Annotated in this window: 53 protein-coding genes and 5 tRNA genes (1 of these 58 running past the window's edge); 21 read left to right on the forward strand and 37 right to left on the reverse strand. The window is 72.0% G+C overall.

Going from position 1 to position 56,124, the window contains the following annotated elements:
* Positions 1-163 precede the first annotated feature (163 nt).
* Complete coding sequence (locus ACFV2S_RS13695) at positions 164-1,660, forward strand: MFS transporter (protein WP_385557460.1); 1,497 nt, start codon at positions 164-166, stop codon at positions 1,658-1,660.
* A gap of 73 nt (positions 1,661-1,733) precedes the next feature.
* Here ACFV2S_RS13695 and ACFV2S_RS13700 read toward each other — a convergent pair whose 3' ends face one another.
* Positions 1,734-2,318 carry a flavodoxin family protein gene (locus ACFV2S_RS13700; protein WP_382865981.1) on the reverse strand — a complete coding sequence of 195 codons (585 nt, stop codon included), beginning with the start codon at positions 2,316-2,318 and terminating at the stop codon, positions 1,734-1,736.
* Between the two features lie 122 nt (positions 2,319-2,440).
* On the opposite strand from ACFV2S_RS13700, the gene ACFV2S_RS13705 reads away from it, so the two are divergent.
* Positions 2,441-2,827 carry a winged helix-turn-helix transcriptional regulator gene (locus ACFV2S_RS13705; RefSeq protein WP_383786473.1) on the forward strand — a complete coding sequence of 129 codons (387 nt, stop codon included), beginning with the start codon at positions 2,441-2,443 and terminating at the stop codon, positions 2,825-2,827.
* 11 nt (positions 2,828-2,838) lie between these two features.
* On the opposite strand, the gene mutM is transcribed toward ACFV2S_RS13705, so the two are convergent.
* From mutM to ACFV2S_RS13750, 9 genes are all read right to left on the reverse strand, one after another.
* A complete protein-coding gene (gene mutM / locus ACFV2S_RS13710; protein WP_385557464.1) occupies positions 2,839-3,708 on the reverse strand; it encodes a bifunctional DNA-formamidopyrimidine glycosylase/DNA-(apurinic or apyrimidinic site) lyase in 870 nt (289 codons plus the stop codon).
* A gap of 187 nt (positions 3,709-3,895) precedes the next feature.
* Entirely contained in the window at positions 3,896-4,681 is a 786-nt protein-coding gene (gene rnc / locus ACFV2S_RS13715) for a ribonuclease III (protein WP_383786478.1), read from the reverse strand.
* A gap of 19 nt (positions 4,682-4,700) precedes the next feature.
* A complete protein-coding gene (rpmF, locus tag ACFV2S_RS13720; RefSeq protein ID WP_015036448.1) occupies positions 4,701-4,874 on the reverse strand; it encodes a 50S ribosomal protein L32 in 174 nt (57 codons plus the stop codon).
* Positions 4,875-4,876: 2 nt separating this feature from the next.
* A complete protein-coding gene (locus tag ACFV2S_RS13725; protein WP_266973814.1) occupies positions 4,877-5,530 on the reverse strand; it encodes a DUF177 domain-containing protein in 654 nt (217 codons plus the stop codon).
* Positions 5,531-5,668: 138 nt separating this feature from the next.
* On the reverse strand, positions 5,669-6,706 hold the full coding sequence (locus tag ACFV2S_RS13730) for a cell division initiation protein (protein WP_385557469.1): 1,038 nt from the start codon (positions 6,704-6,706) through the stop codon (positions 5,669-5,671).
* Between the two features lie 110 nt (positions 6,707-6,816).
* Positions 6,817-7,296 (reverse strand): pantetheine-phosphate adenylyltransferase, encoded by a 480-nt coding sequence (gene coaD / locus ACFV2S_RS13735; RefSeq protein ID WP_189806272.1) that lies wholly within the window; start codon positions 7,294-7,296, stop codon positions 6,817-6,819.
* A 26-nt stretch (positions 7,297-7,322) separates the two neighbouring features.
* The gene (gene rsmD, locus ACFV2S_RS13740) at positions 7,323-7,904 is read right to left on the reverse strand and encodes a 16S rRNA (guanine(966)-N(2))-methyltransferase RsmD (RefSeq protein ID WP_385557472.1); all 582 of its coding nucleotides are present in this window, start codon (positions 7,902-7,904) and stop codon (positions 7,323-7,325) included.
* 102 nt (positions 7,905-8,006) lie between these two features.
* Positions 8,007-10,208, reverse strand: coding sequence for an ATP-dependent DNA helicase RecG (recG, locus tag ACFV2S_RS13745; RefSeq protein ID WP_385557475.1), 2,202 nt, complete (start codon positions 10,206-10,208; stop codon positions 8,007-8,009).
* A 59-nt stretch (positions 10,209-10,267) separates the two neighbouring features.
* The gene (locus ACFV2S_RS13750) at positions 10,268-11,923 is read right to left on the reverse strand and encodes a DAK2 domain-containing protein (protein ID WP_385557478.1); all 1,656 of its coding nucleotides are present in this window, start codon (positions 11,921-11,923) and stop codon (positions 10,268-10,270) included.
* Between the two features lie 237 nt (positions 11,924-12,160).
* On the opposite strand from ACFV2S_RS13750, the gene rpmB reads away from it, so the two are divergent.
* Positions 12,161-12,346: a 50S ribosomal protein L28 gene (gene rpmB, locus ACFV2S_RS13755; protein ID WP_003957616.1), complete on the forward strand. Its 186-nt coding sequence runs from the start codon at positions 12,161-12,163 to the stop codon at positions 12,344-12,346.
* A 123-nt stretch (positions 12,347-12,469) separates the two neighbouring features.
* Here rpmB and thiD read toward each other — a convergent pair whose 3' ends face one another.
* A complete protein-coding gene (gene thiD, locus ACFV2S_RS13760) occupies positions 12,470-13,264 on the reverse strand; it encodes a bifunctional hydroxymethylpyrimidine kinase/phosphomethylpyrimidine kinase (protein ID WP_383797274.1) in 795 nt (264 codons plus the stop codon).
* Positions 13,261-14,223 (reverse strand): thiamine-phosphate kinase, encoded by a 963-nt coding sequence (locus tag ACFV2S_RS13765; RefSeq protein ID WP_116158650.1) that lies wholly within the window; start codon positions 14,221-14,223, stop codon positions 13,261-13,263. Before ACFV2S_RS13765 ends, thiD begins: the two co-directional genes overlap by 4 nt.
* Before the next feature lie 233 nt (positions 14,224-14,456).
* Between ACFV2S_RS13765 and ACFV2S_RS13770 the strand changes: the two genes are divergently transcribed.
* Positions 14,457-14,690, forward strand: coding sequence for an Lrp/AsnC family transcriptional regulator (locus ACFV2S_RS13770; RefSeq protein ID WP_017947604.1), 234 nt, complete (start codon positions 14,457-14,459; stop codon positions 14,688-14,690).
* A 20-nt stretch (positions 14,691-14,710) separates the two neighbouring features.
* The gene (locus ACFV2S_RS13775; RefSeq protein WP_385557483.1) at positions 14,711-15,208 is read left to right on the forward strand and encodes a DUF3515 domain-containing protein; all 498 of its coding nucleotides are present in this window, start codon (positions 14,711-14,713) and stop codon (positions 15,206-15,208) included.
* Between the two features lie 31 nt (positions 15,209-15,239).
* Here the strand turns inward: ACFV2S_RS13775 and ACFV2S_RS13780 are convergent, their stop codons facing one another.
* The 3 genes from ACFV2S_RS13780 to ACFV2S_RS13790 all read right to left on the reverse strand — a co-directional run bounded on the left by ACFV2S_RS13780 (position 15,240) and on the right by ACFV2S_RS13790 (position 18,197).
* The gene (locus ACFV2S_RS13780; protein ID WP_385557486.1) at positions 15,240-16,379 is read right to left on the reverse strand and encodes a D-alanine--D-alanine ligase family protein; all 1,140 of its coding nucleotides are present in this window, start codon (positions 16,377-16,379) and stop codon (positions 15,240-15,242) included.
* 67 nt (positions 16,380-16,446) lie between these two features.
* Positions 16,447-17,448, reverse strand: coding sequence for an NAD(P)H-dependent glycerol-3-phosphate dehydrogenase (locus ACFV2S_RS13785; RefSeq protein ID WP_385557489.1), 1,002 nt, complete (start codon positions 17,446-17,448; stop codon positions 16,447-16,449).
* Positions 17,445-18,197, reverse strand: a complete 753-nt coding sequence (locus ACFV2S_RS13790) for a lysophospholipid acyltransferase family protein (protein WP_383797278.1) — start codon at positions 18,195-18,197, stop codon at positions 17,445-17,447. Before ACFV2S_RS13790 ends, ACFV2S_RS13785 begins: the two co-directional genes overlap by 4 nt.
* A 126-nt stretch (positions 18,198-18,323) precedes the next feature.
* Between ACFV2S_RS13790 and cofC the strand changes: the two genes are divergently transcribed.
* Positions 18,324-18,989 carry a 2-phospho-L-lactate guanylyltransferase gene (cofC, locus tag ACFV2S_RS13795; protein WP_385557492.1) on the forward strand — a complete coding sequence of 222 codons (666 nt, stop codon included), beginning with the start codon at positions 18,324-18,326 and terminating at the stop codon, positions 18,987-18,989.
* Positions 18,990-18,999: 10 nt separating this feature from the next.
* The gene (locus ACFV2S_RS13800) at positions 19,000-19,209 is read left to right on the forward strand and encodes a hypothetical protein (protein ID WP_385557495.1); all 210 of its coding nucleotides are present in this window, start codon (positions 19,000-19,002) and stop codon (positions 19,207-19,209) included.
* A gap of 28 nt (positions 19,210-19,237) precedes the next feature.
* Here the strand turns inward: ACFV2S_RS13800 and ACFV2S_RS13805 are convergent, their stop codons facing one another.
* The 4 genes from ACFV2S_RS13805 to leuC form a co-directional block, all read right to left on the reverse strand.
* Entirely contained in the window at positions 19,238-19,933 is a 696-nt protein-coding gene (locus ACFV2S_RS13805; RefSeq protein ID WP_385557498.1) for an HU family DNA-binding protein, read from the reverse strand.
* A gap of 143 nt (positions 19,934-20,076) precedes the next feature.
* A complete protein-coding gene (locus ACFV2S_RS13810; protein ID WP_383797282.1) occupies positions 20,077-20,304 on the reverse strand; it encodes a hypothetical protein in 228 nt (75 codons plus the stop codon).
* Positions 20,305-20,408: 104 nt separating this feature from the next.
* A complete protein-coding gene (gene leuD, locus ACFV2S_RS13815; protein ID WP_385557501.1) occupies positions 20,409-21,002 on the reverse strand; it encodes a 3-isopropylmalate dehydratase small subunit in 594 nt (197 codons plus the stop codon).
* Between the two features lie 6 nt (positions 21,003-21,008).
* Positions 21,009-22,433 carry a 3-isopropylmalate dehydratase large subunit gene (gene leuC / locus ACFV2S_RS13820; RefSeq protein ID WP_385557504.1) on the reverse strand — a complete coding sequence of 475 codons (1,425 nt, stop codon included), beginning with the start codon at positions 22,431-22,433 and terminating at the stop codon, positions 21,009-21,011.
* 140 nt (positions 22,434-22,573) lie between these two features.
* On the opposite strand from leuC, the gene ndgR reads away from it, so the two are divergent.
* Positions 22,574-23,290, forward strand: coding sequence for an IclR family transcriptional regulator NdgR (ndgR, locus tag ACFV2S_RS13825; RefSeq protein ID WP_005311436.1), 717 nt, complete (start codon positions 22,574-22,576; stop codon positions 23,288-23,290).
* Positions 23,291-23,418: 128 nt separating this feature from the next.
* Here ndgR and ACFV2S_RS13830 read toward each other — a convergent pair.
* The 9 genes from ACFV2S_RS13830 to ACFV2S_RS13870 all read right to left on the reverse strand — a co-directional run bounded on the left by ACFV2S_RS13830 (position 23,419) and on the right by ACFV2S_RS13870 (position 28,542).
* A tRNA-Glu gene (locus ACFV2S_RS13830) sits at positions 23,419-23,491 on the reverse strand.
* A gap of 39 nt (positions 23,492-23,530) precedes the next feature.
* Positions 23,531-23,602: transfer RNA gene (locus tag ACFV2S_RS13835), tRNA-Gln, on the reverse strand.
* Between the two features lie 14 nt (positions 23,603-23,616).
* Positions 23,617-23,689, reverse strand: a tRNA-Glu gene (locus ACFV2S_RS13840).
* Positions 23,690-23,750: 61 nt separating this feature from the next.
* Positions 23,751-23,823, reverse strand: a tRNA-Glu gene (locus ACFV2S_RS13845).
* A gap of 40 nt (positions 23,824-23,863) precedes the next feature.
* Positions 23,864-23,935 (reverse strand) — tRNA-Gln (locus ACFV2S_RS13850).
* Positions 23,936-24,030: 95 nt separating this feature from the next.
* A complete protein-coding gene (locus ACFV2S_RS13855; RefSeq protein ID WP_385557508.1) occupies positions 24,031-24,753 on the reverse strand; it encodes an HAD family hydrolase in 723 nt (240 codons plus the stop codon).
* Positions 24,754-24,968: 215 nt separating this feature from the next.
* The gene (locus ACFV2S_RS13860) at positions 24,969-26,210 is read right to left on the reverse strand and encodes an ABC transporter permease (protein WP_385557511.1); all 1,242 of its coding nucleotides are present in this window, start codon (positions 26,208-26,210) and stop codon (positions 24,969-24,971) included.
* A complete protein-coding gene (locus ACFV2S_RS13865; protein ID WP_385557757.1) occupies positions 26,207-26,929 on the reverse strand; it encodes an ABC transporter ATP-binding protein in 723 nt (240 codons plus the stop codon). Before ACFV2S_RS13865 ends, ACFV2S_RS13860 begins: the two co-directional genes overlap by 4 nt.
* 56 nt (positions 26,930-26,985) lie before the next feature.
* Positions 26,986-28,542, reverse strand: coding sequence for a peptidoglycan-binding protein (locus ACFV2S_RS13870; protein WP_385557513.1), 1,557 nt, complete (start codon positions 28,540-28,542; stop codon positions 26,986-26,988).
* Positions 28,543-28,773: 231 nt separating this feature from the next.
* On the opposite strand from ACFV2S_RS13870, the gene ACFV2S_RS13875 reads away from it, so the two are divergent.
* From ACFV2S_RS13875 to ACFV2S_RS13885, 3 genes are read left to right on the forward strand one after another with little or no spacing between them, the layout of a single operon-like run.
* Positions 28,774-29,181, forward strand: a complete 408-nt coding sequence (locus ACFV2S_RS13875) for a hypothetical protein (protein WP_385557516.1) — start codon at positions 28,774-28,776, stop codon at positions 29,179-29,181.
* A 2-nt stretch (positions 29,182-29,183) separates the two neighbouring features.
* A complete protein-coding gene (locus ACFV2S_RS13880) occupies positions 29,184-30,125 on the forward strand; it encodes a hypothetical protein (RefSeq protein WP_385557519.1) in 942 nt (313 codons plus the stop codon).
* 38 nt (positions 30,126-30,163) lie between these two features.
* The gene (locus ACFV2S_RS13885; protein ID WP_385557522.1) at positions 30,164-30,502 is read left to right on the forward strand and encodes a helix-turn-helix transcriptional regulator; all 339 of its coding nucleotides are present in this window, start codon (positions 30,164-30,166) and stop codon (positions 30,500-30,502) included.
* Between the two features lie 79 nt (positions 30,503-30,581).
* Here ACFV2S_RS13885 and gltX read toward each other — a convergent pair whose 3' ends face one another.
* From gltX to ACFV2S_RS13900, 3 genes are all read right to left on the reverse strand, one after another.
* A complete protein-coding gene (gltX, locus tag ACFV2S_RS13890) occupies positions 30,582-32,096 on the reverse strand; it encodes a glutamate--tRNA ligase (RefSeq protein ID WP_385557525.1) in 1,515 nt (504 codons plus the stop codon).
* Complete coding sequence (locus tag ACFV2S_RS13895) at positions 32,089-32,883, reverse strand: fumarylacetoacetate hydrolase family protein (protein WP_385557528.1); 795 nt, start codon at positions 32,881-32,883, stop codon at positions 32,089-32,091. The genes gltX and ACFV2S_RS13895 overlap by 8 nt, the downstream gene beginning before the upstream one ends.
* A gap of 131 nt (positions 32,884-33,014) precedes the next feature.
* The gene (locus ACFV2S_RS13900) at positions 33,015-33,218 is read right to left on the reverse strand and encodes a hypothetical protein (RefSeq protein ID WP_385557531.1); all 204 of its coding nucleotides are present in this window, start codon (positions 33,216-33,218) and stop codon (positions 33,015-33,017) included.
* A 568-nt stretch (positions 33,219-33,786) separates the two neighbouring features.
* Here ACFV2S_RS13900 and ACFV2S_RS13905 point away from each other — a divergent pair.
* The 8 genes from ACFV2S_RS13905 to ACFV2S_RS13940 all read left to right on the forward strand — a co-directional run bounded on the left by ACFV2S_RS13905 (position 33,787) and on the right by ACFV2S_RS13940 (position 44,342).
* Entirely contained in the window at positions 33,787-37,593 is a 3,807-nt protein-coding gene (locus tag ACFV2S_RS13905) for a nitrate- and nitrite sensing domain-containing protein (RefSeq protein ID WP_385557534.1), read from the forward strand.
* A 9-nt stretch (positions 37,594-37,602) separates the two neighbouring features.
* The gene (locus ACFV2S_RS13910) at positions 37,603-38,016 is read left to right on the forward strand and encodes a roadblock/LC7 domain-containing protein (protein WP_030496942.1); all 414 of its coding nucleotides are present in this window, start codon (positions 37,603-37,605) and stop codon (positions 38,014-38,016) included.
* Positions 38,017-38,175: 159 nt separating this feature from the next.
* Positions 38,176-38,580 (forward strand): DUF742 domain-containing protein, encoded by a 405-nt coding sequence (locus ACFV2S_RS13915; RefSeq protein WP_121834079.1) that lies wholly within the window; start codon positions 38,176-38,178, stop codon positions 38,578-38,580.
* On the forward strand, positions 38,561-39,142 hold the full coding sequence (locus ACFV2S_RS13920) for an ATP/GTP-binding protein (RefSeq protein WP_017235981.1): 582 nt from the start codon (positions 38,561-38,563) through the stop codon (positions 39,140-39,142). The genes ACFV2S_RS13915 and ACFV2S_RS13920 overlap by 20 nt, the downstream gene beginning before the upstream one ends.
* Before the next feature lie 340 nt (positions 39,143-39,482).
* Complete coding sequence (locus ACFV2S_RS13925) at positions 39,483-42,719, forward strand: nitrate- and nitrite sensing domain-containing protein (protein ID WP_385557538.1); 3,237 nt, start codon at positions 39,483-39,485, stop codon at positions 42,717-42,719.
* Positions 42,720-42,726: 7 nt separating this feature from the next.
* Entirely contained in the window at positions 42,727-43,140 is a 414-nt protein-coding gene (locus tag ACFV2S_RS13930; RefSeq protein ID WP_053725133.1) for a roadblock/LC7 domain-containing protein, read from the forward strand.
* 91 nt (positions 43,141-43,231) lie between these two features.
* Positions 43,232-43,780, forward strand: a complete 549-nt coding sequence (locus ACFV2S_RS13935) for a DUF742 domain-containing protein (protein ID WP_385557541.1) — start codon at positions 43,232-43,234, stop codon at positions 43,778-43,780.
* Entirely contained in the window at positions 43,761-44,342 is a 582-nt protein-coding gene (locus tag ACFV2S_RS13940) for an ATP/GTP-binding protein (protein WP_073912790.1), read from the forward strand. Before ACFV2S_RS13935 ends, ACFV2S_RS13940 begins: the two co-directional genes overlap by 20 nt.
* A gap of 201 nt (positions 44,343-44,543) precedes the next feature.
* Here the strand turns inward: ACFV2S_RS13940 and ACFV2S_RS13945 are convergent, their stop codons facing one another.
* The 5 genes from ACFV2S_RS13945 to ACFV2S_RS13965 form a co-directional block, all read right to left on the reverse strand.
* On the reverse strand, positions 44,544-44,738 hold the full coding sequence (locus ACFV2S_RS13945; protein WP_383802554.1) for an acyl-CoA carboxylase subunit epsilon: 195 nt from the start codon (positions 44,736-44,738) through the stop codon (positions 44,544-44,546).
* Positions 44,739-44,752: 14 nt separating this feature from the next.
* The gene (locus ACFV2S_RS13950) at positions 44,753-46,336 is read right to left on the reverse strand and encodes an acyl-CoA carboxylase subunit beta (RefSeq protein ID WP_385557545.1); all 1,584 of its coding nucleotides are present in this window, start codon (positions 46,334-46,336) and stop codon (positions 44,753-44,755) included.
* 153 nt (positions 46,337-46,489) lie between these two features.
* Positions 46,490-48,811 carry a polysaccharide lyase 8 family protein gene (locus ACFV2S_RS13955; protein ID WP_385557761.1) on the reverse strand — a complete coding sequence of 774 codons (2,322 nt, stop codon included), beginning with the start codon at positions 48,809-48,811 and terminating at the stop codon, positions 46,490-46,492.
* Positions 48,812-48,946: 135 nt separating this feature from the next.
* Positions 48,947-52,807, reverse strand: a complete 3,861-nt coding sequence (locus ACFV2S_RS13960; RefSeq protein WP_385557548.1) for an endo-alpha-N-acetylgalactosaminidase family protein — start codon at positions 52,805-52,807, stop codon at positions 48,947-48,949.
* Positions 52,808-52,974: 167 nt separating this feature from the next.
* Complete coding sequence (locus ACFV2S_RS13965; protein WP_385557551.1) at positions 52,975-53,484, reverse strand: hypothetical protein; 510 nt, start codon at positions 53,482-53,484, stop codon at positions 52,975-52,977.
* Between the two features lie 225 nt (positions 53,485-53,709).
* Here ACFV2S_RS13965 and ACFV2S_RS13970 point away from each other — a divergent pair, with 225 nt between their 5' ends.
* Positions 53,710-54,321: a YceI family protein gene (locus ACFV2S_RS13970; RefSeq protein ID WP_385557554.1), complete on the forward strand. Its 612-nt coding sequence runs from the start codon at positions 53,710-53,712 to the stop codon at positions 54,319-54,321.
* A gap of 253 nt (positions 54,322-54,574) precedes the next feature.
* Here the strand turns inward: ACFV2S_RS13970 and ACFV2S_RS13975 are convergent, their stop codons facing one another.
* A complete protein-coding gene (locus ACFV2S_RS13975) occupies positions 54,575-55,726 on the reverse strand; it encodes a serine hydrolase domain-containing protein (protein WP_385557557.1) in 1,152 nt (383 codons plus the stop codon).
* 181 nt (positions 55,727-55,907) lie between these two features.
* Between ACFV2S_RS13975 and dnaN the strand changes: the two genes are divergently transcribed.
* Positions 55,908-56,124: the beginning of a DNA polymerase III subunit beta gene (dnaN, locus tag ACFV2S_RS13980; protein WP_385557560.1), read on the forward strand. It continues 887 nt past the right edge of the window; only the first 217 of its 1,104 coding nucleotides appear in the window; it begins with the start codon at positions 55,908-55,910; its stop codon lies off the right edge, out of view.

Below are 56,124 nucleotides of genomic sequence, written 5' to 3' on the forward strand. Positions count from 1 at the left end.
GGCGGCGCGGGGCCCCCCCACCTCTCCCTCAACTGCCTCCCCGGGGGGCCGGCCCCCGGGGGGTGGGGCCGCCCCGGGCCGTCCAGCGGCGGCGGGCGCGCCCCTCGCGTTTACGCGCCATGGCCGAGCTGCGGGGCGCCGCACCCCGTGTGAACCTGCCCCTGTGGATGTCCAGGAACATGACGCGGCCCCCGAAGACCCCGGCACGTCCGCTCCGGCGGCCGTGCTCGTCGCGACCTGCGTCTCGACCCTGGTCGTCAACGCCAACACCTCGGCGGTGAGCATCCTGCTGCCCGCGATCAGCGAGGACACCGGCACGTCGCTGGACACCCTGCAGTGGGCCGTCACCGGCTACTCGCTGGTGGGAGCGGCGGTGATCGTCACGTCGGGGGCCCTCGGCGACGTGTTCGGCCGGCGTCTCGTCTTCCTGGGCGGCCTGGCCCTCTTCATCGTCTCGTGCGTGCTCATCGCGCTCTCCGACAGCGGAGCCGGGGTGATCGCGGGCCGGGCGGTCCAGGGGGCGGCCGGGGCGACGATCCTGGCCTGTGGAATGAGCCTGCTGTCCGTGTCCACGTCCGGGCAGGGGCAGGTCCGGGCGGTGACGCTGTGGGGCGGTGCCTCCGCGGTGGGCGCCGCGGCCGGACCGCTGCTCGGCGGTGTCCTGGTGGACGGCACCGGGTGGCAGGGTCTGTTCTGGATCGATGCGGCGCTGGCGCTCGCCTGCGTCCCCGTCACGCTGAAGGGGGTCGCCGAGTCCCGCGACCCGGAGCGCGGTCGCTCCATCGACTTCGCGGGGACGTTCCTGATCGCCGCCGTCCTGGCCCCGGCGCTCCTCGCGCTCAGCGAGGGGGCGAACTGGGGCTGGACGTCGGCCGCGGTGCTGGGATGCTTCGCGGTGGCGGCGGTGTCGTGCGTGGCGTTCGTCGCGGTGGAGCGGCGGGTGCGGGCACCGCTGGTCGACCTGCGGCTCCTGAAGAACCGCGTACTCATCGGGGCGACGGTCGGGATCCTGCTGAGCGCGGGCGTCATCAACGGCCTGATGTACCTGGTCAGTCTCTACTTCCAGAACCCCGCCACGCTCGCGCTGAGTCCGTTCGAGGCGGGCCTGGCCACGCTGCCCGCGACGGTGGGCCTGATCGCGGTCACGCCCCTCGTCCCCCGGATGGTCCAACTGCTGGGCGTCGGACCGGTCATCGCCCTCGGCTTCGCGGCGGCGACGGGCGGTTGCGTGCTGCTGTTCTTCGTCCAGGGCGACTGGCGGTACGCGGCGTTCGTCCTGCCGCTCGTGCTCCTGGCCGCGGGTCTCGGATTCGTCAACGGTCCGGCGAGCTCGGCGTCCACCTCCTCGGTGTCCGCCGCCGACGTCGGAGCGGCGTCGGGCATCTCGAACATGGCGCGGTACATCGGCGCGGCGGCGTTCACGGCGGCCGTGGCGACGGTCAACGCCTCGGTGGGAGAGTCGCGGCGGGCGGAAGGGGAAGGAGCGGCGGACGCTCTGGCGGCGGGCCTGTCCGGCGCGTGCCTGCTGCTGGCGATCGCCTCGGGGGTGGGCATGCTGCTGTCGGTGCTGGCGGTTCGGGCCCGTCGGCGCCGGGCCGGGCCGGGCGCCTACGGAGCGGCCGCGGCGGCGCACGCGCACACCGTCCACGTCGGGGACTGAAGCCCGCCCCGCGCGAGCGCCCGAGGCCCCGTCACCTCTGTGGTGACGGGGCCTTTCGCAGGAGGCGCGGGTGTCAGACGGCGGCCTTGCCGGCGGCGAAGGTGCGGGCCGTGGCGGCGACGCGGCGGCCGAGGTGCTCGGCGGTGGCGACATCGGCCTTGTGGACGCCCTCGGGGCCCTGGTCCGTGTGGGTCTGGGCGCCGGCGCCGGAGAAGAAGCCGAGGCGGTTGAGGTCGTTCTCGGAGGCCTCGCTGCTGTTCCAGCCGGGCTTCAGGCCCAGGTTGACCCAGGTCATGCCGTGCTGGCCGGCGAGGGTCTGGAAGAACTGGAGGGTGTGCAGCTTGTCGCCGCTCTTGGAGCCGGAGTTGGTGAAGCCCGCGGCGAGCTTGTCCAGCCAGGCGTCGGTGAACCAGCGCTTCGAGGTGGCCTCGGCGAACTGGTGGAAGGCGCCGGAGGCGGTGCCCATGTAGGTCGGCGAGCCGAAGACGATCGCGTCGGAGGCGTCGAGCAGCTCCCACTCGGCGTCGGTGATCCCGTCGACCTTGATCAGGTGGACGGTGGCGCCCGCGTCGGCGGCGCCGTCACGGACGGCCTCGGCCAGGACCGCGGTGTGGCCGTAGCCGGAGTGGTAGGCGATGGAGACGACGGGCGTGGTCACAGGGAACTCCTCGAAGCGGTGTAAGGGGTATGACCAGAAGTAGAGCACTAACTTTTGGAAAGCGCAAGCAGATGGATAGCGCACTCATGGCGGTAAGCGCTGTGCGGGAGTACGGTGGACCCATGACTGACGACCTCGCCTACGACGTGTTCGCGCGCGCCTGCCCCTCGCGCGGCACGCTGGAGCACGTGACGGGCCGCTGGGGCAGCCTCACCCTGGGCGCCCTGCACGAGGGGACGTTCCGCTTCAACGAACTGCGGCGCCGGGTCGACGGCGTGAGCGAGAAGATGCTGTCGCAGACCCTGCACGCCCTGGAGCGCGACGGCCTGGTCCACCGCGAGGCCCAGCCCACGAACCCGCCACGGGTCGACTACCGGCTCACCCCGCTCGGCCGCGAGATCGCGGAGCGGCTGATCGGCCTGATCGAACTGGTGGAGGGGCGGATGCCCCAGGTGGAGGCGGCCCGCGAGAACTACGACGCGGAGCGCGCGGCCCCGGTCACGGCCTGAGCCCCGAGGACTCAGGCGGTGGTGCGCGGCGGGCGCTGGCAGCGCGGGCAGAAGTAGCTGGACCGGTTCATCCAGGCCCGTCGCCGCATCGGCGTGCCGCAGCGTCGGCAGGGCTCGTCCTCGCGTCCGTACGCGTCGAGCGAGCGGTCGAAGTAGCCGGACTCGCCGTTGACGTTCACGTACAGGCTGTCGAAGCTGGTCCCGCCGGCGTCGAGCGCCGCGTTCATCACGTCCCGGACGTGGGCGAGGAGCTCGGCCGAGCGCGGCCGGGTCAGACCGGCGGTCGGCCGGTCGTAGTGCAGCTTCGAGCGCCAGAGCGCCTCGTCCGCGTAGATGTTCCCGACGCCGCTGATCAGCGACTGGTCGAGGAGCGCCCGCTTGATCGTCGTACGGCGCAGTCGCAGCGCGCTCTGGAAGGCGGCGTCGTCGAACGCCGGGTCCAGCGGGTCGCGCGCGATGTGCGCGATGACGTCCGGGAGTCCGTCGTCGCCGTCCGGGGACTGGTCGTGGAGCGAGAGGCCGCCGAAGGTGCGCTGGTCGACGAAGCGGAGCTCGGTCCCGGCGGAGTCGTCGAAGCGGACGCGGATCCGCAGGTGCTTCTCGTCCGGGGCGCCCTCCGGCTGCACGAGGAGCTGACCGCTCATGCCGAGGTGGCCCAGGACGGAGGTCCCGGTCTCCGCCAGCGGCAGCCACAGGTACTTGCCGCGCCGCCGCGCCACCTCGAAGCGCTGCCCCGTCAGCCGGGCGGCGAAGTCCGCGCCGCCCGCCGGGTGGCGCCGTACGGCCCTGGGGTGGAGCACCTCGACCTCGGTCACGGTCCGCCCGGCGACCCAGCGCTCCAGTCCGCGCCGTACGACCTCGACCTCGGGCAGCTCGGGCACGGGAATCCTCCGGAGGGGTACGGGGTGGTGGTCCCGGGGCGTTCCGCTCCTGGACCACCGGGCAGGCCCGGCCAGCCTACCGCCCGGTGCCGGACCGCCGGTCTCCCCCGGAAACGGCTCCGCCCGCCCCTGGCGGGGGCGGGCGGGAAGACTCCGCTGAAGGAGTGCGGGAGGATGCTGGTCGCGGTCAGGCGGTGGCCGGAGCGGCCCCGTCCTTCCGGGCCGGCTCACCGGCGTCGGCCGCGGCCTTCGCCGCCGCCGCGCGCTCGTCCGCGGCCGCGCGGATCGCGCGCCACGCGGATTCCGCCGCCTGCTGTTCCGCTTCCTTCTTGCTGCGGCCGGTGCCGGTGCCGTACGAGACACCACCGACGCGGGCGGCAGCAGTAAAGGTCTTCTCGTGGTCCGGACCCTCTTCGGAGACGAGGTACTCCGGGACGCCCAGGCCCTCGGCCGCGGTGAGCTCCTGGAGGCTGGTCTTCCAGTCCAGTCCGGCACCGAGGTTCGAGGACTTCTCGATCAGCGGGTCGAAGAGCCGGTGCACCAGCTCGGACGCCACGTCGAGGCCCTGGTCGAGATAGACCGCGCCGATCACCGCTTCAAGGGTGTCGGCGAGGATGGACGCCTTGTCCCGGCCGCCCGTGCCCTCTTCGCCCCGGCCGAGCCGGATGAAGGAGCCGAGTTCGAGGCCGCGGCCGACCTCCGCCAGCGCACGCGAGTTGACCACCGCGGCCCGCAGTTTGGCCAGCTGGCCTTCCGGCAGATCGGGGTGGGTGCGGTACAGCGTGTCCGTGACCACCAGGCCGAGCACGGAGTCCCCGAGGAACTCCAGACGCTCGTTGGTGGGCAGACCGCCGTTCTCGTACGCGTACGAGCGGTGGGTCAGCGCACGCACCAGAAGGGCGGACTCGAGCTGATACCCGAGCCGCCCTTCCAGAAGCGTGTGGGACGAGGCTGCGCTGATGTTCTCAGACATCGTGCCTCTCACCAGCCACTCAGACCGAGAGGACCTGGCGCTTGTTGTAGGTGCCGCAGCTCGGGCACGCGATGTGCTGCAGCTTCGGCTCCTGGCAACGCTCACACGAAACCAGGGTGGGGACCGCAGCCTTCCACTGCGACCGGCGGTGGCGCGTGTTGCTGCGCGACATCTTCCGCTTCGGAACAGCCACGGCTACTTCTCCTGCTTCTCGGCGGCGCTTCGGACGTCCCCGTCAGAGGCTTTGCCGCTCATGTTGTCCTTCTCATCGGTTCCCAGCGAACCGGCGAGTCCCTGCAGTGCCGCCCAACGGATGTCGACGGCGTCATGGTGGTGGTCCGGGTTCTCGTTCAGGTTGGTTCCGCACTCGGAACACAGACCCGCACAGTCCTCCCGGCACACCGGCTGCATCGGCAGTGCGAGCACCACCGCATCACGCAGCACGGGTTCGAGGTCGAACATGCCGTCCTCGAGGGGGATCATGTCCTCGTCTGCCTCGGCTTCGTCGTCCGCGGCCGCCTTGGAGCGGCCCCGGTCGTCGGAGTCGGGGTACGAGAACATCTCCTGGAAGTCCACGTCGAGCTCCAGCTCGACGGGCTCCAGACACCTTACGCACTCCCCCTCGGCCGATGCACGGGCGGTGCCTGTGACAAGCACCCCTTCCATGACCGACTCAAGACGGAGATCGATTTCCACCGGAGCGCCCTCGGGCACTCCGATCACTCCTTCGACGCCCAGGTCCCTGGGGGCCTCGATCGAACGGGAGATCCTCTGGAGGGCGCCAGGACGCCGCCCCAGCTCGTGCGTGTCGAACACGAGGGGGTTGCGGTGGTCGAGGCGCGTGCTCAGGGCTCTTCCTGCTTTCGGATCGTTCTGCTGCGTGGAGGAGGCTGCCAGCCGTGGGCAGCAAGGATCGCGGACGTAGCGCGACCGAAGAGCCAGGATACTGGACGCTTCGCTCAGGGCCCAATCCGGGCCCCGTGCCCCTTACTGCCCCTGTTCGTACCGGCGCAACTGCTCCAGGTCGATCATGCTCGTGTCGAAGAAGCTGGTCTCGTCGAGCGCGGCGGCCTGCTGCGGCTGGTGGGGCTGCGCGTGGACCTGGCCCTGGGGGTCGTACTGCTGCTGCTCGTAGCCGTACTGCCCCTGGTACGCGTAGGGGTCCTGCTGCTGGTAACCGTAGGCGTCCTGCTGCTGGTACGCATAGGCGGGGTCCTGCTGGGGCTGCTGGGGATAGCCGTACGGATCGGGCTGCTGCGCCGGGATCTGCGGGGCCTGCGGCTGCGCCGGCGCGGGGTCGGAGAGCTCCGCGAGCCCTGCCAGGTAGTCGGCGTCGCTGGTGTGCACCGTGCCGCTCAGGCCGTCCTGCGCGGCCATGTGCTCGCCGAGGGCGTCGGAGGCGATCCGGCCGTGCAGCTTCTGCCGGCCCCGCCCGACGGCCTCCAGGGTCTTGCTGAGGACGGCCTCGAAGGCGCCGAGCTTGGCGTCCACGTACGCGTCGGCCCGCTGGATCAGGGTCCCGGGGTCGGCGCTGTACTCGGGGGCGTCCGCGTCGGCGTAGCCGTCCTGGTCGAGGCCCGGGCCGCGGCCGAGGAGCTTCTCGCGCCCGCGGTCGACGGAGCCGATGGTCTTGTTGAGGACGACCTCGAAGTTGGCGAGCTTGGAGTCGACGTAGTCGTCGGCCTCGGCCTTGACCTCCTCGGCCTCGCGGCGGGCCTCGGAGAGGATCCGGTCGGCCTCCTCCTGCGACTCGCGGGCGACCTGGGTGTCGGAGACGATCGAGCCCCGCTCGGCGTGGGCGGCCTCGATGATCCGCTCGGCCTCCTGGCGGGCCTGCTCGACCATCTGCTCGCGGCCGCCGATCAGCTCCTGTGCCTGGGCCAGGGAGCCGGGCAGGGCCCCCCGCACCTCCTCCAGCAAGGCGAGCAGCTCGGCGCGGTTGACCACGCAGGATGCCGACATGGGCATGGAGCGGGCGCCCTGCACGGTCGCGACGATCTCGTCGAGCTTCTTCTGCACGTCCACCTGGTGCTCGCCACTCTCTACAGCTGGATGGAGACGGACGGGACGACTGTAAGGGCAGTCGGCGCCCGTCCGACACCAGGTGACGGAGCGTCAGCGGCGGTGGCCGCGCGTCACTTCTGCGCGAGCCGCTCGGTGAGCCGGCCGAGGACCAGCGGCGGCACGAGGTGCGAGACGTCGCCGCCCCAGGCCGCCACCTCCTTGACCAGGGAGGAGGAGAGGAAGCTGTAGGTCGGGTTGGTGGGGACGAACAGGGTCTCCACGCCCGAGAGGCCGTTGTTCATCTGGGCCATCTGCAGCTCGTAGTCGAAGTCGCTGACGGCGCGCAGACCCTTGACGATCGCGGGGATGTCGCGCTGCTTGCAGAAGTCGACGAGGAGGCCGTGGAAGGACTCCACCTCGACGTTGCCGAAGTCGGCGGTGACCTCGCGGATCAGCTCGATCCGCTCGTCGACCGTGAAGAGGCCCTTCTTCGACTGGTTGATCATCACCGCGACGTGCACGACGTCGTACAGCTTGGACGCGCGGGCGATGATGTCGAGGTGTCCGTTGGTGATGGGGTCGAATGACCCCGGACAGACGGCGCGGCGCAACTTGGGTCCCTCGCTCTCCGGTCCGGTCATCGTGCGTCTTCGCACGTAGAGGCGGCGCGACCGTACCAAAACGTTCCCTCGCCGTAGCGACGGGACCGCAGGGCCTCGAATCCGGCCGGCCAGCCGAACTCCCCGCCTCGGGTGCTGCGCTCCACGGTGACGAGGGCATCGTCGCTCAGCCAGCCCCCCGAGCGCAGTGTGAGGAGAATCTCGCGGAGGTCGTCGTCCCCGACGGCGTAGGGCGGGTCCAGGAAGACGAGGTCGTACGGGTCGGCCGGGGCCGGTCCCGTGACGATCTGCTCGGCCCTGCCGGTGCGGAGTTCGGCGCCCGGCAGACCGATCGACCGGACGTTGTCCCGGATCGTCTTCGCGGCGCGGGGCTCGGCCTCGACGAGGAGGGCGTGGACGGCTCCGCGGGACAGCGCCTCCAGGCCGACCGCGCCGGAGCCCGCGTAGAGATCGGCGACCCGGGCGCCGGCGAGGCCGTGGAACGCCTCCCAGGTGGAGAAGAGGCCTTCCCTCGCCCGGTCGGAGGTGGGGCGGGTGCCGTTGCCGGGGGGCACGGCAAGGCGCCGTCCGCCGGCGGTACCGGCGATCACGCGGGTCATCTGCTTCCTCGTCGTACTCGTCCTGCGTCGTCCAGTGCGTAGGTCCCAGGATATGGCCGCGGACCGGCCGCCCGGCCCGTCCCGGACCCTTCCCGGCTCTCGTCAGCCCTTCTCCAGGTACTCCTCCCGCTCCTCGCTCAGGAGGGCGTCCAGCGCGGTGCGCAGGCCCGGGTGGCCGGTGAGGTCGGGGTCGGCGAGGACGAGGGCGGTGGCCTCCTCCCTGGCGGCGGCGATGACCTCCTCGTCGTCGATGACGGTGAGGACCCGCAGGGAGGAGCGGACGCCGGACTGGGCCTGGCCGAGGACGTCGCCCTCGCGCCGCTGTTCGAGGTCGATGCGGGAGAGCTCGAAGCCGTCGAGGGTGGTGGCGACGGCGTTCAGCCGCTGGCGGGCGGGGCTCGCCTCGGGCATCTCGCTGACCAGGAGGCAGAGGCCGGGGGCGGAGCCCCGGCCGACGCGGCCGCGGAGCTGGTGGAGCTGGGAGACGCCGAAACGGTCGGCGTCCATGATCACCATCGCGGTGGCGTTGGGCACGTTGACGCCGACCTCGATGACGGTGGTGGCGACGAGGACGTCGAGCTCGCCGGCGGCGAAGCGGCGCATCACGTCGTCCTTGTCGTCCGGGTGCATGCGGCCGTGCAGGACGGCGATGCGCAGGCCCGCGAGGGGGCCGGCGCGGAGCTTCTCGGCGACGTCGAGGACGGCGAGCGGCGGGCGCTTCTCGGCCTCGTCCTCCGGTGACGCCTTGGACTTCTTCTTCTGGTCCTCCTCGTCCCCGATGCGGGGGCAGACGACGTACGCCTGGTGCCCGTTCGCCACCTCCTCGCGGACCCGCTCCCAGGCGCGGGCGAGGAAGTGCGGCTTGTCGGCGGCGGGCACGACGTGGCTCACGATCGGCGAGCGCCCGGCGGGCAGCTGGTCGAGGACGGAGGTCTCCAGGTCGCCGAAGACGGTCATGGCGACCGTGCGCGGGATGGGGGTGGCGGTCATCACCAGGAGGTGCGGGGGCTGCTTCCCCTTGCCCCTGAGGGCGTCGCGCTGCTCGACGCCGAAGCGGTGCTGCTCGTCGACGACGACGAGCCCGAGGTCGTGGAACTGGACCTTGTCCTCGATCAGCGCGTGCGTGCCGATGACGAGGCCGGCCTCACCGGTGACGAGGTCGAGCAGCGCCTGGCGGCGGGCGGCGGCGCCCATGGACCCGGTGAGCAGGACGACCTTGGTGGCGCGCTCGGCGCCGCCGAGCATCCCTCCCTCGGCGAGCTCGCCCATCATCTCGGTGACGGAGCGGTGGTGCTGCTGGGCGAGCACCTCGGTGGGGGCGAGCATCGCGGCCTGACCGCCGGTGTCGACGACGGCGAGCATGGCGCGCAGCGCGACCATCGTCTTCCCGCTGCCGACCTCGCCCTGGAGGAGGCGGTGCATGGGGTGTTCGGTGGCAAGGTCGTCGAAGATCTCCTTCGAGACCTTCGTCTGGCCGTCGGTGAGGGTGAAGGGCAGCTTGGCGTCGAAGGCGTCGAGGATGCCGTCGGGGGCGGGGCGCCGGGCGACGGCGGGCAGTTGGGTGTCGGCGTGCCGGCGACGGGCCAGGGCGACCTGGAGCACGAAGGCCTCGTCCCACTTGAGCCGCTCGCGCGCGTCGGCGATGTCCGCCTTGGTGCGGGGGCGGTGGATCATCCGCAGGGCCTCGGGCAGCTCGGCGAGGCCGCGGCCCTCGCGCAGGGCGGGCGGCAGCGGGTCGACGGCGTCCACGGCGCTCGGCAGGACGGCGTCGACGGCCTTGGCGATCTTCCAGGACTCCAGCTTGGTGGTGGCCGGGTAGATCGGGATGAGGGCGCCCGCCCAGGAGACCACGCTGTCGGCGGACTCGCCGCTGTCGCCGCGGAGGAGTTCGTACGAGGGGTGGGCGAGCTGGAGGCGCCGGTTGAAGAGCGAGACCTTCCCGGCGAACATCGCGCGGGTGCCGGGCAGCAGGTCCTTGTGCGGCTTGTGCACGCCCTTGCCGAAGAAGACCAGCTGGACGCGGCCGCTGCCGTCGGTGATGGTCACCTCCAGGCGCTGGCCGCGACCCTTGGAGCCGTTGAAGGTGTGCACACGGGCGTCGGCGACCTGCGCGACCACCGTCACGTGCTCGTCGAGCGGCAGGTCGGAGAGCGTGGTCAGCTCCCCGCGCTCGGCGTACCGGCGGGGGTAGTGGTGGAGCAGGTCCCCGACCGTGTGCAGGTCGAGTGCCTCGGCCATGACCTTGGCGGTGGCGGGGCCGAGGGACTTCTTGAGTGGTTCGTCGAGCGCGGGCACGCGTCCCATTGAAGACCACGGGACCGACAGCCGTGCCGAAGGCTGTGGACAACCGCCGGGATCGGGGCCTATTCCACCCCGATGAGCAGCGGCGGTGCCCCCGCGCCCGCGTGGTACGTGGTGGTGTCGACGGCCAGGTAGCCGCGCCGGACGTGGCGTTCCAGGTCGGGGGCGAGGCCGGGCGGGGTGCCGTCGGCGACGACGAGGGTGACGAGTTCGCCGCCCGCCGAGAGCATGCGGTCCAGGACGGTGCGTGCGGTCTCGGTGAGGTCCCTGCCGATGACGGCGACGTCGCCCTCGATGAGTCCGAGGACGTCGCCGGCCTGGCAGACGCCCGCCGAGGTGAAGGACTGGCGTTCGGCGACGGCGAGTTCGGCGTAGCGGGTGGCGCCGGCCGCGGCCGTCATGGCGACGACGTCCTCGTCGAAGCGGCGGTCGGGTTCGTGGACGGCGAGGGCGGCGATGCCCTGGACGGCGGCCCGGGTCGGGATGAGCGCGACGCGGATGCCCTCGGCCCTCGCCCGTTCCGCGGCTGCGGCCGCGGTCCGGCGCAGGTCGGTGTCGTTGGGCAGCAGGACGACCTCGCGCGCGTGCGCCCGGCGGATCGCCTCGACGAGCTCGTCGGCGGCGGGCGGTTCGCCGGGCCTGCTGCGGACGGTGGTCGCGCCGGCCTCGGCGCAGAGTCCGGCGAGGCCCTCGCCGGGGACGACGGCGACGACCGCGCGCGGGGCGCGTTCCCCGCGTCCGGCGGCGGCCCGCGCTCCGGCCGCGGCGTCGGACGCGAAGTGCGTGACGCGGATGCGGTGGGGCCGGCCGGCCTCGACGCCCGCCTCGACGGCGGCGCCCGCGTCGTCGACGTGGACGTGGACGTTCCACAGGCCGTCGCCGCCGACGACGACGAGGGAGTCGCCGAGCGCGTCGAGCCGGGCCCGCAGCAGCTCCACGGCGGCGTCCTCGGCCTCCAGGAGGTAGATCACCTCGTAGGCGGGCCCCGCCTCGCCCTCGCAGGGCCCGTCGGGAGCGGCCGGCACGGCCCGTGCGTCCCCGAGGAGCCGTACGCCGCCCCGCGGGGGCTCCGCGCGCTCCGGCGCGCGGCCGCCGACGGTCTCCAGGAGGGCTCCGAGGACGGCCACCAGGCCGCGTCCCCCGGCGTCCACGACTCCGGCGCGGCCGAGCACGTCCAGCTGGCCGGGGGTCGCCGCCAGGGCGTTCCCGGCCGCTTCGTGGGCCCGTGCGGCCACCTCCGCGAGCGTGCCGCCGCCCGCGCAGCCGTCCGCGGCGGCGGAGGCCACGGTGAGGACGGTGCCCTCCACGGGATGGGCGACGGCCCGGCGGGCGGCGGTGGCGGCCTCGGCGAGGGCGCGGGCGAGGTGATCCCCGTCACGCCCTTCGGCGAGGACGGCGGCCATGCCGCGCAGGAGCTGGGCGAGGATCGTGCCGGAGTTGCCACGGGCGCCGAGCAGGGCGCCGTGGGCCATGGCCCGTACGGTCTCGGCGGTGTCGGGCGAGGAGGCGGCGAAGACGGCTTCGACGGCCTGGTGGGCGGCCTCGGCCGTCAGGTACAGGTTGGTGCCGGTGTCCCCGTCCGCGACCGGGTAGACGTTGATCGCGTCGATCTCCTCGCGCTCCCGCCCGAGGGCGTCGAGGGCCCTTGCGCACCAGGTCCGGACCGCTTCGGCGTCGAGCTCGACGAGCTCCTCGTCGGAGTGAAGGGCTCGCGACAACGGGGGGTCCTCCTTCGGCGGTGAGCTCACCGCAGGGTAGACCGGGGGTCTCCCGCTCGTGACCGGGGCCCGGGGCGAGGTCCGCGCAGACCATGGTAGTTTCGTTCCACGGAAGCAGGCGTTGTATGCTGCTTCGGTTGCCCGGTTCAAGCCGGGCCATCCCCCGGCAAGCCACTTCAGACTCCTGATTCCGGTGCGCCGGATTTCACTGTAATTCTGAAGTCTTTGGAGTGACCCGTGGCTGCCAACTGCGACGTCTGCGGCAAGGGGCCGGGCTTCGGCAACAACATTTCGCACTCGCACCGCCGTACGTCCCGTCGCTGGAACCCGAACATCCAGCGCGTGCGTGCCGTGGTCGGTCGGACGCCGAAGCGGCTCAACGTCTGCACCTCGTGCATCAAGGCCGGCAAGGTCTCGCGCTAATTGCGACGTTCTGTCGTAGCGCAGCCCCTGCGGTTGCCTTGAGAGGCCGGTTCACCTCGGTGAACCGGCCTTTTGCCATGCCCGGAAACAGGTCCGGGCACGGCTGAGCCGCCCCCGGACCGCTCAGCGCGTCCGCCAGCCGTGGTCCACCGGGCCGATGCCCGATCCCAGGGAGAACCCGGCGGCGATGGCCCCCGTCACGTACTCCTTGGCCTGCCGTACGGCCTCCGGCACCGCCAGGCCCTTGGCGAGGCCCGAGGCGACCGCCGAGGCGAGCGTGCAGCCCGTGCCGTGGGTGTGACGGTTGTCGTGGCGCGGAGCGCGCAGCCAGTGCTCCTCGGTGCCGTCGGTGAGCAGGTCCACGACCTGCGCGGCGCCCCCGGGAAGGTGGCCGCCCTTGATCAGCGCCCAGCGCGGCCCGTACGCGAGGATCGCCTCGGCCGCGCGGCGCATTCCGGCCTCGTCCTCGACCACCAGGCCCGTGAGCTGCGTCACCTCGTCCAGGTTGGGCGTGGCGACGGTCGCGACCGGCAGCAGCTTCGTGCGCACCGAGTCGAGCGCCGCCTCCGCGAGCAGCGGGTCCCCGTGCTTGGAGACGCCGACCGGGTCGACGACGACGGGAGCCTCCACCGGGGCGAGCAGCTCCGCCACGGTCTCCACGAGCGCCGCGGAGGCGAGCATGCCGGTCTTCACGGCCTGGACGCCGATGTCGTCGACGACGGCCCGGTACTGGGCGCGCACGGCCTCGACCGGGAGTTCCCAGACGCCCTGGACGCCCTTCGAGTTCTGGGCGGTGACGGCGGTGAGCACGCTCATGCCGTGGACGCCGAGCGCGAGCATCGTCTTCAGGTCGGCCTGGATGCCTGCGCCGCCGCCCGAGTCGGATCCGGCGACGGTCAGCACCAGGGGCGGATTCACTCCGTCTCTCCGAAGTGGTCCCAGCCTCCGACGCTGTGCCAGGGCGCTCCGTCCACGGTGACCTGCGGCAGCGCCGAGGGGTGGAGGACCTCGCCGATGACCTTCCAGCGGGCGGGGAGCTTCACGTCCGGCGGGAAGGTGGCCACGATGGCGTGGTCCTCTCCCCCGGTGAGCACCCACTGCATGGGGTCGACGCCGACGGCCTGGCCGATGTCGTTCATCTGGGTGGGGATGTCGATGAGTCCCGAGCGCAGGTCGATGCGGACCTTGCTGGCCTCGGCGATGTGCCCGAGGTCGGCGATGAGGCCGTCGCTGACGTCGCACATGGCGGTGGCGCCGAGACCGGCGGCGGCCGGGCCGGCGTGGTACGGCGGCTCGGGCCTGCGGTGGGCCTCGACGAAGGCGCGCGGGGAGCGGAAGCCGCGGGAGAGGACCGCGTATCCGGCGGCGGACCAGCCGAGCCAGCCGGTGTAGGCGACGACGTCGCCGGGCTGGGCGCCGCCGCGGGTGACCGGGTCGTGGTTGCGGAGGTCGCCGAGGGCGGTGATGGAGACCATGATCGTGTCGCCGCGCACCACGTCGCCGCCGACGACGGCGGCGCCCGCGACCTGACATTCGTCGCGCAGGCCGTCCATGAGTTCGGTGGGCCAGGTGACCGGCAGTTCGGCGGGGACGACGAGGCCGAGGAGGAGCGCGGTGGGGACCGCGCCCATGGCCGCGATGTCGGCGAGGTTCTGCGCGGCGGCCTTGCGGCCGACGTCGTACGCCGTCGACCAGTCGCGGCGGAAGTGACGTCCTTCGAGGAGGATGTCCGTGCTGGCCACCACGCGCCGGTCGGGTGCGGAGACGACCGCGGCGTCGTCGCCGGGCCCGATCCGTACCGCCGGGGTGGAGGTGAGCCGGGACGTGAGCTCTCTGATGAGCCCGAACTCGCCCAGCTCTCCGACTGTGCCCTTCACCGCGTCTCACCTCGTGTCTTCGTGCCGGCCGGCGGGCGGGGGCGCGTCGTCTCGCGCCGCGGGTCGCGGGCCGTCACCGTGCTGGGTACCGTCAAGTAGACCGTCAACTTCTGTCCTGCGTACGCCACACCCCGAGCGCCTCCGGACGCGCGGGTCTCCCCGTGGCCCGCGGCGACGCGGTACCGTGGCGTCCCTTTCTCCCACAAGATCCTCGTGGTCGCCCTGGAGGTTCCGTGGTTCAGGCGTACATCCTCATCCAGACCGAGGTGGGCAAGGCGTCGACCGTCGCCGACACCATCTCCAAGATCCCGGGGGTCATCCAGGCCGAAGACGTGACCGGTCCGTACGACGTCATCGTGCGCGCGCAGGCGGACACCGTCGACGAGCTGGGCCGCATGGTGGTCGCCAAGGTCCAGCAAGTGGACGGCATCACGCGCACCCTCACCTGCCCGGTCGTTCATCTGTAGCCCCCGTCTACGCTTGGCCGGTGAAGTCTTCCCACCGGCCCTTCGGCCTGCCCGCCGCCGTCGCGGCCGCCGTCCTGCTGTCGGCCGCCGCCGGCTGTTCCTCGCCGGACGCCTCGGCGTCCGTCGTGGTCCCGAGCCCGCCGGCGGAGGAGGCGTCCTACTGCCAGGCCCTGGCGAAGGAGCTTCCCGACACCGTGGCGGGGCTCGGGCGGAGTGACCCGGAGCCCGGCTCCGATCTGACCGCCGGTTGGGGTGACGGTGCGATCGTACTGCGCTGCGGGGTCCCCCGGCCCGAAAAGATGAGCGACCCGAAGGCGCAGGGCGTCTCCGCGAACGGCGTCCGCTGGATGCTGGAGGAGCGCGCGGGTGACGGGCCGCGTTTCACCTCGGTGTACCGGAAGACGTACGTCGAGGTGACGCTGGACGCGCGGTACGAGCACGACGCAGGCCCGCTCACGGATCTCGCGATCCCCGTGGAGCGGGCCGTTCCGTGCGCCCTGGAGCCGGAGTGCGCCTGACGGCACCCCGGCGCCCCGGGCCACCGGTCGCCTAGCGCAGGCCCGTGGAGCGGGTCAGCGCGGCCTGGATGAGCCGGTCGACCAGCTCGGGGTAGCTCACGCCGCTCTCCTGCCACATGCGCGGGTACATGGAGATGGGCGTGAAGCCCGGCATGGTGTTGATCTCGTTGATGACGAAGTCGCCGTCCTCGGTGAGGAAGAAGTCGGCGCGGACCAGGCCCTCGCAGGACACGGCCTCGTAGGCGGCGACGGCGAGGCGCTGGATCTCGGCGGTGGCCTCGTCCCCGATGGGGGCGGGCACGATGCCGGAGGCCGAGTCGATGTACTTGGCCTCGAAGTCGTAGAAGTCGTGGTCCGTGACCGGGGGGATCTCGGCCGGCACGCTGGCGCGGGGGCCGTCCTCGAACTCCAGGACGCCGCACTCGATCTCCCGGCCGCGCAGCAGCGACTCGACGAGGATCTTGGGGTCGTGGCGGCGGGCCTCCTCGATGGCCTCGTCCAGGCCGGAGAGGTCGTCGACCTTGGTGATGCCCATGGAGGAGCCGCCGCGGGCGGGCTTCACGAAGAGCGGCCAGCCGTGCTCGGCGGCGAACTCGACGATCTTCTTGCGGGCGGCGGCGGGGTTCTGGTCCCACTCGCGGGGCCGGATGACCTCGTAGGGGCCGACCGGGAGGCCGAAGGAGACGAAGACCCGCTTCATGTACTCCTTGTCCTGGCCGACGGCCGAGGCGAGGACGCCCGCGCCGACGTAGGGGACGCCGGAGAGCTCCAGGAGGCCCTGGAGGGTGCCGTCCTCGCCGTACGGGCCGTGGAGCATCGGGAAGACCACGTCGACCTCGCCGAGGGCCCTGGGCACGTTGCCGGGCTCGGTGAGGACGACCTCGCGGTTGGCGGGGTCGACGGAGAGGACGACGCCGCCCTCCGCGGACTCGGCCAGGTCGGCCACGTTCGGCAGGGCGCGGTCGGCGATGGCCATCCGCTCCGGGGCGTCGGCGGTGAGCGCCCAGCGCCCGTCCGTCGTGATGCCGATGGGCAGCACGTCGTACTTGTCCCGGTCGATGGCGCTCAGGACGGCGCCCGCCGTGACGACGGAGATGGCGTGCTCGGAGCTGCGGCCGCCGAAGACGACGGCCACGCGCGGCTTGCGGGGGCTCTGGGTGTTCTCGCTCATATCGCGATGAGCGTACCTTGCGACTCCCGAACTCCTGAGCGCCCCGCTCGTGCCTTGCGCGTTCGGCTCAGCGGCGCTCGGGCTTGGCCGAGCGGGACATGAGCTCCTTGAGCGCGACGACCGGCGGCTTGCCGTCGTGGACGATCGAGACGACGGTCTCGGTGATGGGCATGTCGACGCCGTGGCGACGGCCCAGATCGAGCACGGACTCGCAGGACTTGACGCCCTCGGCGGTCTGCTTGGTGGCCGCGATGGTCTCCTGGAGGGTCATCCCGCGGCCGAGGTTGGTGCCGAAGGTGTTGTTCCGGGAGAGCGGCGAGGAGCAGGTGGCGACGAGGTCGCCGAGGCCCGCGAGGCCGGAGAAGGTGAGCGGGTCGGCGCCCATGGCGAGGCCCAGGCGGGTGGTCTCGGCGAGGCCGCGGGTGATGAGCGTGGCCTTGGAGTTGTCGCCGAGGCCCATGCCGTTGGCGATGCCGACGGCGAGGCCGATGACGTTCTTCACGGCGCCGCCGAGTTCGCAGCCCACCACGTCGGTGTTGGTGTACGGGCGGAAGTACGGGGTCATGCAGGCGGTCTGGAGGCGCTGGGCGACCGTCTCGTCGGAGCAGGCGACGACCGCGGCGGCGGGCTGCCGGGCGGCGATCTCCTTGGCCAGGTTGGGGCCGGTGAGGACGGCGACGCGGTCGGCCGGCACGTCGGCGACCTCGGTGATGACCTCGCTCATCCGCTTGGCGGTGCCGAGTTCGACGCCCTTCATGAGGGAGACGAGCACGGTGTCCGGGGCGAGGGCCGGACGCCAGGCGGCGAGGTTGCCGCGCAGGGTCTGGGAGGGGACGACGAGAACGGTGAAGTCGGCGTCCGCGGCGGCCTCCGCGGGGTCCGCGGTGGCCGTGATGCCCCGGGGGAGTTCGACGCCCGGCAGGTAGTCGGGGTTGACCCGGGAGGTGTTGATCTCCTTGGCGAGTTCGGCGCGGCGGCCCCAGAGGCTCACCTCGCAGCCCGCGTCGGCGAGCACCATCGCGAAGGCGGTGCCCCAGGATCCGTTGCCGAAGACGGCTGCCCTGGTCACTTGGTGCCCTCCCCGGCGGCCTTGCGCCGCTGCTCCAGACGGGCCCGGCGGTGGTCGTACGGCTCGGGGGGCGCCTTCTCCCCGCGGACCTCCTCCAGGAGGGCGGTGATGGCGGCCATGATGACCTCGGTGGCCTCGCGGAGCACCTCGGGCGTCGGCTCCAGGCCGTGGAAGCGCGAGAGGTCGACGGGCGGACCGGCCTGCACGATCAGGGTCTTGCGGGGGAACAGGCTGAGCTTGTTCTCCTTGGCGTACGGCGGCATCGCGAGGTTCGCGCCCCACTGGGCCACCGGGATGACGGGGGCCCGGGTGAGCAGCGCGACGCGCGCCGCACCGGTCTTGCCCGCCATGGGCCACATGTCGGGGTCCCGGGTGAGGGTGCCCTCCGGGTAGAAGGCGACGCACTCGCCCCGCTCGATGGCGTCGACGGCGGCGCGGAACGCGTCGAGCGCGTCGGTCGTCTCCCGGTAGACGGGGATCTGTCCGGTGCCGCGCAGCATCATCCCGACGAAGGGGGTCTTGAAGAGGCCCGCCTTGGCGAGGAGGCGCGGAACGCGACCGGTGTTGTACTGGTAGTGCGCGTAGGACAGCGGGTCCAGGTAGGAGTTGTGGTTGACCGCGGTGATGAATCCGCCGTCGGCCGGAATGTGCTCCATACCGCGCCAGTCCCGCTTGAACAGAACCACCAGGGGGGGTTTGGCGATGACCGCCGCGAGGCGGTACCAGAAGCCGATTCTGCGGCGGGGCACTCGGACACCTTTCTCCGGGACTGGCTGGCAGGGGGTCAAGTGTCGCCCCATGCTCCTGGTCTGTCGAGTGACACCGTACGCCCCGGGCCCTGGGGCGGGCCGCCTGGGCGGGACAGAATGGCCGCGATGAAGCAGCTGCACCCGACGCACACCGACGCCCACGCCGGCTGGTCCCTGGTCGTACCCCTGAAGCCCCTTGCCCTGGCGAAGAGCAGGCTCGCCGCGGCGGCGGGAGCGCGGCTGCGCCCGCGGCTCGCGCTGGCGTTCGCCGAGGACACGGTGGGGGCGGCGCTGGAGTGCGGGCGCGTGCGCGATGTGGCGGTCGTCACGGACGATCCGGCGGCCGGCGCGGCCCTGGCGGCCCTGGGGGCGCGGATCGTGCCGGACTCGCCGGCGGCGGGGCTGAACGCGGCGCTCGCCCACGGGGCCCGCGCCGTGCGGGCCGGGCGTCCGCACGCGCGCGTGGCGGCGCTCAACGCGGACCTTCCGGCGCTGCGGCCCGCGGAGCTGGCCCGGGTCCTGGACGCGGCCGGCAATTTTCCGCGGGCATTTCTCGCGGATGCCGCCGAAATCGGTACGACATTCCTCTCGGCCGCTCCGGGGGTGGAATTGGAACCGGCATTCGGGGGCGCGTCGAGGCTGCGGCATTTGTCTTCGGGGGCGGTGGAAATCCGGCTCGACGGGGTGGATTCCGTACGCCGGGACGTGGACACCGGGGAGGATCTCGCGGCGGCGCGGGCCCTCGGGCTCGGTCCGCGGACGGCCGCCCGGTGGCTGACGGCGGCCGGATAGGCTGCGGTCCATGCAGGCGACCGCGTTCACGTACGACCCCGACACCCGCAGCGGCAGTGTGCTGCTCGACGACGGCACCCCCGTGGCGTTCGGGGCGGAGGCCTTCGAGGCGGGCGGGCTCCGGCTGCTGCGGCCGGGGCAGCGGGTGCGGATCGAGGCCGATCCCGGCACGTCGGGCGCCGGCCTGCGGATCACCCTGGTGACGCTGCAGACCTTCTGAGACGCCCGGCGGGTCGGTACCGCGCGTCCTACTTCTTGGCGGCGGTCTTCTTGGCGGTGGTCTTGCGCGCCGTCGTCTTCTTGGCGGGCGCCTTCGTCGCCGTGGCCTTCTTCGCGGCCGGCGCGGTCTTCTTGGCCGTGGCCTTGGTCGCCTTCTTGGCGGCGGCCGTGGTGGTCTTCTTGGCGGCGGCGGAGGTCTTCTTCGCGGCGGCCGTGGTGGCCTTCTTCGCCGGCGTCGCCTTCTTGGCGGCCGTCGTGGTCTTCTTCGCGGGCGTCGCCTTCTTTACGGCGGCCGTGGTCTTCTTCGCCGGGGTCGCCTTCTTCGCGGCGGCCTTCTTGGCGGTGGTGGCCTTCTTGGCGGCGGCCTTCTTCACGGTCGCGGAGGCGCCACCGGTGAGGCTGCCCTTGGGGGCCTTCTTGACGGAGACCTCGCCGCCCTTGGGGAGCTTCTTCGAGCCGCTGACCAGGTCCTTGAAGCCCTGACCTGCACGGAAGCGCGGGACGGAGGTCTTCTTGACCCGGACGCGCTCACCCGTCTGAGGGTTGCGGGCGTAGCGGGCCGGACGGTCGACCTTCTCGAACGAGCCGAAACCCGTGACCGAGACCCGGTCACCGGCCACCACGGCACGCACGATGGCGTCGAGCACGTGGTCGACGGCTTCGGCGGCCTGCTGACGACCGCCCATCTTGTCGGCAATCGCTTCTACGAGCTGCGCCTTGTTCACGTCTTCCCCTTCGGAGACATTGCCAGAACGAAAGTGTTCAAGCTTTTTCGCACGTTAGGCATGTATATACCGCAAATCAAACACGAAACGGTCTAATCACCCTAGTGCCGCAACGCAGAAGTCCCGTTGCGGAGTTCCTGGTGTCAGTCGTCCTCTGGGAATCGGCCCTCGTCGAGGTCCTTCATCAACCGGTCGAGACGCGTTGCCGCGTCCTGGAGATCGTGCTTCGCCGCTGCCGTGACGACCAGCAGCTTCCGGGACAGCGCCATCCTTACGCCCTCCGGGACTTGCAGTGAGCGCACCCTTGTGTGCGCTTCCTTCAATCGGGCGGCGACTGCCTCGTAGAGCTCGAGTTGGCTGTCGCGTTCCATGCACCGATTGTGCCATCTAGGGCGAGTTGTCGCCCGACAGGGTCTCAACAAGCGACTGCGCCCCCCACCGGGCGGTGGGGGGCGCAGTCTTGGAAAAGCGCTGCTCAGACCGTAATTGTACGGGGCTTGTAGGCCGGTCGAGCCGCCTCGTAGGCCGCGATGTCGGCTTCGTTCTGAAGGGTGAGGCTGATGTCGTCGAGGCCGTTCAGCAGACGCCAGCGGGCGTTCTCGTCGAGCTCGAAGTCGGCGTCGATCCCGGCGGCCAGGACCTTGCGGGCCTCCAGGTCGACGGTGATCTCGGCGGTCGGGTCGGCCTCGGTCAGCTCCCAGAGGGCGTCCACCGTCTCCTGCGGGAGGACGACGGTCAGCAGGCCGTTCTTCAGCGAGTTGCCGCGGAAGATGTCGGCGAAGCGGGCGGAGATGACCGCCTGGAAGCCGTAGTTCTGGAGCGCCCAGACGGCGTGCTCGCGGGAGGAGCCGGTGCCGAAGTCGGGGCCGGCGACCAGGACCGAGGCACCCTGCCGCTCGGGGCGGTTGAGGACGAACTCGGAGTCCTTGCGCCAGGCCTCGAAGAGCCCGTCCTCGAAGCCGTCGCGGGTGACCTTCTTCAGCCAGTGCGCCGGGATGATCTGGTCGGTGTCGACGTTGCTGCGGCGCAGCGGGACGGCCCGGCCGGTGTGCGTGGTGAAAGCTTCCATGGTTCCTCAGACCCCCGCGGTGGTGGCGACGTCGGACAGATCGGCCGGGGAGGCCAGGTGACCCAGGACGGCGGTGGCGGCGGCGACCTGCGGGGAGACCAGGTGCGTCCGGCCGCCCTTGCCCTGCCGGCCCTCGAAGTTGCGGTTGGAGGTGGACGCGGAACGCTCACCCGGCGCCAGCTGGTCGGGGTTCATGCCCAGGCACATCGAGCAGCCCGCGTGACGCCATTCGGCGCCGGCCTCCTTGAAGACCTTGTCCAGGCCCTCCTCGACGGCCTGCAGGGCGACCCGGACCGAGCCGGGGACGACCAGCATGCGGACGCCGTCGGCGACCTTGCGGCCCTCCAGCAGGGAGGCCGCGTTCCGCAGGTCCTCGATGCGGCCGTTGGTGCAGGAGCCTACGAAGACGGTGTCGACCTGGATGTCCCGCAGCGGCTGCCCGGCGGTCAACCCCATGTACTCCAGGGCCTTTTCGGCGGCCAGGCGCTCCGAAGCGTCTTCGTACGAAGCCGGGTCGGGGACGTTCGCCGAAAGCGGCGCGCCCTGGCCGGGGTTGGTGCCCCAGGTGACGAACGGCGCCAGGGAGGCGGCGTCGATGACGACCTCGGCGTCGAAGACCGCGTCCTCGTCGGACTTCAGGGTCTTCCAGTACGCGACGGCGGCGTCCCAGTCCTCGCCCTCGGGGGCGTGGGCGCGGCCCTGCAGGTAGGCGAAGGTGGTCGCGTCGGGGGCGATCATGCCCGCCCGGGCGCCGGCCTCGATCGACATGTTGCAGATGGTCATCCGGGCCTCCATCGAGAGCTTCTCGATGGCGGAGCCGCGGTACTCCAGGATGTAGCCCTGGCCTCCGCCGGTGCCGATCTTGGCGATGATCGCCAGGATCAGGTCCTTGGCGGTGACGTCCTCGGGCAGCTCGCCGTCGACCGTGATCGCCATGGTCTTCGGGCGGGCCAGCGGCAGCGTCTGGGTGGCGAGCACGTGCTCGACCTGGCTGGTGCCGATGCCGAACGCCAGCGCGCCGAAGGCGCCGTGCGTGGAGGTGTGGGAGTCGCCGCAGACCACGGTGGCGCCCGGCTGGGTCAGGCCCAGCTGCGGTCCGACGACGTGGACGACGCCCTGCTCGACGTCGCCCAGCGGGTGCAGCCGGACGCCGAACTCGGCACAGTTCTTGCGGAGGGTCTCCAGCTGCGCGCGGGAGACCGGGTCCGCGATCGGCTTGTCGATGTCGAGGGTCGGGGTGTTGTGGTCCTCGGTGGCGATGGTGAGGTCGAGGCGCCGCACCTGCCGGCCGTTCTGCCGGAGGCCGTCGAAGGCCTGGGGGCTGGTCACCTCGTGCAGCAGGTGCAGATCGATGAAGAGGAGGTCGGGCTCGCCCTCGGCGCGCCGGACGACGTGGTCGTCCCAGACCTTCTCCGCGAGTGTCCTACCCATCGCTTTCCCTCCGGCCGACGTCTACGCCGGCACAACTAGAGACCCGTTCCGCGGGCCGTTGTGCGGCCGCATCACCAGGGTCACAGGTTCCGAGAAAAATTGAACTTGCGTTTCACAGAGTGAGACGCGAATATCGTTGCATGGACAACTCTAGCGGCGTAGGCGTTCTCGACAAGGCAGCCCTTGTCCTGAGCGCCCTGGAGTCCGGTCCGGCCACCCTCGCAGGACTGGTCGCGGCGACGGGACTCGCACGACCCACGGCACACCGACTGGCCGTGGCACTGGAACACCACCGGATGGTGGCGCGTGACATGCAGGGCCGGTTCATCCTCGGACCGCGGCTGGCGGAGCTCGCCGCCGCGGCCGGCGAGGACCGCCTGCTCGCGACCGCGGGCCCGGTGCTGACGCATCTGCGCGACGTCACCGGCGAGAGCGCCCAGCTCTACCGGCGCCAGGGCGACATGCGCATCTGCGTGGCGGCGGCCGAGCGGCTCTCGGGCCTGCGGGACACGGTCCCGGTCGGCTCGACGCTGACCATGAAGGCCGGCTCGTCCGCGCAGATCCTGATGGCCTGGGAGGAGCCCGAGCGGCTGCACCGCGGCCTCCAGGGCGCCCGCTTCACGGCGACGGCCCTGTCGGGCGTACGGCGGCGCGGCTGGGCCCAGTCGATCGGTGAGCGGGAGCCGGGCGTCGCGTCCGTCTCCGCGCCCGTACGCGGCCCCTCGAACCGCGTGGTGGCCGCCGTGTCGGTCTCGGGTCCGATCGAGCGCCTGACGCGCCACCCGGGCCGCATGCACGCCCAGGCGGTCATCGACGCCGCCGCCCGTCTCTCCGAGGCTCTCCGCCGCAACGGCTGAGCTCCTCCGTCCCTCCTGTTCGTACCGGCCCACCGCTCCAACGCCGCAGCGGTGGGCCGGAGTTGTGTGCGCCGTGATCCCGAACAGCGAAGAAGCCCTCCCCCGAAGGGAAGGGCTTCCTCGTCTTGTACCCCCGACCGGATTCGAACCGGCGCTACCGCCTTGAGAGGGCGGCGTGCTAGGCCGCTACACAACGGGGGCCTTGCGGATCAGATCCGCGGTGCAGATGAGCTCTGCGAGCTGGCCTACCTGGACTCGAACCAAGAATGACGGTACCAGAAACCGTAGTGTTGCCAATTACACCATAGGCCATGGTGGTTAAACCGTACCCCCGACCGGATTCGAACCGGCGCTACCGCCTTGAGAGGGCGGCGTGCTAGGCCGCTACACAACGGGGGCCCTAGCGATCCTGCATCGGGTTCACCGGGTGCGACCCAGGTGATCCCGCGGGAAGGATCTGTACCCCCGACCGGATTCGAACCGGCGCTACCGCCTTGAGAGGGCGGCGTGCTAGGCCGCTACACAACGGGGGCTTCGTGGATGCCATCCACAGGTGCAGATGAGCTCTGCGAGCTGGCCTACCTGGACTCGAACCAAGACTAACTGAACCAGAATCAGTCGTGCTGCCAATTACACCATAGGCCACCGGAACGTGATCACTTCGAGAAGGGATCCTGCTCGGCTTGCGCTTCCGGGGCTTTCCGGCCTCTCGGCCCGTTTCCCTCGGCGCAGGAAGAACATTACCCGAAGGTGGACGGTGCTCCAAAACGCGTATCCGCACGCAGCAGCGCGGGCAGCCGGTGGAGGTCGGTGATCCGGGACAGCTCGGGCCTGCCCCCGGTGTCCGCGCGGTCCAGCCAGATCCCCCAGAGCCCCGCCTCCACGGCTCCCCTGGCGTCGATGTCCGGCTGGTCCCCGACGTAGGCCACCTCGTGGGGGCGCAGGTCAAGGGCCGTGCAGGCGGCGTGGAAGGCCTCCGGGGCGGGCTTGGCCACGCCGAGCTCGGCGGCGCACAGCACGGCCTCGAAGCGGTCCCGCACGCCCAGGGCGCGGAGCTTGTGCTCCTGGTTGTGGATGCTGGAGTTGGACAGAACTCCGTGACGGTAGTCACGAGCCAGTAGGTCCAGGACGGGCACGGTGTCGGGGAACAGCTCCCAGGCGGCCTCGTAGTGGACGACGTACCGGTCGAACCAGTCGTCGGCCTCGGCGGCGGTGAGCTCCGGCCGGGAGAGGAAGTCCCGCACGCGCGCGCGTCGCTGGTCCCGGAAGTCCCCGCCCTCCGCCTCGTACCGGCGCCAGTGCAGCTCCGTGAGCTCCTTCCAGCGCCGCAGGGCCTCCTCGGCGGAGCCCCACGCGTCGAGCAGCCCCTCGGCGGCGAGGTGCGCCCGCATCCCGGTCCGGTCTGCGCTCGCGTAGTCGAAGAGCGTGTCGTCGATGTCCCAGAGCACCGCGCGGATGGCCATGGGTACGACGTTAGCGCTCCGGGGGGCGATCCGGTCCGGGCGGACGACCCGGGCCGGTGCAACGGCCGGTCCCGGTCGGGCAACAGCCATCGCCCCGGCCCGGGTCGGGGACGGCGTCAGGGGCGGAGCCCGCCGCGCCGGCCCCGACGGCGGGCCCCGACGGCGGGGTCCGACGGCGGGGTCCGACGGCGGCCGGGAGGTGATCCCGCGCGGGCTCAGCGGCGCAGCGCCTCCGCGGGCTGGATGCGGGCGGCCCGCCAGGCGGGGTAGAGGCCCGCGAGGACGCCGGTCGCCAGACCGATCGCCGGGGCCGCGAGGGCGGTGCCCGGGTGGATGACCGGGGTCCAGTCGCGGACCACGGCCACCGCCACCACGGTCAGCACGCCCATGGAGGTGCCGACCATGCCGCCCAGCGCGCCCAGCGCGCCCGATTCGGCCAGGAACTGCACGGTGATGTGGCGGCCGCGCGCGCCCAGGGCCCGGCGCAGACCGATCTCCCCCGTGCGTTCCAGGACGGCGACCAGGGTGGTGTTGGCGATGCCGACGGCGCCGATCACCAGACAGATGCCCGCGAGGAGCAGGAACAGCCGGTTCAGGTCCTCGCCGACCTCGCCCCGGAGCGCCTTGGGGTCCGGCGGCGGAACGACCTTGAAGTACTCCGGGTGGTCGGGGCGCAGCGCCGTCGCCGCCTCGCCGGCGATCTGCGGGGCCGCGCCGAGCCGGGTGGAGACGAGCATCCGCGCGCCGCCGTCCTCGGGCTCCCCCCAGATCCGCTGCGCGGTGGTGTGCGGCACCACGACCGAGAGCAGCAGATCGGCCTTGCGGTCGGCGCCCGCGAGGACGCCGGTGACGGTGAACGGCCGTCCGCCGATGAAGATCGCCGGGCGGGTCTCCAGCGTGGTGATGCCGAGCCGGTCGGCGACTCCCGCGCCGATGACGGCCACCGGCGCCGCGCCGCGCGAGGCGTAGCCGTCGTAGAGGCGTCCCTCGGCCAGCCGGACGCCGGCGGCGCGGAACACGCCCGGCGAGGCGGCCACGACCTCGACGGCCTCCGTGGCTCCGGCGTCCCCGAGGACCGCGGAGGCCCGTACGGACTCCTCCGGCCGGAGCCGGACCGGCCAGTAGACCCCCGCGTGCGCGACGCCGTTCAGGCGCTCGATCCGTCGGTCGGCGTCCGCCGGGAAGGCCGGTCCGGCGAACTCGTCCTGTGCGCGGGCGACGTCCTCGACGGTCACCTCGGTCGCGCTGAGGGCGTTGAAGCGGGTGTCGATCTGCGAGGAGGTCGTGGCCGTCAGGCCGAGGATCGCCACGAAGGTCCCGACGCCGAGCACGGTGCCGAGGGCGGTGAGCGCGGAGCGCCCGGGCCGCTGCAGCATGCCCGCGACGGACTCGGCGAGCACGTCGCGCCCGCCGAAGACGGAGGGCGCGACGCGTCCGCCGCGCGGTGCGCGCCTCATGCGGTCACCTCGTACGCCTCGTACGCCGTGGGCCGCGTGGTGCTGAGCACCCCGTCCCGGATGGTGACCGTGCGCGCGGCACGGGCGGCGACCTGCGGGTCGTGGGTGATCACCAGGACCGTCATGCCGTCGGCGTGCAGGGACTCGAGCAGGGCGAGCACCGAGTCGGCGTTCGCGGTGTCGAGGTTGCCGGTCGGCTCGTCGCACAGCAGCAGGGAGGGCCGGGTGACCAGGGCCCGGGCGATGGCCACCCGCTGTCGCTCGCCGCCGGACATCCGGGTGGGAAGGGCGTCGACGCGATGGCCGAGGCCGACCTGTTCCAGCGCCTCGCGGGCGCGGGCGGCACGCTCCCGGCGCGGGACGCCGTTGTAGACGAGGGCGATCGTGACGTTCTCCAGGGCGCTGCGCTGGGGCAGCAGGTGGAAGGACTGGAACACGAAGCCGATGCGCCGCCCTCGCAGGGCGGTGAGGTGGGCGTCCCGGAGCGTGCCCGTGTCGATGCCGTCCAGCAGGTACGTCCCGGTGGTGGGGGCGTCCAGCAGGCCGGCGATGTTGAGGAAGGTGGACTTGCCCGAGCCCGACGGGCCCACGACGGCGACGAAGTCGCCCCGCGCGACGGTCAGGTCGCAGGGCCGGAGCGCGGCCACGGGAGGCGGGCCGGGGTAGGTCAGTCCGACTCCGCGGAACTCGATGACCGGCTCGGGTACCGGTGCGGGCAGCGGCTCGTCCGCCGGCGCGGCGACGACGCTTCCACGGCCCGGGGAAAGGCTCTCCGTCACGGAGTGCTCCTCTCGCGCGTCACTCCCGTGATCACCTGCTCCCCCGGGGCCAGCGCGGCGCCGCCCGTCGGTGCGACGGCGACGTAGCCGTCGCCCGCCGTGCTCGTCCGTATCTCCACCCTGCGCCGCCCGCCGCCCGGCTCGGCCACCGTCACGGTGGTCCGGCCGTCCGCGCCGGAGCTGATGGCCGTGATCGGAACGACCAGCGCCTTGCCGGCGGTCGAGGCGGCGACGACGGTGACGCGTACGTCCTGACCGGTCAGGTCGGCGGCGAGCGGGGTGCCGGGGGTGATCTCCACGAGCCGGCCGGTGAGCCCCGGGCCCGTCTGGGCGGCGCCGCCCTGGGCTCCCTGCCCCTCGCCGCCGGTCGCACCGGCCTGGAGGGGAGCGTCGGAGACGCCGGTGACACGGCCCTCTGCGGACGCGCCGGTCACTTCGGAGTAGATCTCGGCCTCGCTTCCCGGCCGGATGAGGTCCTTCTGGTACTCGGGGACCCGTGCGTGGACGACGAGCCGGCCGGCGGACAGCTTCATGGCGGTGCCGGTCGCCTCACCGCCGACGCGGGCGGCGACCGAGTCCACCCGGGCCGGGAAGCTCTTCAGGAAGACCACTTCGGCCGCGGGCAGCATCGGTCCCGCGGCCGCCTCGGCGGCGGCGAGCTTCGTCCGCGCGGCGGCCAGGTCCTCGCGGGCCCGGTCGACGGCCTTCCGCCGGGCGGCACCTCCGTCGTCCGAGGCGGGTGGGGCCGCCGAGGCCGAGGCGGACGCCGACGGCCGCGGCGCGTCCCCGGAGCCCGCGGCGTCCGCGGCGTCCCCGGAGCCCGCGGCGTCCGCGGCGTCCTCCAGTGCCCGTTCCGCGGCGGTGACCCGGTCGCGGGCGTCGCCGACGGGGTCGTTCCCGCCCTCCTGCGTCGCGGACACCGGGTCGTAGCCCATCGTCCGGTAGAGGGCGTCGAGTGCGGCCTTGGTCCCGTGGCCGAAGCGGCCCTCCGCGTCGGTGCCCACCGGGTGGCCCAGCTCCGCGAGCGCGCGCTGGAGCTGTCGCACGTCGTCGCCGGTGCTGCCGGGGCGCAGGTCGCGGTAGACGGGCAGGCTGCCCTTCAGCGCGAACACGAGACGCCCGGAGACCTCCATGAGGACCTGTCCGGGGCGCACGGTGTCCCCGGCGCGCACGGGGAGCTTGGTGATCACCGAATGGGCCGCGCCCTGGCCGGCGGGGACCTGGGGGACCACGTCGACGGTCTGGTCGGCGACCACCTCCCCGCGGGTGATCACGGAGGAGGTCAGCACCCGGTGCTCCACCGGCGCGGTGAGGACATCGGGTGCGGGTGCCGCGGCCTCCGCGGCGGCCTGCGCGGGCGACTTCACGAGGAGCGCCGCACCGAGCCCGCCGGTCGTGGCGAGCACGGCGCCGACGGCGACGGCGAGGACCCATCGGCGGCGCCGGGCCACTCCGCCGGGTTCCGCCGCGCGCTCCTCCGGCTCCGGGCCGGCCGGCCGCCCCACGACCGTCACGTGCTCCACGACCGCCACGGCGCCCTCGTCCTGCGTCATCGTCGTCCTTCGTCGTATCACCGGTGGGTGGGTGCGGCCGCCGCGAACGGGGGCGCGGCCGGGTGCACGAAAGGGGACTCCGATGAGCGAAGGGCAAGCCTCCGACCCGGCGAGCCACCGTAAACCTGCAGGTCAGGCGCGTCTACTGTCCTCAGGGACAGTAGACACCGAGGGTCGCCCATGATCCACTTCGCCGTCGCAAGATCTCCACAATCAAGGAACAGGGCGGAAATGAACAAGCGTGTGATGAAGGCGGCGGTCGCGGCGACCGCGGCGGCCGGTTTCCTGCTGGGCACCGCCGGCACCGCGTCGGCCTCGAACTTCGACGACGGCATCCTGGAGTCCGGAGAGTTCGGCCTCTACTACAACTCGGGCACCGCGGGCTGCGTCACGGACCCGGGCCCGGACAACAACTTCTCCGACAACTGGTTCAAGGACCCGTACGGCGTCAACTGCGCCGGTGAGGGTGCGGGGACGAACGACAACACGGCGTCGTACTGGAACCGCTCCGTGTTCACCTACTACGTCTTCACCGACGCGTACAAGGGCGGCGTCCGGGGCTCGCTTCCCGTCGGGTACTCGGGCAACGCGTCCGACACCTTCAAGAACAAGATCTCGTCGGACTCCATCACCTCCTGACGATGCGCCACCACCACCTCGCTGCCGCCGTCGTCGTCCTCGCCCTGGCGGGCTGCTCCGCCACCGGCTCGGACGGTGCCGGCGGAAGCGCCGAACCACCGGTCGGCGCCGTGCCCACGATGCTCCGGACCACGGACGTGAGCTTCCCGCTGGACGCCTACGAGGCCACCCTCGCGCAGCAGAGCACACTCGGCCGGGCGCAGAACGTGCTCATCGGCCGGTGCATGACCCGGCTCGGTTTCGCCTACCAGGCCCCCGAGCCGCCCGCCGTACCGACGACCGGTGCCAACGCCCGGGTCTACGGCGTGACGGACCCGGAAGCGGCCGCGCGCTACGGCTACGCGAACCCGCAGGAGCCGGACGCCCCCGCGCGGGCCGCCGCGGCGAAACCGCCGACGCCCGCGGAGGAGCTGGCGCTCGGCGGAAGGAAGGACCTGAAGCCGGGCGACCTGCCCGCCACCCTGGAGGAGGCGGAGAAGGCCGGCGGAAGCGACGGGACGCTCAACGGGCAGAAGGTGCCCGTGGGCGGATGCTCCCGCGAGTCGTTCCTCCGGCTCTACGCCCGCAGGGCGAACGAGGTCGACATCCTCTTCGTGTTCAATCTCAAGAGCGAGGCCGAATCCAAGGCCCGTGAGGACTCGCGGATTCGCGCGGTCGACAAGAGCTGGTCGGCGTGCATGGCGCAGGCCGGCTACACGGTCCGCAACCCGATGCGGGCGCCCCACGAGCTGAGCCTCGGCGACGCCGAACTCGGCGGCCCGCGGGGGATCACCGCGGCCAAGGCCGACGTGCGCTGCAAGCAGCGGACCAACCTGGTCGGCGTGCACTACGCGGTGACGACCGCCTACCAGCGGCAGCTGATCGAGCAGAACGCGGAGACGCTGTCGCTCGCCAAGGAGCAGGTGGACAGCAGACTTAAGCTGGCGGCCGCTCTGACCCACTGACCGCGTCGGACGACCGGTCGCCGATCTCCAGAGGAACGATGACGACCGCATGCAGACTGTGCCGTCTCCCGGAGCCCCTGCGCTCCATGATGGGGACGGCCCTGTCGTGTCTGCCCACGCTCACCGCCCGGGAACACCAGATCCTCGCCCAGCTCGTCATGGCCTCGGAGTCCGAGGACGTGGCGCGGCGGCTCGGCATCTCGGTGCGGACGGTGAAGTTCCACATCGCGAACCTGCGCAAGAAGCTGGGCGGACTGAGCCGGTTCCAGCTGTGCCTGGTCGGTGTGATGGATCTGATGCAGTTCTCGGACGGCGCCGAGTTCTGCGCCGGGCTCTGCTCCACGCATGACACGAGGACCGCGCTCAGGGCCGGGTGAGACAGGCCTGGCGGAGCGACGGAACGCCCGAGGGGCGGCAGCCACGGGCTGCCGCCCCTCGTCACGTGTCCGGTGTGCGTCAGGCCGCGAGCTTCGCCAGGGCCGCGTCGACGCGGGCCAGGGTCTTCTCCTTGCCCAGGATCTCCAGGGACTCGAAGAGCGGCAGGCCGACCGTGCGGCCGGTGACGGCGACGCGGACCGGGGCCTGCGCCTTGCCGAGCTTGAGGCCGTGGGCCTCGCCGGCGGCCAGGACCGCGTTCTTCAGGGACTCGGGGTCGTTCCAGTCCGCCGCGTCGAGCTTCTCGCGGGCGGTGGTGAGCAGGGCCGCGGGCTCGCCCTTCATCGCCTTGTCCCACGAGGGCTGGTCGAAGACCGGCTCGGCCAGGAAGAGGAAGTCCACGTTGGCCGTGATGTCCGAGAGGACGGTCAGGCGGGTCTGGGCGTGCGGCGCGATGGCCTCCCAGGCGGCCTGGTCGAAGTCCTCCGGCGCCCAGGGGGCGTGCGGGGCGCGGAGCCAGGGCTCGCAGGCCGTGGCGAAGGCCTTCACGTCCAGCATGCGGATGTGGTCGGCGTTGATCGACTCGGCCTTCTTGAGGTCGAAGCGCGCCGGGTTCGCGTTGACGTCGGCGATGTCGAACTTCGCCACCATCTCGGGGATGGTGAAGAGGTCCTGGTCGGCCGAGAAGGACCAGCCGAGGAGCGACAGGTAGTTCAGGAGGCCCTCGGGGAGGAAGCCGCGCTCCCGGTAGAGGTTGAGGGAGGCCTGCGGGTCGCGCTTGGAGAGCTTCTTGTTGCCCTCGCCCATGACGTACGGCAGGTGGCCGAAGGAGGGGATCTCCTTGGCGATGCCCAGCTCGATCAGCGCCTTGTAGAGCGCGACCTGACGCGGGGTGGAGGAGAGCAGGTCTTCGCCGCGCAGGACGTGGGTGATCTCCATCAGGGCGTCGTCGACCGGGTTGACCAGGGTGTAGAGCGGGGCGCCGTTGGCCCGGAGGATGCCGTAGTCCGGCACGTTCTCGGGGGTGAAGGTGAGCTCGCCGCGGACCAGGTCGGTGAAGGTGATCGGCTCGTCGGGCATCCGGAAGCGGACGATCGACGCGCGGCCCTCGGCCTCGTAGGCCGCCTTCTGCTCGTCGGTGAGGTCGCGGCAGTGGCCGTCGTAGCCGGAGGGGCGGCCGGCGGCGCGGGCGGCCTCGCGGCGCTCGTCGAGCTCCTCGGTGGTGCAGTAGCAGGGGTACGCGTAACCGCCGGCGAGCAGCTTGTCCGCGACGTCCTTGTAGATGTCCATCCGCTGGGACTGGCGGTACGGCTCGTGCGGGCCGCCGACCTCGGGGCCCTCGTCCCAGTCGAGGCCGAGCCACTTCAGGGAGTCGAGCAGCTGGTTGTACGACTCCTCGGAGTCGCGCGCAGCGTCGGTGTCCTCGATGCGGAAGACCATGGTGCCCTCGTTGTGCCGGGCGAAGGCCCAGTTGAAGAGAGCGGTGCGGACCAGGCCCACGTGGGGGTTGCCGGTCGGCGAGGGACAGAAACGGACGCGGGGGGGTGCCCCCTGCTCGAGCGAAGTCGAGAGCTTGGGGGAGTTCGCGTTAGCCACGCTTGATCACCTTATTGGTGAGAGTGCCGATGCCTTCGATGGTGACGGCGACCTCGTCGCCGACGTTGAGGGGGCCGACCCCGGCGGGGGTGCCGGTGAGGATGACGTCGCCGGGGAGCAGCGTCATGGCCTCGGTGATGTGGACGACCAGGTCCTCGATGGAGCGGACCATGTCGCTCGTGCGACCCAGCTGGCGCTGTTCGCCGTTGACCGTGGCCTGGATGGTCAGGTCGCTCGCGGCAGCGATGCTCATGTCCGTCTCCACCCAGGGGCCCAGCGGGCAGGAGGTGTCGAAGCCCTTGGCGCGGGCCCACTGCTTCTCGCGCCGCTGGACGTCGCGGGCGGTGACGTCGTTGGCGCAGGTGTAGCCGAAGACGACGTCCTTCACGCGCTCGCGGGGCACCTCGCGGCACATGCGGCCGATGACCACGGCCAGTTCGGCCTCGTGGTGCAGCTCGTCGGAGAAGGAGGGGTACTCGATGGCGTCGCCGGGGCCGATCACCGAGGTGGTGGGCTTGAAGAAGGCGACGGGGACGTCGGGGACCTCGTTGCCGAGCTCGGCGGCGTGCTCCGCGTAGTTGCGGCCGATGGCCACGACCTTGTTGGGGAGCACCGGCGGCAGGAGCCGTACCTTGCTCAGCGGGACCTTGGTGCCGCTGAGCTCGAAGTCGGTGTACGGGATGCCCTTGATGATGTCGAGGACGAGGCCGCCGGACTCGACGGTTCCCTCGCCCTCGACGGCGCCGAAGGCCACATTGCCGTCGATGGAGAATCTGGCGATGCGCACGAGTGCTGTCGCCCCTCACTTGGTACTGGCTGGAGTCTGACGCTCCAGGCTAACGCGGCGGGGCGGCGGCCGACCTGCGATGTCGCCGGGGGCGGTGACGTGCGTGACGCGGGTGGTGTCCCGCGTCACGGTCAGCGGGACGCGGTGGCGTACGGCTGGGGCTGGTACGGAGCCGGGGCCTGCATCAGGACGGTGCGGCGCGGGTTGGCCGTGTTGCCCGGGAGCTCGACCGCGTACTCCGGCTGGGCACCGCGGCCGAGTTCTGCGGCGTCCGTGAGGTGGACGAGGGTGGAGCGGCGGGGGTTGGCCGTGGTGCGGAGCGTCGTCGTCTTCATCGCGGTGATCAGACCTTGTTCCGGGACGGGCGCCCGTACGGGCGCGAAGGGGTGTAAAGCGTCAGGCTAAACATGCGATTCCCTTCGAATGCATGGCTGAGACATCGATTCTCGTGTGAGTTTGCTCACCACACGCGATACATTCCGGGCATTACGGACGGTCGCCGGTCATCACGGAAAGGGACATTCCGCCACTGAATGAGCTATTCCGCTCCTGATCATGGCGACTGGGACACACGGGGATGCCCGACCATTGGACGGGAAAAGTCCGAATCCTCCGTGATCATCTTCTACATGGGGTGACAACCCGTGCACACGTTGTCATACCCCTCCCGACACGACACGCGGCCCTTGTTGGAGATCCGGCACTGTGCTGGAATTCCACGCACCGCCGCGGGTTTCAAGCCGGCGCGCAGGAGGCGCGACGCAGCGCCGGCCGAGTGGCGGGGAAGGGGGAACTGCGCCGGTCACCGACGACCACCTGGGGCGCTCCACGCGCCCCGATTGACGCCGACACCGTCCTCTCCGCTCACCCGGAAGGACGCCTGGTCCAGAGGTTGCGACGCTAGTGCAGGGACGTTTCAAGAGGGATGGCTCGGGGTCTCCCCAGGCCCGTCAGGGCCGAGCGGATGCTCCGGAGCAGGAACCGCGTGCCGGGACCGACCGCGGTCCCTCGGCCCCGCACACCCCGAACCAGGGTCAGGGTCCGTCCGGCGAGGGCGGTGACACGGGCAGGCGCGGCAACGCCGCCAAGCCCGCCGAGCCCTCCGCCACACCCCCCAAGGTCCGGGCCGAGAACGAGGTCGGGCCTCGAATAGCCCTGCGCAACTGGCGCATCTCCACGCGCCTGGTCGCGCTCCTCACCCTCCCCGTGGTCGCCGCGACCACCCTGGGCGGCATCCGCATCAGCGACTCGCTCCAGGACATGGAGCAGCTCGACCACATGCAGCTGCTCACCAAGCTGACCCGTGAGGCGACCGACCTCGCGCAGGCCCTGCAGGCCGAGCGCGACCTGTCCGCCGGCCCGCTGGCCAACGGCCGCCCGGTCAGCGACTACCAGGTCGCCAACCCGCGCCGGAAGACGGACCGCGAGTACAAGGCCTTCCTCGACGCCACCGAGGACATCCCGGCCACCGAGGGCGACGAGGCGCTGCGCAGCATCCGCCAGAACGTCAGCCAGATCGCCTCGCAGGTCACCGAGCTCCACTCCATCCGGGGCAGCGCCTACGAGAAGGGCGTGTCCCACTCGGTGACGGTCGAGGCGTACAGCCGCCTCATCCGCTCGCTCCTCAGCCTGTCCCAGGACATGGCGCAGGCGACCAGCAACCCCGAGATGATCAAGCGGACCCGCGCGCTCGCCGCGTTCTCGTCCGCCAAGGAGTACGCCTCCATCCAGCAGGCGATCATCGCGGCCGCGCTCCCGCCGAGCGACCGGACCCCCGGCAGGATCCAGCAGGGTGACCGCCTCTACGGCGAGGCCGCGCTCAACAGTGAGGGCGTCGAGCTCAAGTCCTTCCAGGCGATCTACGAGTCGACCGGCGGTGACGCCGCCGAGCGGACCGAGTCGCTGAACAACGGCGACCCGTCGATCAACGCCGCCAACAAGTACGCCGAGCGCGTGCTGAACTCGGACAGCGCGATGCCGGAAGGCCCGCGCCGCGGTCACCTGAACTTCACCGACGAGTACAGCACCAAGATCACCGCCATGAACCGCATCGAGCGAGGTCTGCTCGGTGACATGGAGACCATGGCCCGTGAGCTGAAGCAGGAGTCGCAGCGCGACGCCATCATCAACGGTGCGCTGATCCTCCTCGTCCTCGGCGTCTCGCTCATCGGCGCCTTCGTCGTGGCCCGGTCCATGATCCGCTCGCTGCGCCGCCTCCAGGACACCGCGACCAAGGTCGCCCAGGACCGTCTGCCCGAGCTCGTCAAGCAGCTCTCCGAGTCCGACCCGCAGGACGTCGACACCTCCGTCGAGTCCGTCGGTGTGCACTCCCGGGACGAGATCGGCCAGGTGGCCGCGGCCTTCGACGACGTGCACCGCGAGGCCGTCCGCCTCGCCGCCGAGCAGGCCCTCCTCCGGGGCAACGTCAACGCGATGTTCACCAACCTCTCGCGCCGTTCCCAGGGCCTCATCCAGCGTCAGCTCTCGCTCATCTCCGAGCTGGAGTCCCGCGAGGCCGACCCCGACCAGCTCTCCTCGCTGTTCAAGCTCGACCACCTCGCGACCCGTATGCGCCGGAACGGCGAGAACCTCCTCGTCCTCGCCGGTGAGGAGCCGGGCCGCCGCTGGACCCGCCCCGTCCCGCTGGTCGACGTCCTGCGTGCCGCCGCCTCCGAGGTGGAGCAGTACGAGCGCATCGAACTGGCCGCGGTCCCGGCGACCGAGGTCGCCGGCCGGGTCGTCAACGACCTCGTGCACCTCCTCGCCGAGCTGCTCGAGAACGCCACCTCGTTCTCCTCCCCGCAGACCAAGGTCCGGGTCACCGGTCACGCGCTGCCCGACGGCCGGGTGCTCGTCGAGATCCACGACACCGGCATCGGCCTCTCCCCCGAGGACCTCGCCGCGATCAACGAGCGGCTCGCCTCGCCGCCCACCGTGGACGTCTCCGTCTCCCGCCGCATGGGTCTGTTCGTGGTCGGCCGCCTGTCCCTGCGACACGGCATCCGGATCCAGCTGCGCCCGTCCGACTCGGGCGGCACCACCGCGCTCGTCATGCTCCCGGTCGACGTCGCCCAGGGCGGCAAGAAGCCCATGCCCAAGCCGGGCGCGGGCGGCCAGGGCCAGATGCCGCAGGGTGCCTCCGCCCCCGGCGGCCGTCTCCCCGGCGGTCCCGGCGCGGCCGGTGGCCCCGGCGGCGGACGCCCGGGCCAGGGCGGTGCCCCGTCCTCGGCGGCCGGCCGGATCGGTGCCGGTCCCGCACGCGGCCAGGTCGGTGCGGGCGGTCCGCGGGCCGCGCTGCCCGCCCGTGACGGTGCCCCGCTCGCCGGCGGCCCGCAGGGCGCCCCGCAGTCACGGACCCCGCAGCCGCAGAACGCCCAGCTGGAGCAGACCGGTCAGCTGCCGCAGATCCCGGCGGCCCCGCAGGCTCCCCAGTCGCCGGACACGATGCGTCCGGGCCCCGGCGGTGGCGGCCTCATCGGCGGCGCCGCGAGCGCCATCCCGTCCCGCACGGACGTGTGGGGCAACCAGTCCGGCCCGCAGTCCGGACCCGGCCAGCAGCAGCCGCAGCAGGGCGGCCCGCAGGGCGGGTACGACTTCCCGCGCGCCGAGCTGCCCGGCGGCAACCCCCAGCCGCAGCGCCCGCAGGCCGCGAGCTGGGGCAACGACCCGCAGCAGCAGCCGGTCCGGCGCCCGCAGCAGGAGATGTCCCCGCTGGACGCCCCGCGCGGTCACGAGGAGCCGGAGGCCGCGAGCCCGTTCGGCGCCCCGGCGGCTCCGCAGGGTCCCGGTTCCACGGGCCAGTTCCCGCGCCCGGACTTCGGCGCCCCGCAGTCGCAGCAGCAGGGCCGGCCCCAGCAGCCCCAGGCCCCGCAGGCCTACCAGGGCGGCGCGCAGGACCCGGCGTCGACGGCGCAGTTCCCGCGCCCCGACTTCGGAGCCCCGCAGGGTCCCGGTTCCACGGGCCAGTTCCCGCGCCCGGACTTCGGAGCCCCGCAGCCGCAGCAGCAGCCGCAGGCCCCCCAGCCCCAGGCGTACCAGGGCCAGCAGCAGCAGTTCGGCCGGCAGCCCTACGTACCGCAGGCGCAGCAGCAGGCCCCCCAGGCCCCGGCGCCGCGTCAGCGGACCGGCGACGACTTCGGCGCCCCGCGCCCGGCCGAGCCGGTGCGCCAGCAGCCGCAGCAGCCGCAGCTCCAGCAGCCGCGCCGTCCGGAGGCCCTGCCGCCGGCCGGTGGCCCGGGCGACGGCCGCACCCCGCTGTACGACACGCTGGAGACCAACTGGTTCCACCAGGAGCAGGCCCAGCAGCAGGCGGACGTGACGCAGACGACGCAGACCCCGGTCGTCCCGCAGCCGTCCGCTCCGGCGCCCCGTCAGGGCGGCGACCCGGCCGCCGACGGCCGCCAGAACGGCGGGGCCGCCTGGCGGACCTCGCCCAACGACGAGCTGGTGCGCCAGGCGGAGCGGGTGCGCAAGCCCGCGGCCGGCGGCGTCACCACCTCCGGCCTTCCGCGCCGTGTGCCGAAGGCCAACCTCGTACCCGGGACCGCACAGGAGCAGGCCCACTCGGCCGGCCCCCAGGTCTCGCGTGCACCCGACGACGTCCGCGGCCGGCTCACCAATCTGCGCCGCGGCATTCAGCAGGGCCGCCAGGCCGGCAACTCGACCACGGGTAGCCACCACCTCGGTCCGAACCATCAGCAGGAGCGTTAGTTGAACGCGATGAGCCAGGCGGCGCAGAATCTGAACTGGTTGATCACCAACTTCGTGGACAACACCCCCGGGGTGTCCCACACGGTGGTGGTCTCCGCCGACGGACTCCTGCTGGCCATGTCCGAAGGATTCCCCCGCGACCGCGCCGACCAGCTGGCGGCGGTCGCATCCGGACTGACCTCGCTGACCGCGGGCGCGTCCCGGATCTTCGAGGGCGGACCCGTCGCGCAGACCGTGGTGGAGATGGAGCGCGGCTTCCTCTTCCTGATGTCCGTCTCGGACGGCTCCTCGCTGGCCGTCCTCGCCCACCCCGAGTGCGACATCGGCCTCGTGGGCTACGAGATGGCGCTGCTGGTCGACCGGGCCGGCAGCGTGCTCACCCCGGATCTCCGTGCGGAGCTCCAGGGCAGTCTGCTCCACTAGCGGTCACGTACACCGGACACCCGACCGACCGACCGACACCGACAGGGCGGTACGCCCCTCCGTACCGCTCTGCGCACCGTTCACCGTCCGGCCGCCCCACCCGGCCCCCCACCGGCCCCATCAGACGGCAGAAGTCTTGCTGTCACGCCCGGAGGATTCATGACCCCGCCCCCCGCCTCTCACGATCCGTACGGCTCCTCAGTCGACGAGTACGGACATGAGGGCGACCAGCCGCTGGTGCGTCCGTACGCGATGACCGGCGGCCGGACCCGGCCGCGCTACCAGCTCGCCATCGAGGCGCTGGTCAGCACCACGGCCGACCCGGCGCACCTCGCCACGCTCCTCCCGGAGCACCAGCGGATCTGCCACCTCTGCCGCGAGGTCAAGTCGGTGGCCGAGGTGTCGGCCCTCCTGTCGATGCCGCTCGGCGTCGCCCGGATCCTCGTGGCCGACCTGGCGGAGGCCGGCATGGTGGCGATCCACCAGCCGGGCAACGGAGAGACCGGCGGCACGCCGGACGTGACACTGCTCGAAAGGGTGCTCAGTGGACTTCGCAAGCTCTAGCGGCGGCGCGGCCAGATCGACCACCAGCGCGAAGATCGTGGTGGCGGGCGGCTTCGGCGTGGGCAAGACCACGTTCGTCGGCGCCGTCTCGGAGATCAACCCGCTGCGTACCGAAGCCGTCATGACCTCCGCGTCGGCCGGCATCGACGATCTGACGCACACCGGAGGCAAGACGACGACGACCGTCGCCATGGACTTCGGCCGCATCACCCTCGACCAGGACCTGATCCTGTACCTGTTCGGCACCCCCGGACAGGACCGCTTCTGGTTCATGTGGGACGACCTCGTACGCGGCGCCATCGGCGCCGTCGTCCTCGTCGACACCCGCCGACTCGCCGACTGCTTCCCCGCCGTCGACTACTTCGAGAACTCCGGCCTCCCCTTCGTCATCGCCCTCAACGGCTTCGACGGAGCCCAGCCCTACCAGCCCGAAGAAGTCCGCGAGGCCCTCCAGATCGGCCCCGACACCCCCATCATCACCACCGACGCCCGCCACCGCGCCGACGCCAAGAGCGCCCTCATCACGCTCGTCGAGCACGCCCTCATGGCACGGCTCAAGTAGAGGAGCGGGCCAGGGCAGTTGTCCTATGCCTCTGGCGGGGGCGGTCTGTGTCCTTCGACACGGCCGCCCACGCGTTCATAACGTTTCGACAGAGAATTGGGGCGCCTCGGACACCCGACGCATCCGATCGGTGCCGCTGCGCTCACCTGAGCCCCGCCATTTGGCGGGGCTCGCTCTTTATGCCCGTTTTATGTGAGGCCTGGACCACTGAAAGAGGCCGCTTCCCACTGTTTGGAACGGACCCCCTTCACGTGCTGCAATTCATGAACTCCCGAGTAGTACGGCCCTGAACGAAACACCGGCACAACGTAGGTGCCGACGCCGAGAGGTTGTTGGTCGAGTGAGGCGAAGCAAGGAAAGCTCCGCGGAGCAGGAGACGCGGGGCAACTTCACGCCGCCGTCGCGTACGGCGGTGTCGCCCGCGGACGTTCCCGTGACGCCGCCCCCCACCGAGGCTCCCAAGGGAAGCTCCAGCAAGCTGTCGCCCCGCAACTGGCGGGTGCCCACCCGTCTGAACGCGATCCTCTGCATACCCGTGCTCGTCGGGCTCGTCATGGGCAGCTTCCAGGTCAAGTCGGCGATCGACACCTGGCAGGAGGCGCAGGACGCCGAGAAGACGGCGCTCATCGTGCGCGCCGCCTCGGAGTACAGCACCGCGCTGCTCAACGAGCGCGACCTCACCGCCGGCCCCCTGCTCGCCGCGAAGACCCCCGAGGACCGCAAGGTCGACGAGGTCACCCAGGCGTACGCCGCGACCGACGCCGCCAAGGCGAAGTTCGACGAGGCCGTCAAGGACATGCCGTCGGGCCAGGGCCTGGAGCGCCGTCTGCGGCTGTTCCAGGACGAGGAGCCGAAGCTGGAGACGCTGCGCAAGGCCGCGTACACCCGCTCCCTCGACCCGGTGAACACCCAGCTCGGCTACACCGGTGTGCAGCACTACCTGATGGAGTTCTCCAACGAGCTCGGCCTGGGCACCGGCAACATCACCAGCTACGGCCGCACCGTCTACGCCATCCAGCTCTCGAAGGGCGCGGAGTCCCTCCAGCGCTCCATCGGCACGCAGCTCCTGGTCCGGCCCAGCCGCGACGAGGCCGTCTTCGCCCAGCAGTCCGTGGCGTTCAACTCGTACAACTACCTGGAGCAGATCGCCCTCGGCGAGTTCAGCTCCGGCGGTCTGCCCGAGGACGTCGACCTGCTCAAGAAGGTGATGGCCCGCAAGGCCGCCGACGGCGAGAAGAAGATGGCCGCGGCCGGCGTCGAGCTCCCCAAGGGCAAGGACGGCTCCGTCTACTCCGGCGTGGCCTCGCGGATCGGCACCGCCAAGAGCGCCGAGGGCATCGCGGACCTGAAGGGCAAGGGCATCACGCCCGAGACCTGGATGGCCGTGGCCACCGCCAAGTTCGACGGCTACAGCGAGGTCGAGAAGACCCTCGTCGACAAGGCCGTGACCGAGGCCGCCGACATCTCCGACGCGGCCAAGGCCGACGCCTGGGTCAACGGCGGCATCGTCGTCGTGGCCCTGCTCGCCGCCTTCATCCTCGCCGGGATGATGGCCCGCCAGATGAGCCGCTCGATGCGCCAGCTGCGGACCGCCGCCTTCGGCATCGCCGAGCAGCGCCTGCCGATGCTGGTCGACCAGCTCTCCCGTACGGAGCCGGGCCGGGTCGACACCCGCGTGCAGCCCATCCCGATCGACTCGCAGGACGAGATCGGCGAGGTCGCCCGCGCCTTCGACCAGGTCCACCGCGAGGCCGTCCGGCTCGCCGCCGAGCAGGCCATGCTCCGCGGCAACGTCAACGCGATCTTCACGAACCTGTCGCGCCGCAATCAGTCGCTGATCGAGGGCCAGCTGACCCTCATCACCGACCTGGAGAACAACGAGGCCGACCCGGACCAGCTGGAGAACCTCTTCCGCCTGGACCACCTGGCCACCCGTATGCGCCGCAACGGCGAGAACCTCCTCGTCCTCGCCGGCGAGGAGCCGGGCCGCCGCTGGGACCAGCCGGTCCCGCTGGTCGACGTCATGCGCGCCGCCTCCTCCGAGGTGGAGCAGTACGAGCGCATCGAGCTGGCCGGCGTGCCGGAGGCCGAGATCCACGGCCAGGCCGTGACCGACCTCGTGCACCTGCTCGCCGAGCTCCTGGAGAACGCCACCACGTTCTCCTCCCCGCAGACGAAGGTGCGCGTCACCGCGACCCGTCTGCCGGACGGCCGCGTGATGGTCGAGATCCACGACAAGGGCATCGGCCTCACCGCCGAGGACTTCGCGGACATCAACCACAAGCTGGCGAACCCGCCGACCGTGGACGCCGCCGTCTCGCAGCGCATGGGCCTCTTCGTGGTCGGCCGGCTCGCCGACCGGCACGGCATCCGGGTCCAGCTCCGCCCCTCGGGCGAGCAGGCCGGGACGACCTCGCTGGTCATGCTGCCGGACGCGATCACGCACGGTGGCGGTGGCGAGCAGCCGCTCCAGGACGACTTCACCGTCTCGCAGATCATGCCGCAGCAGCAGACGAACGCCTTCGAGGCCGCTCCGCAGCAGCAGATGCTCACCGCGGCCGACCTCGGCTTCGACGACTCGCGCTACGAGCAGCCGGCCGAGGAGGAGCGTCCGCTCGACCCGGTCAACCGCTCGCTCCAGCGCGAGGGGCGGCGTGCCGCCCTGGAGGCCCAGGCTCAGGGCGACGACCGTCCCCTCTTCCGGGACGAGGCGGAGCCGGCGGAGCAGTACGGCCGGGCCCAGGAGTTCGACCAGGGCCAGGAGTACGGGCAGCAGCAGCCGCAGGAGTACCCGGCGGAGCAGTACCCGGCCGAGCAGTACCCGGCTCAGGAGTACGCCCAGGAGTACGCGGCCGGATACCCGCAGCAGGAGGGCTACGCCTACCCGCAGCAGGGCTACGAGGCGTACCCGCAGCAGGGCTATGCGGAAGCCTCGTACGAGACCCCGGGAACCGAACACCAGCAGTACGGCAATACGTTCGATCCTCAGTCCCACCAGGCACAGTGGCCGGATCAGAGCACGTACCAGGGTGGCTACGGGCAGGAGTTCGGAGCGGAATCGGAATCTGCTCCGAGCGCTCCCGAACAGGCCCCCGACCGCGTAGGCTTCGACCGTCCGGGTCCGACCGCGAGTCCTTCCCCGGACGCCGGACACGCGCTGACCGACGCCGGTCTGCCGCGCCGCGGCAGCGTCGCCCCGCAGACGCAGCAGGTGCCGCAGCAGGCGCCGCCGCAGCCGAAGCCCGCGCAGCCGGCGCAGCAGCAGGACCAGGCCGACGGCTCCGACGAATGGCGCTCGACCAACGACGAGCGCTGGCAGCGGGCCGGAAAACTCAAGGACCCCAAGGCGGGCGGGGTCACCTCGTCCGGTCTCCCCCGGCGAGTCCCGAAGGCCAACCTGGTCGAGGGCACGGCAGAGCAGACCCCGCAGGGCGGCCCCCAGGTCTCCCGCGCACCCGAGGACGTACGGGGCAGGTTGAGCAACCTGCGCCGGGGCGTCCAGCAGGGACGCAACGCGGGAACGGACACGAACGGATCGGGCCTCGGCCCGGGCAGTACCTACAACCAGGAGCGTTAGTGTGAGCATGAGCCAGGCGGCGCAGAATCTGAACTGGTTGATCACCAACTTCGTGGACAACACCCCCGGGGTGTCCCACACGGTGGTGGTCTCCGCCGACGGACTCCTGCTGGCGATGTCCGAGGGTTTCCCTCGTGACCGCGCCGACCAGCTGGCGGCCGTCGCCTCCGGACTGACCTCGCTGACCGCGGGCGCGTCCCGGATCTTCGAGGGCGGTGCGGTCAACCAGACCGTGGTGGAGATGGAGCGCGGCTTCCTCTTCATCATGTCCGTCTCGGACGGCTCCTCGCTGGCCGTCCTCGCGCACCCGGAGGCCGACATCGGTCTCGTGGGCTACGAGATGGCCCTGCTGGTGGACCGCGCGGGCTCCGTCCTGACGCCCGACCTCCGGGCGGAACTTCAGGGAAGTCTGCTCAACTAACAGACGGACAGTGCGTTTCGTGCCATCGCACCGTAAGGTGCGGTGGCGCGGTTCAAGGGACATGGACCGCGAGGCAGTCGGAGGAGGAGACGTGGGTACACCCCCGGGCGCGAGCCCCTACAACGGATACGGCGCGCACCAGGCGCCGCTGGGCGACGCCGCGCAGAACCGGTTCAACTTTCCCTCCACCCCGAGCAGACAGGGCGTGTCGCAGCCCTACGCGCAGCCTCAGGTCCCGTCGGCCGCGGGTTCTCCGTCCTCCTCGCGCGGGCCGTCCTCCTCGGGCGGTTCCGGCGGGCACAACCCGCTGGTGCGTCCGTACGCGATGACCGGCGGCCGGACCCGGCCGCGCTACCAGCTCGCCATCGAGGCGCTGGTCAGCACCACGGCCGATCCGGCCCGGCTGCAGGGCCAGTTGCCCGAGCACCAGCGGATCTGCCGGCTCTGCTTCGAGATCAAGTCGGTCGCGGAGATCTCCGCACTTCTCTCCATTCCCCTCGGCGTCGCCCGAATCCTCGTCGCCGACCTGGCCGAGGCCGGACTCGTCGCCATCCACCAGCCGGGCGGCGACGAGGCCGCCGGCGGTCAGCCAGACGTGACACTGCTCGAAAGGGTGCTCAGTGGACTTCGCAAGCTCTAGCGGCGGCGCGGCCCGTTCAACCACCAGCGCGAAGATCGTGGTGGCGGGCGGCTTTGGCGTGGGCAAGACCACGTTCGTCGGCGCCGTCTCGGAGATCAACCCGCTGCGTACCGAAGCCGTCATGACCTCCGCGTCCGCGGGCATCGACGACCTCACCCACACCGGCGACAAGAAGACGACGACCGTCGCCATGGACTTCGGCCGCATCACCCTCGACCAGGACCTGATCCTGTACCTGTTCGGCACCCCCGGACAGGACCGCTTCTGGTTCATGTGGGACGACCTCGTACGCGGCGCCATCGGCGCCGTCGTCCTCGTCGACACCCGCCGACTCGCCGACTGCTTCCCCGCCGTCGACTACTTCGAGAACTCCGGCCTCCCCTTCGTCATCGCCCTCAACGGCTTCGACGGAGCCCAGCCCTACCAGCCCGAAGAAGTCCGCGAGGCCCTCCAGATCGGCCCCGACACCCCCATCATCACCACCGACGCCCGCCACCGCGCCGACGCCAAGAGCGCCCTCATCACGCTCGTCGAGCACGCCCTCATGGCACGCCTGCGGTAAGTCCCCGACGGTCGCACGGTAGAAGGCCCCGCACCCATGCCGGTGCGGGGCCTTCGGCACGTCGTGGGCACGCGTTCCGCGGGGCGGAACGGGCGGGCACGGCGGAACGGCGCCCCCGCAGGCGGGGCGGGTCCGGCCCGGCGCCCACGGCGAAGGGCCCCGCACCGGTTCCGGTGCGGGGCCCTTCGGGAGCGGCGGGGCTCAGCGCCAGCTGTGCGGCGCGCGGAAGCCGTGCTCGCGCTCCAGGCGGCGCCAGCCGGCCGCGGTGCGGCCGTGGGCGGCGGTCTCGGTGGGCTGGGAGGCCGCGCGGGCGAGGAGCACCGCGGTGATGGCGGCGAGCTCCTCGGGGTCGGCGGTGCCCTTCTCGACGCGGAGAAGGTTGGCGGGGCTGGTCACGTGGATGACTCCTCTTACTGAGGCGGGTTGCCGTGCTTGCGGGACGGCAGGTCGGCGTGCTTGGTACGGAGCATCGCGAGGGACCTGATGAGCACCTGGCGGGTGTCGGCGGGGTCGATGACGTCGTCGACCAGGCCGCGCTCCGCCGCGTAGTAGGGGTGCATCAGCTCCGCCTTGTACTCCTTGACCATGCGGGCCCGCATGGCCTCGGGGTCCTCGGCCTCCGCGATCTGCTTGCGGAAGATGACGTTGGCGGCGCCTTCGGCGCCCATGACCGCGATTTCGTTGGTGGGCCAGGCGTACGTCAGGTCGGCGCCGATGGACTGGGAGTCCATCACGATGTAGGCGCCGCCGTAGGCCTTGCGCAGGATCAGGGAGATCCGGGGCACGGTCGCGTTGCAGTACGCGTACAACAGCTTCGCGCCGTGCCTGATGATTCCACCGTGCTCCTGGTCGACGCCCGGGAGGAAGCCGGGCACGTCCAGAAGAGTGATGATCGGGATGTTGAAGGCGTCGCACATCTGCACGAAGCGCGCGGCCTTCTCGGACGCCTCGATGTCGAGGACGCCGGCGAGCGACTGGGGCTGGTTGGCGACGATGCCGACGACCTGGCCGTCGAGCCGGGCCAGGGCGCAGATGATGTTGCGGGCCCAGCGCTCGTGGATCTCCAGGTAGTCGCCCTCGTCGACGAGCTCCTCGATGACCTTGTGCATGTCGTACGGGCGGTTGCCGTCGGCGGGCACGAGGTCGAGGAGGACGTCGGAGCGGCGGTCGGCCGGGTCCTCGGAGGCGACGGTCGGCGGGTTCTCGCGGTTGTTCTGCGGGAGCATCGACAGGAGGTAGCGGACCTCGGCGATGCAGGTCTCCTCGTCGTCGTACGCGAAGTGCGCGACGCCCGAGGTCCCGGCGTGCACGTCGGCGCCGCCGAGGCCGTTCTGGGTGATCTCCTCGCCGGTGACCGCCTTGACGACGTCCGGACCGGTGATGAACATCTGCGAGGTCTCGCGGACCATGAACACGAAGTCCGTCAGGGCGGGGCTGTAGGCCGCGCCGCCGGCGCACGGGCCGAGCATCACCGAGATCTGCGGGATGACGCCCGAGGCCCTGGTGTTGCGCTGGAAGATGCCGCCGTAGCCGGCGAGCGCGGAGACGCCCTCCTGGATGCGGGCGCCGGCGCCGTCGTTCAGGGAGACCAGCGGGGCACCGGCCGCGATGGCCATGTCCATGATCTTGTGGATCTTCGTGGCGTGGGCCTCGCCCAGCGCGCCGCCGAAGATCCGGAAGTCGTGCGCGTACACGAAGACCGTCCGGCCCTCGACCGTGCCCCAGCCGGTGATGACACCGTCGGTGTACGGCTTCCTGGCCTCCAGGCCGAAGCCCTGGGCGCGGTGCCGGCGCAGCTGCTCGACCTCGTTGAAGGAACCCGGGTCGACGAGCAGCTCGATGCGCTCGCGCGCGGTGAGCTTGCCCTTCGCGTGCTGCGCCTCGGTCGCACGGTCACTGGGGCCACGCAGCGCCTGCTCGCGCAGGACGTGCAGCTCGGCCACTCGGCCACGGGCGTCGGCGGGCTCGCTCGGGATCTGGTCCACAACGGTCATGCACCGACCCTACGAAGTCACACAAGAAAACCCCGCCGTCGACTCCGTACAGTCTCGCGTGTCGATTCCTGGTGGGGCTGGACAGAACCCCGCCCCATCCAGCCCGAGTCAACAGCCAGACACCCCCCGTGTTTGTGGGGTGTTCACATAGACCTAGATCAGGACCTCGCAACCGTGCGTCGCACCACCGGTACCCGGGGTGATGCGCAGCCGCAGCGCGGACCCGGTGCCGAGGACCTCCACCGAGGGGTCGTGGCGGACCACCCGGCGGACGGGGCGGTTCCACACCAGCTCCAGGGGCTGTCCGGTGCGGAGCGGCTCGGAGACCCTCAGATCGAGGACGGAGCGGCGGCGCCGGGCCAGGACGCTCGCGGGGGCGGTGACCGTGAGGGGACCCACCGTACCGGCCTGCCAGAGGTTCGCCGCCGTCAGCCCGAGGGACGGGACGGCGACCGCCTGCCGCTCGGCGGTGTTGTCGAGAACGTGCAGCCAGCCGCGGTCCGCGGCCCGGGCGGCGAGCGCGCGCCGGGAGGCGCCCGGCATCAGGAGGTAGACGTACGAGGCGGCCACCGGGTCGGTGCCGTGGTCCAGCCAGAGGGTCTGGTAGCGGCGGCTGCGCCGCTCGGTGGAGCTCGTGGTGTTGATGTCGCTCCAGGCGCCCGTGCGGTCCTCGCGCAGGGTGCGGAGGCCCCCCGTCCCCTCCGGGAGGACCCAGCCGCCGTGGCCCTCCAGGTGCGCCCAGCGCTCGCCGGTGGTGAGGGCCTGGGTGCCGGACTCCCCCAGGAGCCGGTTGTCGACGACCGTCTCGACGGGCACGCCGTCGCTCGCGGTGATCCCCGCGCCGAGGCAGACGACCGCGTCCGCGGCGCAGAACCAGGACGTGCGGGCCTCCAGGGTCGAGCCGAGGCCCTTGAGGTGCTGGCCGACGGCCGCGTACTCGCCGTCGGTGGCCCCGCCGACCCAGCGGACGTCCGGCCGGGCCGCGCCCCACTCGCCGCCGGCCCGGTCCGCGAGGCGCTTGGTGGAGACGGTGGTGCCGGGGAGGCGGTACGGGTCGACGGTGGGCCAGAACCAGTCGGTGTACTGGTCCCCGAGGTCCGGGGTCCACCAGGAGAGCATTCCGGCGCCGGTGTGCCAGCCGCGCGGGTTCTCGCCGTTGCCGCACTCGTAGTGGGCGATCCGGTTCGAGGCCATCGCGATGTTCGCGGCCCACCCGGGGCGGCGGTGGACGGCCCGGTCCATGGCGGCGAAGAGCCGGTGGCCGGTGGGTTCGGGGGCGGCGGGGACGGGGGCCGCGGCCACGGCGTGCAGCCGGGCGAGGTCGGCGACGCCGAACTGCCGGGCGGCGAGGATCGGGGAGACGGTGTCGCGCGCGATCCAGCCCTTCACGCGCGCGTGCCACCGGTCCCGCTCGGCCGGGGACGCCCCGCCCGCCAGGAGGGCGATGGCGGCGATGACGCCCTGGCCGTGGAAGTGGTCGGAGCGCATGATGCGGCGGTCGTCGTTCTTCAGGTAACCGCGGCTGATGGCGCGCCCGTTGACGCTGTCCATCATCAGGCCGTCGTAGATGAGGGGCGCGTAGGCCCTCTCGACGCTGTCGAGGACGATCTGGCGGTTCGGGTCGGTGACGGCCCAGGTGGATCCGGCGAGCAGGGAGAAGAGCCGGCCGAGGCCGTCGAGCATGACCTGCCCGTAGGTGCCGGAGTAGGCGACCCAGGTGTGCTGGACGAAGGAGCCGTCGGCGTAGAGGCCGTCGCCCCGGGAGACGTACGGGAAGACGGGAGAGAGGGCGTCCCGGGCGAGGGCGATCTTGGCGGGGTTCGCGCCGAGGACACCGCGCAGGGCGACCGAGCGGCAGAGGTCGACGCGGTTGGCGCCGGTGGAGGTGCCGGAGTAGTCCGTGAGGACCGCGTCGGGCACGAAGTGGTCGACGGCCGCGCAGGCGGCGGCGACGCGTTCGGCGCCGAGGCGGGGGTGGAGGGCGGCCACGACGTCCATGAGGAGGCGGGGGCTGCCGATCTGCCACTCCCACCAGTTGCCGTAGCGCGGGGCGCCCGCGCGGTAGACCGTGGCGGAGAGGTGGTCGAGGCCGCGCAGCACGTCGGCGAGCAGGCCCTCGTCGCCGGTGAGGCCGGTGCCGGGCTGTGCGTACGCCTGGGTCATGGTCCACAGGCGGCTGTAGCTCTGGGTGATGCCGGCCGGCGGGTCGAAGGGGGCGTCGGGCCAGAGCGAGCCGGCGGTGGCGGCCATGCTCGCGCGGAAGGTCCGCGCGAGCGTGCCCGTCTCGGCCAGTCGGCCGGCGTAGGGCTCGGCCCCGGCGTCGAAGCCGGAGCCGAGCTGGAGGTCGAGCCAGCGCAGCCGCAGGGTCTCGAACTCGTCCGCCGGTGCCGCCGGGTGGGCGGCGGGAGCGAGTGCGAGGGTGGCCGCGGCGGCGGCCGTCGTGCTCAGGAAGGTGCGGCGGGACCAGAGGGGCAGGGACACGGGAGCCTCCCGGGGGAAGTGGTGGAGACCGGTCGGCGCCCGGTGTAACACCCTGTTTCCGACGCAATCAAGGAGCACGGCAAGCGCTTGCCGCCCGCTGGTCGCCCGCTTGCCGTCTCGTGGCCCCCGTCAGCCGCAGTGGAACCGGGCGCTCCCCCAGTCCGCGTGGTCGTTGCCGTTCCCGTCGCCGCCGTCGCCGGCCACCAGGTCGACGTAGGAGGCGCCGGTGACGTCGGCGGTGAGCGACCAGGCGGGGTCGGCGGCCTTGAGGACCGGGGACTTCACCTTCTCCGCGCCGTCCGCGAGGACGCTGAACTGCACGCTGCCGCGGCTGGTCTGGACGTCGTCCACACCCACCTCGGCGGTGAGCGAGGTGCACCGGCCGCCGAGGTAGTAGCGGACCGTGGCCGGGGTGTGGGTGCCCAGGCCCTTGGCGTGGGCCACTCCGCCGATCCGCAGCGGGGAGCCGTCCCCGGTGCCGGTCTCGCCGTTCGAGAGGTCGCGCTCGACGGGTCCCCAGCCGTTCTCGGCCGAGGTCCAGTCGAGGTCGCTCGCCCAGCTGTCGGCGGTGGGCGGCGGGGGCAGGGTGCGGACGGTGGTGGCGGCGGTGAGCCTCCGCTCCCCTCCCCCGACGCCGTACGTGACGGTGGCGCCCAGCGGGTACGACCGGTAGGCCGCGTCCGCCGGCGGTGTCACCTGCCAGGTGGCGGTGGCCTCGGCGCCCGGGGGGACCGCGCCGAGGGCGACGGGTGCGGCGGGTTCGGCGGTCCAGCCCTCGGGGAGGGTCAGGACGGCCCGGGCTCCGTCGGCCGCGGCGGCCTCGTCGTTGCCGAAGGTGGCCGTGACCCGGTTCGGACGGCCGGGCTCCAGCGTCTCGGGCGCGGTGACGGTCAGCGTGCCGCAGGCGGCGCGCTCGGAGGACGGACCGAGGTCCGTGACGGTGAAGCCGTCGAGGACGAAGTCGGCGCCCTCCGGGGCGTCCCCGCGCTTGCGCAGACCGGTCCAGGTGTCGCCGCAGCCCGCGGTGACGGTCTCGGCGAAGTGTCCGGTGGCCGTCTGCCGCCCGATCGGGGTGCGGCGGGTCTCGACGGCCTCCCCGGTGCCGTTCACCCGGTCGTAGCCGGTGACCCACTCGTACGCGCCCGCGTGGCTGGACTGGTAGTCGTACTCCACCCGGTAGTCGTGGCCGTCCTCCATCGGGACGGTCCAGGGTGCGGTCCGGTAGACGAGTCCGCTGTTCTCGTCGTGCGACTTGAGGGTCTCGGCGCCGCCGATGACGTCGTCGATCGCCTTGCCGTTCCAGCCGGCCTGGGTGTACGGGGCGTGCAGCTGGGCGATGTGGGTGCGCGGGTCGGTCGTGCCGCCCGCGTCGCCCTTGAGGAAGGGGCCCCAGCCCTGGTCGACGGCCTCGAAGTCCTCGTAAGCGACCGTGCCGGCCTTCGTCGCGGGGTCGTTCGCGACGATCCGCACGTCGTCGATGCGGACGGTCGCGCTGCTGCCGCCCGCGGCCTGGATCCGCAGCGGGACGGTGCCGCCGCGGGGAGCGGTGAAGGTGACCTTGGCGCGCTGGAAGCGGGTGCCGTTCCAGTCGGAGGCGGCGACCCGGTCCTCCAGGGAGGAGCGCTCGACGGTGACGGAGGCGTCGCCCGCGGAGAGGGTGGTCGGGCGGGTCTTCCCGGGCTCGACCTCGACGAGGGCGGAGGCGGTGTACCGCTTGCCGGGGGTGAGGCCGGTGATCCGCTGCCGGACCGAGGCGGGGGCGGTGCCGTCGAGCTTCGCGCTGTTGCGGCCCTGGTCGTCGGTGTCGCGGGCGACGGTGCCGGCCTTGGTCCAGGCGCCGAGCCCCGCGTCGTTGAAGCCGGGGTCCTTCACCGGGGTGCCCTGGCCCCACCGGGGGGCGGCCTGGGCGGGGGCGGTGTCGGGGTAGAGGACGTAGGGCTGCCCCGCGACCGCGTCGAGGGTGATGCGCCCGCCGGAGGGACGCACGGTGGCGGTCCGCACGCGGCCGTTGTCGGTCAGCTTGTACACGGTGTACGCGCGCGTGCCGCCGGGCACGGCCCAACTGGTCGTCCCGCCGGACTTGTTGTAGTGGTACAGCTTCCTGCCGCCGTCCCAGGGGAGCAGGTAGCCCTCGCCGTCGAGGACCTTGCGGCCGTCCTCGTAGAAGGTGCGGCGGCCGTTCTCGACGGTGCCGCGGACGCCGCCGGTGAAGGTGATGTCGTTGCCGTTCCAGCGGGTGATCTTCTGCTGCTGGAGGTACTTGGCGGGCAGGTTCCGCTGCCAGATGTTGGCGGTGAAGGCGTTCCAGTCGGTCTCGCCGGTCCAGCCCTCGAAGTCGACCAGGGCGGTCTGGCCGAGGACCGGGTCGTTGTTCCAGACGTCCTTCTCGCCGTTGCGGATGAAGCGGATGATCTGCGAGTTGAGGCCCTTGTTGGTGGCGCCGCCGTAGTCGAGGTCGTTGGCCCAGTGGGACCAGAGGGAGGCCCGCTCGAACTTCTCGGACCACTCGGTGGCGACGTTCCAGCCCTGCGCCCGGACGGCCTGCATCGTCTTGTCGGCGATCCAGCCGTGCGTGTAGTAGACGTCGATGTAGAGCATCGACAGGTTGGGGTCGGTCTCGTCGCGCAGCTGCTGGAAGCGGCGGGCGAGGTCGCCGCTGTTCACGTCCCCGCGCTGGTCGATGTAGTAGCTCTGGTTGAGCCAGTTCCAGCCGGGCCTGCTCTTGTCGACGAGGGTCTCGCTGAAGTTCTTCGCCTCGGGGTACGACTCGGTGGCGTTCACGTGGACACCGAACCCGGCGCCCCACTTCCTGCCCTCGCGGAGCAGGGTGTTGAGGTCGGCGAGGCCGCCGGCCCGCTTGTTGTAGTTGCCGCCGTAGTCGGGGTGGGCGGAGTCGTGGCCCTCGGAGCCGTACCCCTTGAGCAGCGCGAACTGGCCGAGTCCGTCCGTGGCCAGCGAGATCCGCTTGACGTCGTCCAGGGTGCGCAGGAAGGGGTGGGTGGCCTGGGAGGCGAAGTTGAACGGGATGTGGGCGACGACCCGGTCGGGCGTCCGCTCGCTGCCGGGGGCCTTGATCCCGATCGTGCGGAAGGCGACGGCGCCGTCCTGCCAGTCGGTGGCGCCGTCGGCGTTGGCGTCGGGGGTGACGACGACCTTGGCCCAGGGCAGGTCGTCGCCGCTCTCGGGCTTCGGGGCCCCCTCGCCGCGGTAGGTCCACTGGCCGGACCAGACGCCGACGCGGGTCTCCGCGCCGTTCTTGCGGGCCTGGTGCCAGAAGCGGGCGCCGTCGCGGGCGGAGGCGCCGGAGGGCTTGTCGTAGCTGGAGTTGGACTCGACGGCCGCGGCGAGCTGCCCGGTGTTGACGATCGCGTAGCTCGCGCCGACCGGGTTCGCGTCGGCGGCGGTGGCGTCGGTGACCCGGCCGAAGACGTCGGCGGTACGGGTGGAGTCCGGGTCGAGCCGGGTGAAGGCGGTCGCGGCGCCGGTGTCCGAGGAGCCGACGGAGACCAGGTCGTGGCCGGGTATGTCGAGGGTGCCGACGCGGAAGGCCTCGGTGTCGCGGACGGCGGTCACCTTGAAGGTGGTGGTCCGGCCTTCCACGCTCAGCCGGGCGTCGATCTCCACACCGGGCAGGCCGGGGAAGACGAGGGTGTACGCGGCGGAGCCGGCGGTCAGGACGGGGGCGGCCTTGGCCCGGACGGCGTGGGCGGCGCCGTTGAGCAGGACCTGCGTGACCGGGGCCGTACTGCCGAGGAGACGGGCCCCGCTCGCGCGGTCGGTGTACGACAGGACCCGGGGGAAGTCCTCGGCGACGGCGACGGAGAGCCGGCTCGAACCGATGACGGGGCCGGCGGCCGTGGCGGCGGCCGGCGTGGGGGCGGCGGGCGGGTCGGCGTCGGCGAGGGCGGGCCCGGACAGGGCGAACACCGTGGCCGACGCGGCCGCGAGCGCGCAGGCCGCACGGAGTCTTGAGGAGAGGGGGAGGGACATGCGGACCAGTCAGCCGCGCCCCGGCGGCACCGTCAACGAGATCGCGCCGCGCGGGCCCCTCCAGTCCAAGAACCCCCTTCGGATAGTCCAAGTGGACCGTCGAAGGGGGTTCTTGGGGCACGGTGCGGGGCTCGCGCCGCGGTACGGGCCTGGGGGCGCGGTACGGGTCAGCAGCCGCCGCAGTTGTAGAAGGTCACGTCCCAGTGGTTGCCCTCGTCGGCGTAGACGTTGCCCGCGCCGGACTTCCACTGCGGGGCTCCGTCGCCGCGCAGACCGATGTAGGTGAAGGTGTTCTTCACGTAGTTGGTGACGCAGGTGGCCTTGCCGAAGTCGAGCTTGTAGCCGTTCCAGTGCGAGTAGGTGCCGCTCGCGTGGCCGGTCTCGGTGCCGCCGGTGATGTTGAGGGCGCAGCCGCTGGCGCTCCTGAGGGTCTGGGCGCCCTGCGCGGTGGCGAGGTTGAGCTGCTCGAAGGACGTGCAGGTGGAGTTGTTGCGGTCCGAGCAGCCGCCGGAGGAGGACCAGGTGATCCCGGAGGAGCGGAACATCGAGGTCGCGGTGGCGTGGCTGACCTTGGTGACGGCGTGGGCGTCGGTGGCGCTGGAGAGGGCGCCGAAGCCGGGGGCGAAGAGGGCGCCCAGGACGAGGGCGACTGCGGTGAGGACGGAGCGGAGCTTCACGGGGGTTGCCTCCTGCTGGTGACCGTGAGGGGTGGGGACGGCTGTGCAGGTGGTGCTCGTCGCGCAGGGAGATGGTGCCGCAGTTCTACGCGCGTCCGCCAGAGGGCGTCGGTGTCCGTGCGGCGCCGATCGGATGAACGCCTTCCGTAGATGTTGAATGTTGAACGGAATGGGGTTACAGTCATTCTCGTTGAAGGCTAAACAAACACCGACAAGGAGCACGTCATGGGTCTCTTCGGCCGCAAGAACACCGAGTCCGCCACCGCCACCGCCACCCTCGCGGTCGACCCGGCCCTGGCCGCGCTGACCGGCGACTACACCATCGACCCGGCGCACAGCAGCATCGGCTTCACCGTCCGTCACGCGATGGTCACCAACGTCCGCGGCACCTTCGCCGAGCACGAGGGCGCGCTGAAGCTCGACGGCGCGAACCCGGGCGCCTCCTCCGCCTCGATCGACGTCAAGATCGCGTCCATCGACACCGGCATCGGCGACCGCGACGGCCACCTGCGCAGCGGTGACTTCTTCGACGCCGAGCAGTTCCCCCTGATGACCTTCCGCTCCACCGGCGCCGAGCAGCTGGGCGGCGACAAGTACCGGATCAACGGCGACCTGACCATCAAGGACGTCACCAAGCCGCTCGCCATCGACCTGGAGTTCAACGGCACCGCGACGGACGTCTACGGCAACGAGCGCGTCGGCTTCGAGGGCTCCGCCGAGATCCTGCGCTCCGCGTGGGGCCTGACCTGGAACGCGGCCCTGGAGACGGGCGGCGTGATGGTCAGCGACAAGGTCAAGCTGAACTTCGACATCTCCGCGATCAAGAACGCCGCCTGACCCCTTCCGGACCCCCGGACACACGAGCGCGCCCGCCCTCCGCAGCAGCGGAAGGCGGGCGCTCGGCGTTCCCTGAGGACCGGGCCCCCGCCGCGCTTCTCGGCGGCGGTGCGGATGGCGAGGCCGGTCTGCCGCCACCCGGCTTCGCCGCCGGAGGCTGCCCCCCGTACGAGAGGGTCTTCGTGGCGCCGACGGCGCCGATCTCCGCGACCACGCCGGGGGTGATCCACATGCGGCACCACGATCGCGCAGGTCAGGCAGCCTTCGTCGCCGCCTCGACGACCGCCTGGACCAGCCGGTCGTTCTCGGGGGCGCCCGGGCCGGCCAGGAAGCCGAAGCGGCGGCGGGCGTAGCTGTAGGCGAGGCCGGTGGCCGGGTCGGCGAAGGCCTGCGAGCCGGGGGCGCCGCTGTGACCGATCGCGGTGGGGCTCAGGGACGGGTAGCGGGTGGCGAGCGGGACGAAGCCGAGGCCGAAGGCGCTCTCCGAGCCCGTGACGACGTCGGTCCCCTTCGAGTGGATCCGGGCGAACTCGGCCAGGGTGCCGGGGGCGAGGAGCGGCGGGCGGCCGTCGAGCTCGCCCGCGATCGCCGCGTACATCCGGGAGAGGCCGCGGGCGGTGCCGATGCCGCCGCCGGAGAGCGGGGCCTGGGCGCGGACGGCCCGGGAGTTGGCGTAACCGACGTCGTCGAACGGCGGATCGGCGTGGAGGTTGAACGCGATCGCCAGGAAGCTGTCCGGTGCGATCGGGTTCTCGGCGAGGAAGGCCTGCTGGGCCGGGGTGGGCAGGAGCGGGAGGGCCGTACGGAAGCGGGGTTCGAGCTCCTCGGGCAGGCCGAGGTAGTAGTCGAGGGCGTACGGGGCGCGGACCCGGTCCTCGTACAGCTCCTGGGCCGTGCGGCCGGTGGCCCGCAGCACCACCTCGCCGACGAGGGCGCCGATGACCGTGCCGTGGTAGCCGTGGGCGGTGTCCGGCTCCCAGAAGGGGCGCTGCCCGGCGAGGCGCGCGGCGATGAGACGGTCGTCGGCGATCTCCTCGGGCGTGAGGCCGCCGTCCGCGCCGATCACTCCGGACCGGTGGGACAGCACCTGCCGCAGGGTGATCTTCTCCTTGCCCTCCGCGGCGAACTCGGGCCACCAGGAGGCGACCTCGCGGTCCAGGTCGAGGACGCCGTCCTGGACGAGGAGGGCGACGACCAGGGCCATGGCGCCCTTGGAGGAGGAGTAGAGCCCGAGCAGGGAGTCTCCGTCGACGCCGTCACCGCCCCAGAGGTCGACGACGAGCCGGCCGTGGTGGTGGACGGCGAGCTGCGCCCCGCCGTCCCGGGCCTCGTCGGCGGCGACCCCCGCGAACATCTCTCGTACGGACTCGAACCCGGACTCCACCGTGCCGTGGACGTCGGTCATGACGCTGCTCCCCCTGTGTGTCGCCGGCCTTCGGACAGCAGAACGATCAAGGGCGTGATTCTCTTCCCGTCCGCGGGAGTCCGGCGCGCCGCCTCGGGGGCGAGCGGGGGCCGGCTTGCGCCCGGACACCCGAAACCGCCGGTCAACCCCTCTGTCAGTGGTGGTCGCTAGCGTCGTCGGCATGGAATTCCGTATCGACAGCGCCGTGTTGACCGACGCCGTGGCCTGGGCCGCGCGCGTGCTGCCGGCCCGTTCCCCGATGCCGGTCCTCGGCGGTCTGCTCCTGGAGGCGGGCGCGGGCGGACTGCGCGTCTCGGGGCTCGACCACGAGGCCTCGGCCCGCGTCGGGGTGGAGGCCGACATCGCCGTCGAGGGCAGGGCGCTGGTCCTCGGTCGGC

This window comes from Streptomyces sp. NPDC059695 (genome assembly GCF_042733785.1).
Taxonomy (GTDB): domain Bacteria; phylum Actinomycetota; class Actinomycetes; order Streptomycetales; family Streptomycetaceae; genus Streptomyces.

Excerpts from the sequence above, each read along its gene's own strand:
- ACFV2S_RS13705 (WP_383786473.1), top strand. The coding sequence starts at position 2,441 with ATGACTGACGACCTCGCCTACGACGTGTTCGCGCGCGCCTGCCCCTCG.
- rnc (WP_383786478.1), bottom strand. The coding sequence starts at position 4,681 with ATGTCTGAGAACATCAGCGCAGCCTCGTCCCACACGCTTCTGGAAGGG.
- rsmD (WP_385557472.1), bottom strand. The coding sequence starts at position 7,904 with ATGACCCGCGTGATCGCCGGTACCGCCGGCGGACGGCGCCTTGCCGTG.
- recG (WP_385557475.1), bottom strand. The coding sequence starts at position 10,208 with ATGGGACGCGTGCCCGCGCTCGACGAACCACTCAAGAAGTCCCTCGGC.
- ACFV2S_RS13780 (WP_385557486.1), bottom strand. The coding sequence starts at position 16,379 with ATGAGCGAGAACACCCAGAGCCCCCGCAAGCCGCGCGTGGCCGTCGTC.
- cofC (WP_385557492.1), top strand. The coding sequence starts at position 18,324 with ATGAAGCAGCTGCACCCGACGCACACCGACGCCCACGCCGGCTGGTCC.
- ACFV2S_RS13800 (WP_385557495.1), top strand. The coding sequence starts at position 19,000 with ATGCAGGCGACCGCGTTCACGTACGACCCCGACACCCGCAGCGGCAGT.
- ACFV2S_RS13810 (WP_383797282.1), bottom strand. The coding sequence starts at position 20,304 with ATGGAACGCGACAGCCAACTCGAGCTCTACGAGGCAGTCGCCGCCCGA.
- leuD (WP_385557501.1), bottom strand. The coding sequence starts at position 21,002 with ATGGAAGCTTTCACCACGCACACCGGCCGGGCCGTCCCGCTGCGCCGC.
- leuC (WP_385557504.1), bottom strand. The coding sequence starts at position 22,433 with ATGGGTAGGACACTCGCGGAGAAGGTCTGGGACGACCACGTCGTCCGG.
- ndgR (WP_005311436.1), top strand. The coding sequence starts at position 22,574 with ATGGACAACTCTAGCGGCGTAGGCGTTCTCGACAAGGCAGCCCTTGTC.
- ACFV2S_RS13855 (WP_385557508.1), bottom strand. The coding sequence starts at position 24,753 with ATGGCCATCCGCGCGGTGCTCTGGGACATCGACGACACGCTCTTCGAC.
- ACFV2S_RS13860 (WP_385557511.1), bottom strand. The coding sequence starts at position 26,210 with ATGAGGCGCGCACCGCGCGGCGGACGCGTCGCGCCCTCCGTCTTCGGC.
- ACFV2S_RS13870 (WP_385557513.1), bottom strand. The coding sequence starts at position 28,542 with ATGACGCAGGACGAGGGCGCCGTGGCGGTCGTGGAGCACGTGACGGTC.
- ACFV2S_RS13875 (WP_385557516.1), top strand. The coding sequence starts at position 28,774 with ATGAACAAGCGTGTGATGAAGGCGGCGGTCGCGGCGACCGCGGCGGCC.
- ACFV2S_RS13880 (WP_385557519.1), top strand. The coding sequence starts at position 29,184 with ATGCGCCACCACCACCTCGCTGCCGCCGTCGTCGTCCTCGCCCTGGCG.
- ACFV2S_RS13885 (WP_385557522.1), top strand. The coding sequence starts at position 30,164 with ATGACGACCGCATGCAGACTGTGCCGTCTCCCGGAGCCCCTGCGCTCC.
- ACFV2S_RS13900 (WP_385557531.1), bottom strand. The coding sequence starts at position 33,218 with ATGAAGACGACGACGCTCCGCACCACGGCCAACCCCCGCCGCTCCACC.
- ACFV2S_RS13910 (WP_030496942.1), top strand. The coding sequence starts at position 37,603 with ATGAGCCAGGCGGCGCAGAATCTGAACTGGTTGATCACCAACTTCGTG.
- ACFV2S_RS13915 (WP_121834079.1), top strand. The coding sequence starts at position 38,176 with ATGACCCCGCCCCCCGCCTCTCACGATCCGTACGGCTCCTCAGTCGAC.
- ACFV2S_RS13930 (WP_053725133.1), top strand. The coding sequence starts at position 42,727 with ATGAGCCAGGCGGCGCAGAATCTGAACTGGTTGATCACCAACTTCGTG.
- ACFV2S_RS13950 (WP_385557545.1), bottom strand. The coding sequence starts at position 46,336 with ATGACCGTTGTGGACCAGATCCCGAGCGAGCCCGCCGACGCCCGTGGC.
- ACFV2S_RS13960 (WP_385557548.1), bottom strand. The coding sequence starts at position 52,807 with ATGTCCCTCCCCCTCTCCTCAAGACTCCGTGCGGCCTGCGCGCTCGCG.
- ACFV2S_RS13970 (WP_385557554.1), top strand. The coding sequence starts at position 53,710 with ATGGGTCTCTTCGGCCGCAAGAACACCGAGTCCGCCACCGCCACCGCC.
- ACFV2S_RS13975 (WP_385557557.1), bottom strand. The coding sequence starts at position 55,726 with ATGACCGACGTCCACGGCACGGTGGAGTCCGGGTTCGAGTCCGTACGA.